The organism is Actinoplanes sp. NPDC051859, from assembly GCF_044452725.1.
Taxonomy (GTDB): domain Bacteria; phylum Actinomycetota; class Actinomycetes; order Mycobacteriales; family Micromonosporaceae; genus Actinoplanes.
Window position 1 is genome coordinate 55,946 of record NZ_JBITBX010000017.1, and the last position, 41,161, is coordinate 97,106.

Annotated in this window: 23 protein-coding genes (1 of these 23 only partly in view); 9 read left to right on the forward strand and 14 right to left on the reverse strand. The window is 71.4% G+C overall.

The features are described 5' to 3' along the window. Both ACIA1L_RS30200 and ACIA1L_RS30205 read right to left on the reverse strand, forming a co-directional pair. On the reverse strand, positions 1-1,070 hold the 5' portion of the coding sequence (locus ACIA1L_RS30200) for a diguanylate cyclase domain-containing protein (protein ID WP_396076417.1). Its footprint begins 391 nt before the window's first position; 1,070 of the gene's 1,461 nt are visible here — the first part of the coding sequence; the start codon lies at positions 1,068-1,070; its stop codon lies off the left edge, out of view. Continuing rightward, on the reverse strand, positions 1,070-2,248 hold the full coding sequence (locus ACIA1L_RS30205; RefSeq protein ID WP_396076418.1) for an FIST signal transduction protein: 1,179 nt from the start codon (positions 2,246-2,248) through the stop codon (positions 1,070-1,072). Before ACIA1L_RS30205 ends, ACIA1L_RS30200 begins: the two co-directional genes overlap by 1 nt. Before the next feature lie 90 nt (positions 2,249-2,338). On the opposite strand from ACIA1L_RS30205, the gene ACIA1L_RS30210 reads away from it, so the two are divergent. Further along, positions 2,339-4,621 carry an ATP-binding protein gene (locus ACIA1L_RS30210; protein WP_396076419.1) on the forward strand — a complete coding sequence of 761 codons (2,283 nt, stop codon included), beginning with the start codon at positions 2,339-2,341 and terminating at the stop codon, positions 4,619-4,621. Here the strand turns inward: ACIA1L_RS30210 and ACIA1L_RS30215 are convergent. From ACIA1L_RS30215 to ACIA1L_RS30245, 7 genes are all read right to left on the reverse strand, one after another. Continuing rightward, on the reverse strand, positions 4,540-5,010 hold the full coding sequence (locus tag ACIA1L_RS30215; protein WP_396076420.1) for a response regulator: 471 nt from the start codon (positions 5,008-5,010) through the stop codon (positions 4,540-4,542). The genes ACIA1L_RS30210 and ACIA1L_RS30215 overlap by 82 nt on opposite strands. Positions 5,011-5,014: 4 nt before the next feature. Beyond that, positions 5,015-6,685: a PP2C family protein-serine/threonine phosphatase gene (locus tag ACIA1L_RS30220; RefSeq protein WP_396076421.1), complete on the reverse strand. Its 1,671-nt coding sequence runs from the start codon at positions 6,683-6,685 to the stop codon at positions 5,015-5,017. Between the two features lie 124 nt (positions 6,686-6,809). Further along, on the reverse strand, positions 6,810-7,364 hold the full coding sequence (locus ACIA1L_RS30225) for an ABC transporter permease (protein WP_396076422.1): 555 nt from the start codon (positions 7,362-7,364) through the stop codon (positions 6,810-6,812). A 30-nt stretch (positions 7,365-7,394) separates the two neighbouring features. Continuing rightward, entirely contained in the window at positions 7,395-8,765 is a 1,371-nt protein-coding gene (locus tag ACIA1L_RS30230) for a carotenoid oxygenase family protein (protein ID WP_396076423.1), read from the reverse strand. Between the two features lie 35 nt (positions 8,766-8,800). Beyond that, positions 8,801-10,222 (reverse strand): DHA2 family efflux MFS transporter permease subunit, encoded by a 1,422-nt coding sequence (locus ACIA1L_RS30235; RefSeq protein WP_396076424.1) that lies wholly within the window; start codon positions 10,220-10,222, stop codon positions 8,801-8,803. An 80-nt stretch (positions 10,223-10,302) separates the two neighbouring features. Then, complete coding sequence (locus ACIA1L_RS30240; protein ID WP_396076425.1) at positions 10,303-10,863, reverse strand: tetratricopeptide repeat protein; 561 nt, start codon at positions 10,861-10,863, stop codon at positions 10,303-10,305. Positions 10,864-10,882: 19 nt separating this feature from the next. Then, positions 10,883-13,342, reverse strand: coding sequence for a CHAT domain-containing protein (locus ACIA1L_RS30245; protein WP_396076426.1), 2,460 nt, complete (start codon positions 13,340-13,342; stop codon positions 10,883-10,885). Positions 13,343-13,414: 72 nt separating this feature from the next. Between ACIA1L_RS30245 and ACIA1L_RS30250 the strand changes: the two genes are divergently transcribed. Together ACIA1L_RS30250 and ACIA1L_RS30255 are read left to right on the forward strand one after the other, a co-directional pair. Beyond that, the gene (locus tag ACIA1L_RS30250) at positions 13,415-13,774 is read left to right on the forward strand and encodes a hypothetical protein (protein ID WP_396076427.1); all 360 of its coding nucleotides are present in this window, start codon (positions 13,415-13,417) and stop codon (positions 13,772-13,774) included. Further along, complete coding sequence (locus ACIA1L_RS30255; RefSeq protein WP_396076428.1) at positions 13,771-14,418, forward strand: hypothetical protein; 648 nt, start codon at positions 13,771-13,773, stop codon at positions 14,416-14,418. Before ACIA1L_RS30250 ends, ACIA1L_RS30255 begins: the two co-directional genes overlap by 4 nt. Positions 14,419-14,421: 3 nt before the next feature. On the opposite strand, the gene ACIA1L_RS30260 is transcribed toward ACIA1L_RS30255, so the two are convergent. From ACIA1L_RS30260 to ACIA1L_RS30280, 5 genes are all read right to left on the reverse strand, one after another. Beyond that, positions 14,422-15,297: an SDR family oxidoreductase gene (locus ACIA1L_RS30260; RefSeq protein WP_396076429.1), complete on the reverse strand. Its 876-nt coding sequence runs from the start codon at positions 15,295-15,297 to the stop codon at positions 14,422-14,424. Next, entirely contained in the window at positions 15,290-16,615 is a 1,326-nt protein-coding gene (locus ACIA1L_RS30265) for a condensation domain-containing protein (RefSeq protein ID WP_396076430.1), read from the reverse strand. Before ACIA1L_RS30265 ends, ACIA1L_RS30260 begins: the two co-directional genes overlap by 8 nt. Beyond that, on the reverse strand, positions 16,612-17,787 hold the full coding sequence (locus ACIA1L_RS30270) for an FAD-dependent monooxygenase (protein WP_396076431.1): 1,176 nt from the start codon (positions 17,785-17,787) through the stop codon (positions 16,612-16,614). Before ACIA1L_RS30270 ends, ACIA1L_RS30265 begins: the two co-directional genes overlap by 4 nt. Next, the gene (locus tag ACIA1L_RS30275) at positions 17,784-24,857 is read right to left on the reverse strand and encodes an amino acid adenylation domain-containing protein (protein WP_396076432.1); all 7,074 of its coding nucleotides are present in this window, start codon (positions 24,855-24,857) and stop codon (positions 17,784-17,786) included. The genes ACIA1L_RS30270 and ACIA1L_RS30275 overlap by 4 nt, the downstream gene beginning before the upstream one ends. 371 nt (positions 24,858-25,228) lie before the next feature. Then, positions 25,229-25,543, reverse strand: coding sequence for a hypothetical protein (locus ACIA1L_RS30280; RefSeq protein WP_396076433.1), 315 nt, complete (start codon positions 25,541-25,543; stop codon positions 25,229-25,231). Between the two features lie 351 nt (positions 25,544-25,894). On the opposite strand from ACIA1L_RS30280, the gene ACIA1L_RS30285 reads away from it, so the two are divergent. The 6 genes from ACIA1L_RS30285 to ACIA1L_RS30310 all read left to right on the forward strand — a co-directional run bounded on the left by ACIA1L_RS30285 (position 25,895) and on the right by ACIA1L_RS30310 (position 41,073). Beyond that, positions 25,895-26,104 (forward strand): MbtH family protein, encoded by a 210-nt coding sequence (locus ACIA1L_RS30285; protein WP_396076434.1) that lies wholly within the window; start codon positions 25,895-25,897, stop codon positions 26,102-26,104. 307 nt (positions 26,105-26,411) lie between these two features. After that, positions 26,412-32,411 carry an amino acid adenylation domain-containing protein gene (locus ACIA1L_RS30290; RefSeq protein ID WP_396076436.1) on the forward strand — a complete coding sequence of 2,000 codons (6,000 nt, stop codon included), beginning with the start codon at positions 26,412-26,414 and terminating at the stop codon, positions 32,409-32,411. Further along, complete coding sequence (locus ACIA1L_RS30295) at positions 32,408-35,614, forward strand: amino acid adenylation domain-containing protein (protein WP_396076437.1); 3,207 nt, start codon at positions 32,408-32,410, stop codon at positions 35,612-35,614. The genes ACIA1L_RS30290 and ACIA1L_RS30295 overlap by 4 nt, the downstream gene beginning before the upstream one ends. Next, a complete protein-coding gene (locus ACIA1L_RS30300) occupies positions 35,611-36,948 on the forward strand; it encodes an FAD-dependent oxidoreductase (RefSeq protein WP_396076438.1) in 1,338 nt (445 codons plus the stop codon). Before ACIA1L_RS30295 ends, ACIA1L_RS30300 begins: the two co-directional genes overlap by 4 nt. 7 nt (positions 36,949-36,955) lie before the next feature. After that, positions 36,956-37,759: a DUF6875 domain-containing protein gene (locus tag ACIA1L_RS30305; protein WP_396076439.1), complete on the forward strand. Its 804-nt coding sequence runs from the start codon at positions 36,956-36,958 to the stop codon at positions 37,757-37,759. Then, a complete protein-coding gene (locus ACIA1L_RS30310) occupies positions 37,759-41,073 on the forward strand; it encodes an amino acid adenylation domain-containing protein (protein WP_396076440.1) in 3,315 nt (1,104 codons plus the stop codon). The genes ACIA1L_RS30305 and ACIA1L_RS30310 overlap by 1 nt, the downstream gene beginning before the upstream one ends. Positions 41,074-41,161 lie beyond the last annotated feature (88 nt).

The window sequence follows — 41,161 nt, forward strand, 5'->3', positions numbered from 1 at the left end:
CCGCCGGTGCTTTGCGCGTGGGCGACCGCCTGCTCGAGCCGCTCCATGAAGAGCGCACGGTTCGCCAGCCGCGTCAGCGGGTCACGGTTCGCCTGGTCACTGACCCGCTCGAACAGCAGCGCCTTGGATATGACGAGGGCGGCCAGGTCGGCGAGGTGCCGCAGCAGGGCATCGGCTTCGCTATCGACCGGCGGGGCGCCGCGGACCGCCAGGAGCCCCAGTTCTTTGCCGCCGGCGCTGAGCCTGAGCACCCGTACCCCCGGGGTTGCCGGGTCGAGACCGGTGAGCCCCGTACCGGCGATTGCGGCCACCGGGAACTCTGCCCCGCGCTGCAGGTAGACGGCGGTGCCCTCGACCGGCACCTCGGCGGTGACGATCCGCGCGATGGCCGGCACCACCTCGGTCAGGTCGAGCATGCCGACCAGCTGAGCGGTCAGCTCGTGCAGCCGATGCAGCTGCTGCAGCTGGGCGTGGGTACGACGTTGCAGCCGCCCGTTCTCCACGGCGAGGGCGACCCGCGTGGCGACGGCCCGCAGCTCGAGCGCGTCGGCGCTGTCGAACGGCGCTTCGGTGCGGCGGATGAGGAGCATGTAGCCCAGAGTTTCGTCGCCGGTGGCGAGCCGCGCCCAGACGACGTGGCGCGGATCGTAGGCGGCCAGCCAGGACGGCACCGGGACGCGGTCCACGGCGCCGGCAATCAGCGGTGCGGCTCCGGTGGTGGCCGGCATGCCGGGTGGGAGTTCGGCCGCGTCGGCGGTGAGGTCGTGCGCCGGAACACCCCAGGAACCGGCCAGCTCGGTGCGACCGTCGCGAACCAGCCAGAACAGGGCGATGTCGGCGGCGAACAGCTCGGCCACCTCGCCGGCGGCCCGGGCGAAGATGTCATCGACGTCGGTGAGCTGCCCGAGCACGCTGACCACCTGGGCGAGGCGGGTGGCGCGGGAGAGTGCCCGCGCCGACGTGGTCTGTGACGCGGTGATCTGGGCGCGCAGCCGTTGTACCTCCGTGCGGAGCTGATCCAGTTCCAGGCTGTCGGTGCCCAGGACGGCATCCGGGATCGTGTCGGTCATCAGAACGCCAGCACCGCGACGGTGGCGTTGTGGAATCCGCTCGAACCGGTGACCCGGGCGAATTCCCCGTACGTGAAGAAGCCGCCGGCCGGCGCCCCGGCCAGGGCCGCCGACACCGCCTTCGCCTCCGTGGTCACGCGGTCGCCGAACAGCGCTGTTCGCGCTGTGCAGCTGAACACCAGCGCGCCGCGCGGCGGCCCGCTGAGCTGGGCGACGGCCGCGGCCGTCGCTTGCCGGGCGGCGTCGATGAGCTCGTCGAACCCGCTCTCCATGATCTGGACGACCGAGTAGTCGCTGACGTAGCCGAACATCACCAGACCACCCTCGGGCGTGCAGTCGAGGATGTGCCGGACGTCGAAGCGCCCGGACGCGTTCGGCAATCCCAACGGTCGGTCCATGACGAGCCCGCCGAAGGCCATTCCGGCCTGGTCCCGGGGGTCGCAGCCGCGCATTTCCAGGTAGGCCTCGCGGGCCGGCCGTCCGTCGATCTCATGGATGATGTTGCCCTCGGCCCGGGTGACGATCATGGTCTCGCCGGTGGGGCGCCAGCCATGCTCGGTGGCGACTCCCACCGGGTCGGGCGAGTTGAACCAGACGGCGACGACGCCGTTGCGCAGCACCCGGCCCTCGGCGAACTGATAGGTCTGCTCCATCCGGAGCGGCTCGGCAGCCGCACCACCGACGATCGGCACGAGGGCGCCAGCGACCGCGTACGCGCCGCGCAGCACCTCGCGTTGATCACCGGCGAGGCCGTCAGAAAGCACCATCAGGACCGAATGCGGGTGTGCGGTGCCTGCCTGCGCACGGGCTGCCTCGGCGGCGCGGCGGCAGGCACCAGCGATGTCAGCGCCCAACGGCTCCTCGGCTGCGACCCCGATCGAGGCACCCTGCGCCGGCACATAGGTGGCGACGCAACCCGACCGCACGTGGCCGGCGGTGGTGAACGACGCGTACGACGAACAACCCACCACCGTCGCCGCACCCGCGGCCGCTTGTGCCGCAGAGAGCACGGCGTGCGGGTCCTGGTCAAAGGTGGGGAAGACGACCACGAGGTCACCTGCGGCCGGCACCCGTCCGCCCAGGGCCGCCGTGACGGCCTCGGCCGCAGCCGTTGCCGCGTCGTCGGCAAGACTCTGCCCCGTCCCGAGGGGAGACACCCCGGCCCCGATCACGTTCATCACCGGCTCCGTCACGACGACAGGTCGACCTTCTGACACCCCATCGGCAGGCCGGCAGCCAGGCTGAGCGACTCTCGTTAGGGTCATGCCATGGGTGCTGAGGGGCTGGGCTGGGTGTCGGCGCGGGAGGCCGCCGCTGAGCGGGAAGCGGGAACGTCGTTCGACCTGTCCGACTGCGTCCGCGAGCCGATTCACCGCCTGGGCGGCGTGCAGTCGTACGGCGCGCTGGTGGCGGTGCAGGAGGAGCGCATCGCCGTCGTGAGCGCCAATGCGGAAGCCGTTCTCGGCGTGGCCGACCTGCCCGGAGCGCCGGTGGAGCGCTTGTTGACCGCTGCTCAGGCGGCGGCGCTGGACCAACTGGTCGATGCCGACACGGGGCAGACGGCGATGCTGCCGGTCGAGATCGCCGCCGATGCGGGGCCACGGCCATTCGATGTGACGGTGCACCGGGCCGACGGCATGCTGGTGCTGGAGTTCGAGCCGGCGCCGGTGAAGCAGACAGTGACCGACTTCTTCGCACCGATCCAACACGCACTCGTCCGGCTGCAGCGTGCGTCGACCGTGCTGGAAGCCTGTGCCGCGGCGGTGCGGGAAGTTCGGGCGATCACCGGCTACGACCGGGTGGTCGCGTACCGGTTCGAATCGACGGACGGGCCCGGCGAGGTGATCGCCGAAGAGGTGGCCGCCGATCGGGAACCGTGGCTGGGTCTCTGGTTCCCGGCGACGGACATTCCGCCGCAGGCGCGCCGGTTGTACGAGCGCAACTGGATCCGGGTCATCGCGGACGTGGATGACGAGACGTCTCGGCTCGTGCCCGAGGTGTTGCCCGAAACTGGCGAGCCGCTGGACCTGTCGCTGTCGGTGCTGCGGACGGTGTCGCCCTTTCACCTCGAATACCTGCGCAACATCGACGTGACCTCGTCGATGTCCGTCTCGCTGCTGTCGGACGGCCAGTTGTGGGGGCTGATCGCCTGCCACGGTCGGGCGGCGAAGGCATTGAGTCCGCAGACCCGGGCCGCCTGCGAGTTCTTCGGCGTCGCCTTGTCGCTGCATCTGGCCGCGCTGCGGGAGCGCGACGATGTCGCCGCCCGGGACCGGTCGCGGGCGTTGATCGCGCGCCTGCTCGAACGCCTCTCCGCGCAAGCGTCGATTTCCTGGCCGGACGTCCCGCAGGGGATGGAAGCGGTGGTCGAGTGCGACGCGGTCGTCGTGCGCATCGGCGGGACCTCGGTGGTGCACGGCGTCGATCCCGGCCCGGAAGTGCTGGATCGTGTGCTGGCCGCATTGCCGTGCGAGGGCGACGTGTGGCACAGCGATCGGCTGGGGGAGGACCTGCCGGAACTGGCGGGGCGCAGCGGCCCGTTCGCTGGTGCGCTGGTGCTGCCCGCCGGCACCGACGGCGACTGCATCGTGTGGCTGCGCGGGGAGCGTACGGTGTCCCGGCGCTGGGCTGCCGATCCGCGCCAGGCCGTCGTCCTGGGCCCGCACGGCCAGCGGTTGACGCCGCGCGGTTCCACCGCCGTCTTCCTGGCGTCGGTGCGGGGCCGGAGCCAGCCCTGGTCGGCAACGGATGCGGCGATGGCCGTGGAGCTGGGTCGGGCGATCCTCGGCATCGCGGTGCGGCAGGCGCAGCAGCTGACCGCGCTCAACCTCGAGCTGCGCCGGAGCAACATCGACCTGGATTCGTTCGCGCATGCGGCGGCCCACGACCTGAAGGAGCCGCTGCGCGGGATCGCCAACACGGCGACGTTCATCGTCGAGGACGCCGCTGCGGAGATGGACGCGGTCACCCTGCGTCGGCTGGATTCCATTCAGCGGCTGGCGACCCGGATGGACGAGCTGCTCAACGCATTGCTGTATTACGCCCGGCTGGGGCGTACGGAGCTGCGGCGGGAGCCGGTCAACCTGCGTGCCGCGGTGCAGCGGGCGCTCGAGGTGGCGGGTCCGCGGTTGCGGGAGTCGGAAGTGTCTGTCGACCTGCCCGCTCCGGCGGTGCTGGTGTCGGCCGATCCGATCCTCTTCGACCAGGTGCTTGTCAACCTGCTGGTGAACTCGGCGAAGTATGCCCGCCCGGGCGGTGGTGGCCGGGTCGTTGTCGGCCGGTCGGTGGTGGCCGACCCGTCAGGTGCGCACTGCGAAGCCGTTTTCGTCCAGGACGACGGGATCGGCATGCCCGCACACCTGCGGGAGCAGGCCTTCCAGCTGTTCCGGCGGCTGCACCCGGTGGCGGGTCGCGACGGGTCGGGTGCGGGCCTCGCGATTGTGCGGCGGATCGTGGAACGGCACGGCGGTCAGGTGTGGGCCGCGGAGTCGGCGGGCGGCGGCACGACCGTCTGGGCGACCTTCGGCACGGACGGTCGGGACAACCAGTAGTCGAGCGTCTGACTGAGCACGCTCTGGAACAGCGAGAAATTGATGGGTTTGTAGATGTAGCTGTCGGCACCGGCCTGGTAGCAGGCTTCGGCTTCGGCCTGGTTCTCCGAGGAGGTGAAGACGACCAGGGTGAGGTCGCCGAGGTCGGCGTGTGCCCGTACCTGCCGGATGACCTCCAGGCCGCCCTCGCCCGGCATGTTGAGGTCGAGCAGGACGAGGCGGGGCCGCTCGGCGTCCGGAGCGGTGAGCCGGGGCAGGACCTGGGAGCCGGAGTGCAGGAATTCGAGCCGCAGCTGCGGGTGGGAGCGGCTGATCGCGCGGTGGACCGCTTCGACGTCCTCGTCGGAGTCTTCGACGACCAGGATGAGGTGCTCGGTCGGTGCGGTCACGGGGTCACTCCCTTGCGCGGATCGCCAGGACGGCGATGTCGTCGGCTCCACCGGTGCCGTGCGCGGCCGACGCCTGGCTCAGCTCGTCGACCAGCGTGTCGACCGGCACCTCGTGGAGTGCCTCCAATGCTTTCCCCAGTTGCTCGGCTTCGAACATGCGGCCGTCGGCGTCGCGGCTCTCGGTGAGCCCGTCGGTGAACATCAGCAGTGTGTCGCCCAGCGTCAACACCAGGTCGGACCGGCCGAATTTCGGTGCGGCGAGCACCCCGAGCGGCACGCCTCCGCCGCGCCCCGGGCGGGCCCCGGCGCTCCGGCTCTGCAGGATCGGGACGGGGTGACCCGCCGATGTCCACTCCACGGCGAGCCCTTCGGCGGTGAACCGGCAGAGAGCGATCGCCGCGGTGACGAACCGCCACGAACCGTCGAGGCGGAGCCGGGCATTGAGCGCAGTGAGCGCCTGGACCGGTGACAGGCCTTCCTGGAGCAGGGCGGCCAGAGTGTGCCGGGACATTCCAGTCAGCGCCGCAGCGTCGACCCCGCGCCCACACACGTCGCCGATCAGGGCGGCCAGGGAACCGTCGGGCCGGATCACCACGTCGTAGAAATCACCGCCGACCTCGAGGACCCGGTCACCGACCCGGTAGGACGCTGCCAAGGACACGCCGTCGACCTGGGGCAATGTGGACGGGAGCAGGTGCTGCTGCATGGTGACCACCTCGCGGCGGCGCTGTTCATACAGCGTGCCGTTGTCGATAGCCAGTGCAGCCCGGGCGGCGAGGTCGCGCCGGAAGGTGGCGGGTGGAATCTGCTCGTCGCTGCGGTCGAACAGCAGGACCATCACCCCGATGACCCGACCTCGCGCCCGCAGCACTTCGAGCGTGACGACTCGGGTCGCCAGGACCGTCGCGTCGGCGTCGTCCGCCCGCGCCGGCGCACCGCTGACTGCCTGAGCCACCAGAAGATCCAGGCGCCTGACCACCCCCTGGTCGGCCAGCAAGCCGGACAATCGGCGCATGTCCACGTGTACGGAGCTCTGCATGCGTAACACACCGTCGTCGTACGCGTAGACGAGGCAACCTTCGGCGATGGCCGGAACCGCCATCCGCGGCACCCGGTACATCGTCTGGGTGGTGTCGAGCACCGCGTCCATCTGGAGCGACGCCTCCGCCAGTAATGCGTCGCGGACCTGCTGCTGATGCGCGGTACGGGTGGCGGCGAGCCGGTGCACGGCTGCCCGGGTGACCTCGATGACCTGGACCAGGCACGTGGACACGAAGGCCACGTCGGCGTGGTTGTCGACGGCTACCAGGAAAATTCCGTGCGGCTCACGTCCGGCGTCGAGCCGGGCCACGAGCACCTGCGTGACACCTTCCGCCCGGAGCTGCTCGGCACCGGCGCCGGTGGGTTCGACGACCCGGACGGCGTCCTCCGTCGTCGGCGCGGCGAGGTGCTCCGCAAGGGTCCGGAATTGCCCTTCCAGGGGTAGTCCCGCCCAGCGATGGAGGGCGACGCTCCCGTCTGCCGCATACCGGATGCCCCAGGCGGCGTGGACGCCGGGAAGAGCTTGCAGCGCGGGAAGTACCAGTGCGGCCAGGTCCTCGCGGGATTCGATCTCCGCGACGGCTCGCCACAGGTGGTGCAGCGTGCCTGCCCACCGTGCTTCAGCCCCCTTCAAGCCACCACCTCCGCGACGAATTATCGCCCAGATGCTTGTCCTATGGCAAAGATCTGGCCGCGGCAACGCCGCACGCCCGGTACAAGAGTTTCGCACCGGGCGTGCCTGCACTGCAGGTGATGCGCTAGACCGCGACCGCAAGTCGCCGGCGCTCCGCTGCCGCGGCGATGAAGTAGCCCGCGGCGCCGGCCAGGGCGAGCAGGGCGTACATCCCGGTCAGGCCGAGGAAGGCCGCGGCTCCGCCGACGAGGGCGAGGTAGACGCCGAGGGCGTACTGATGCAGATCCCGGCCGATCGTGCCGCCCAGCAGGTAGAGCAGGCCGACGACAAGCGCCGATCCCGTGGGCCACAGCACCGTGCCGACGTGGTGCTCCGCGAGGAAGCCCTCGAGGGAGGTGATGAGCAGGAACAGGGCGGTGAAGCCCACGACCCAGCCGGCACCGGACAGGGTGCCCTGCAGAGCGGCGGTTCCCTCGACGCCACGCTGCGCTTTCATGATCGAGACGCAGGTGACGCCGAGGGCCGCGGCGATGCCGACCGCCAGCAGGATGCCGGGCAGCTGGCCGGGCAGGTCGGTTATCGGATCGCTGCCCGCATCGAGGGCGAGGGCGCCGTACCCCATGAGCCACGCGAGCCCAAACGACGTGTAGCTCGGCCGGTTGTCCGTACGGATGCTCATGCTGTGTTCTCCCTGCTCGTCAACGGGTGCTCAGCGGAGGTCGGCGTCCGGGATCCAGTTGCCGTGAATCCCGGACGGCACCCGGCGGGGCAGTTCGACGGCGGCGACGGTGTCGAGGTTCGAGGCGTCGATGACCAGCAGTTGCGAAGCGTCCGCCCGGGTGTCACTGACGAGGGTGAGCAGGTAGCCGTCATCCTCGCGGGTGCCGCCCTGCGCCGGCACGAACACCGCCTCGCCGGGCATGCGGCGGTCGCCCATCCGCGACACGGTCGTCTGGCCGGTGGCGGAGTCCAGCTTGACGACGGCGTACTCGTCGAGGCCGCCGCCCGGGAAGGCCATGGCGTAGCTGAAGCGGTGGGCTCGGCCGAGGAACTCCTCGTTGATGGTGGGGAACTCGGTGACCAGGTCGTCGACGACGGCTTCGCTCGACTTGCCGGTGGCGAGATCGAGGATCCAGCGGGTGTGCACCGCGCCGCCGTTCGGGGTGCCCAGGTGGCCGGGCGCACCGATGCTGAACTTGTCGGTTACCTCCCAGGCACTGCGGTCGTAGCGCGGGCCTTCGATGACGATGTTGCCGGCGGCATCTTCGTAGGCGTTGCCCACGTGCAGCAGCGCCCCGGCCTCGACCTCGAACCAGGTGACCTCGGTCGAGCCGGTGCGGGGCATGACTCCGATGCGCGGGGTGTAACTGTCGCTCCACGAGAACGGCAGTCCCGGGTTGGTGTGGTCGAAGACGAGCGACATGTCCAGCCACACGACGTGGTTCGTGGTCAGGCCGAAGTCGTGTTGCAGCGTCGGACCGGTGGTGGGGACTCCCACGGCGCGCACGATCTCGCCCGAGCGGTCCGCGACGTAGTAGGTGATGTGCGGCGGGTACGGCGACCAGGAGAAGAAGTGCAGCTCGCCGGTGACTGGGCATTCCTTCGGGTGCGCGGTCATGGCGGTCCGCAGTTTGCCGCCGAAGTCGTAGGGGCCGACGGTGCCGAGGTCTCTGGTCATCTCGAACGGCAGGTTCTGCTCCTGCAGGGCCAGGATGCGGCCACCGTGTTCGATGATGTTGGTGCCGGCGACACTCGCGGTCAGGTCGATGCTGCCGTCCGGGCGGCGGTAAGGGGCGCCGTCCAGGGCCGGGGTCTTCACCCAGGAGTTGCGGTACCACTCGGCCTGCCCGGCACGCAGCCGAACGCCGTGGATCATGCCGGATCCGGCGAACCAGTTCGAGGGGACGACCCCGGGCAGCGGGTTGTGGCTGTTGCGGAAGTAGCGGCCGTCGAGTTCGCGCGGCAGGGTGCCGTGCACGGTCAGCGACGTCGCGCTGATCTCGTCGACGACGGGCTCGAAGTGTGCGTGCAGGTACGGCTTTGCGCTGCTGCCGAGGGACGAGGCGGTGGTGCTGGACATGGCGATTCTCCTTGCGGTGAGTGCGGGACGGTGAGTCAGTGGGAGGGCCGCGGCTGCCGTGGCCGCACCGCCGACAGGGCGGCGGCTAGCAATGCGACGGCTGCGGCGCTGAGCAGGGCGGCGCGATAACCCGCGGCGAGGGCCTCGACCGGGGGAAGGTGGTCCAATGCGGTGGTCCGGGCCGCGGCGATCGCGAGCATCACCGCCAGGCCCACCGCGCCGCCGACCTGGCGGGTGGTGTTGATCAAGCCGCCGGCCACACCGAGGTCGCCCGCGGCCACCCCGGTCGTCGCCGCGGCGGTGAGCTGGACGAACGCGGCACCAATGCCGAGACCGATCAACAGCGACGGGCCCAGCAGCGTACGCAGAAAGGTGCCGTCAGTCCCCGCGGTGCCGAGCCACGCGAGGCCGCCGGCGAGCAGCACCAGCGCGCCGGCCGTGGTCGCCGTGGCCCCTGTTCGGGCGACGACGTGCCGGGTGAGCTGGGCGGCGACGATGTTTGCCAGGGCGAGCGGCAACTGGGTGACGCCGGACTGCAGCGGCGACCAGCCGAGGACCTGCTGCTGATAGAGCGGGAGCACCACGAACAGTCCGACCCACACCATGCCCAGCAGCGTCATGGCGAAGTTGGCCCGGGTGAGGTCGCGGTTGGCGAACAGCCGCAGGGGCAGCAGCGGCGCAGGCTGCCGCCGTTCCACGACGACGAAGGCCGCGAGCAGGGCGGCTGCGCCCAGCACGAGCAGTGCGGTGGTCGCGGTGAGCCAGCCGTTCGTGCCGCCTTGCACCACGGCGTAGGTAGCCAGCACCAGCCCGGCCGTCACCAGCGCGGCGCCGCCGGCGTCGAGAGAACGGCGGGTGCGCGGCGGATCTGCCGGTAGCACCCGCAGCGCCGGCAGCAAAGCGGCGACAGCGAGGGGTACGCCGGCCAGGAAGACCCAGCGCCACCCGAGGGAATCCGTCAGCAGGCCGCCGAGCAGGACCCCCGCCGCGCCACCGGCCGCCGACACCCCACCCCAGACAGCCAGTGCCCGGCCGCGTTCCTCGCGACCGGGGTGCAATCGCAGCAGAAGGGCCAGCGCCGCCGGGGACAGGACAGCCGCGCCGACACCCTGCCCGGCCCGTGCCGCCAGCAGCACTCCGGCTGTCGGAGCAAGTCCCGCAACGATGCTGGAGACGAGGAAGACACCGAGGCCGATGACGTACGTGCGCCGCTGGCCGAGGACGTCGGCGAGGCGCCCGCCAAGCAGCAGGAGGGCGCCGAACGCGAGGACGTACGCGTTGACGACCCAGGTCAGTGCCGCGGGGCCGAGTCCCAGCCCATCCCGCACCGACGGCAGTGCGACGTTGACGATCGAGGTCGACAACAGGACGAGGAACTGAGCGGTGGCGAGGACCGCGACGGCTCGGGGGTGTCGGGCCGTGACTCCCGGGGCGGGGACGCTCGTAGCGAGGGACATGCCGAGCAGTCTTCGATCGACCGGTGCTCAGTTTCCAGGTTCTCAGGTGTCCACGATGGTTCACTACTGCTCAGCGGGAGTTACCTCGGGCGGTAGTTGACGTTGGGAATGATCAGCCCGGTGAGCTCCCCGTCGTCGACCTCCCAGCCCCGCTTGATCGCTTGCGCGGGTATCTGCGTGGCACCCTTCGGCACCAGGTTGTCGTCGACCTCGTACACCCACATGCGGCCCGGGCCCGCGGATGCCGCCGACTCGATGAGTTGGTCCGGCACGTCGATGCCTGCCGTTTCCGCCGCGGCCATTGCCCGCACCTTGAGCTGCAGGAGAGGCGTGACTGTCTGCCAGTCGAGGGCGACCGACAGCGCGAGAGCTTGCTGATAGGCGTCGGCCGCATCCGTGAATCGCTCGGCGGCACGCTGCACGAGTGCCACCTTCGTGAGGACGACCAGCTGCCCTTGGACGTCATCCAGCTCGCCATAAAGGGCGAGGGCCTGGTGGAAGCAGTGCAACGCCTCGTCCTGGTCACCCGCCTCGCGGTAGGCCTCACCCGCATCCGACAACGCCGCGGCAGTGTCGGCGGGACCGGTCCGGCGAGCCTGCTCGACGGCGCGTTCCACGGCTTTGCGTTCACGTCTGCGCACAGATCTCCTTCGGCGGGAATCAAGGTCCAGTGTGGATGAACGGCGCCCAGTCGACCGGGTGACCAGTTCGGCGGAGCTCAGTCAGAGTGTGGTGCAGGGCCGTTGCGGCATGCTCGGCGTCCGGTCGGCCGCCTGCGATCAGCTGTCGGTACACCGCGGTGGCGACATCGGCGGCGTGATGGTCCTGAATGTGCCATTGGGTGGCGATGACATGCCGGTAACCGGCCAGCTGGAGGACTGCCGGAAGGTGCAGGGCCTCGTCGGTGAGCGACCCGCTGCCCAGCATCGTGATGCACGCCGACAGGTAGGCCAGTTCAGCATGCTCCGGCCGCAGGTCGACAAGATCCAGCACGGTGAGCGGTCCGTCGGGCAGCAGCACGCCGGTGCGGGTGGGCTGCTCCGGCTGCGGCCGAGTGTGACCGGCGAGATGCAGCCACGAGTGTTCGTGCATCGCCGCCCGTACGGCTGCCCGGGTCACGTGCGCACCGGTGTGGATGGTGAGCTGGTCGGGTGGCAGGAGCTGGCGGAGACTGTCGAGCTCCCGCCCTACCTCGGGCAGCGGCGGCTGGCCGGGCAGGTGGTCCGCGCCGACAGCCAGCATCCGGGGCGGGCAGGTGGGGCGGGGCAACCGGGCGCGGGTCAGATCAGTCAGGCTGGTGACGTACGAAGGAATGACCCGGTCCGGCAGGTAGTCGCCGGGCACCCCGGCCGCATGCAGGGGCAGAAAGGTCAGCGCTCCGGTCGGGCACCACCACAGCCGGGGCCACGGCTGCCCGTCCGTGGGTGGCCCGGTGATCTCCAACGCGGCGAGCACCGGGAGGGCGACTGCCTCCCACAGCCAGGCGAGGGTGTCGGTCAGCGCGTGCCGGAACCGTTCGCGGGTCAGATAGCCGCCTGGACCGACAGCCTGGGCGGCGTAGGACATCGCCTCCAGGTAGGTGTTGGTCCGCTCGATCAGGTTGTCGAGGTGCAGCGGCACCACCGTGACCCGGTCGGTGACGATCAGCGCGTGGGCGCCCTGCGAAGACTCGTTGACCACCACGACTGGGCCGTTGGCGGCGGCTTCGCGGAGCCGAGCGAACGGCATCGGCGCGAGAAAGTCGGCATACCCGGGCAGCGCGCGGATCTCGGCCAGCGTGTCGTCCCAGACCCGGCCGAGCCGGATGCGTTCCTCGCCGTCGGTGCCCTCGTTGTCCAGGCCCGCACTGGCGACCTGCAGGCGCCCCGCCTGCTCCGGTGCCACTTCGGCGAGTCGGCTCAGGTCCGCCCGCAGGCGCAGCGACTGTCCCCACAGCACGCATCGGCCCCGCTCCAGCAGCTCTACCGCCGCTTCGGGACGACCGAGGTTGACCGCCGCCGAGCAGGCTTCTCGGGCGACATCGCGGACATCCTGCAGCGCCTGCTCCCGGGTCGTCAGGTCCAGCCCGTGCCAGGCCGTCAGGGGCAGCAGCTCCACCGCCGTACGCCAGCCGGCCAACGCCGCATCCGCATCGCCGGTCAGGGCGGCCAAGGTCACCGCGGCGGTGATCCTGGTCGCCGGCCGTGCGGTGGGCAGATCAGCGAGGCGGCGGCGCGTGGCGATCGCCTCCTCGAGGGCCGCGTCGTCCCGGTGGTGCCGATGCTGGTCGAGCAGGACGTTGCCGAGCAGCGCCAGATGTCGGCCCAGCGCCGGATGCCCCGCCGGGGTACGGGCCACCGCGCGGCGAGCGGCATCCGCCGCCTCGGCCAGGTCGCCGGGGTCGTGTGCCGCCGCCCACCGCAGGCTGAGTGCCAGGCCGAGATTCGACAGCTGGATCGCCCGCCGATCATCGGGTTCGCCGGGCGCCCCGACTGCGATCCGGGCGTGCTCGATCGACGTCGCCAGGTCGGCATCCGCTGCGCTGTCCTCATGGCGGGACAGGTGCAGGATGCTCAGGTTCGAGTGCAGGATGGCGGTATGTGGGCTGTTCGGCGGCAGGCCGCCTACAGCCGCCTGGGCTGCCGCCAGCGCCGAACTCAGATCGCCCGGCTCCCGGGTGTGCCGGTGCCGCAGGCGCAGGGTCATCGAGAGGTTCGCCATGCGGCCGGGCCACTGCGGATGGTCCAGTGCGGTCCGGTTCACCGCGTGTCTGAGGTGCCGCAGCGAGTCGTCGAGATCCACGAGTCGGCCCGACCACTCGTACCGGGTGGCTAGCGCATTGCCCATCGCGTCCAGGAGATCCGGCGTCGGTGATCCTGCTGCGGTGAGCTCCCGCAGCACGGCGATGGCCTCGTCCACATCGGCCCAGGTTGCCCGCCGGTGTGCGCGGTTGATCAGCCGTTGCTGGAGCAGCTCGCCCGCAGCGAACCAGACCGGATCGAGCCGAGGAGCCGACCCGTAGGCGGCGCGGGCGGCGTCGATCGCCTCGTCGGCCGTTGCCGGGTCGCCGTCCCACCACAGCACCGCAGGCAGTGGTGACGCATCCGAGCCCGCGCGGTGCCGTCGCCACCGTCCGCGCACCGCGCCATTATGGCATCGATCGGCGGCCTGGAATCATGGCGAGCAACCGGGACCGCTCGAAAGGAGTCCACTGTGCCGGAACCGGAACAGGACGTACCCCATTGCCGCACCACCGCTTTCGAGTGGACCGAGCGGGCGTTTCACCTCGTGGCTGCGGGGACGGTCGTGGTCCGTACCGTGGAGGTCGGGGGTGTGGTGTCGGCAGAGCTGTCCGGACCTTGCCCTAGGTGCGGTCATCACCTCATTGACCGCCAGGTGGGCAGCGCGGTCACCGAGGTGCGCGGCGCGGCGGGTGTCGGCGCCGGACCGCGCTCTGTGGTGTTGGACGTGAGTTGCGGCTGCGGCCGGCCCCACCCCAACGCACCCGAACAGGTGACCGGGTGCGGCGTGGCGTTCCGAGTGCAGCTCACCATGGACGAGGAGCCGGCGTGACCTACCGGCCGACGTTGCCCGACAAGCCGCCGACCCCCGCGGACCTGGCCGAGCGGGACGACTTTCAGCAGCTGGTCCGCGAATCGTTGCCGCGGGTGCAGGCCAGCGCCGAGAAGTGGCGGACCGGTCTGGCCGCATTCATCACCCTGGTCACCACCGGACTCGTGATCAAGGGTCGCGACGTGACCAGCGCGGTGCCGACCGGTTGGCGGATCGCGATCACCGCGTGTGTGGCGATCGGACTGGCGTGCAGCGTGGTCGGCCTGTGGCAAGCGCTGGCAGCCCAGGCCGGCGGCAGGTTCCTGTCGCTCACCCTGGCCGACATCCGCCGCGATCACGGTTCGGTGCAGGCGTTTCGGGTAGCCACCGCTGTCCGGGCCGCGCACCGCCTCGATGTCGCCCGGCGCGCCGTCTGCGCGGGACTGCTGTTCCTGCTGACCGGGGTGGGCCTGTCCTGGTGGGCGCCGCCGGCACCCACCAAGCCGCCGGCGTTCCTGCGGGTAGAACAGGGGAGCGAGACGACGTGCGGCGCGCTGGCCTCCGGCGACGGGCAGCGGCTGCGACTCAAGGTCACCGGCCGCGCCGAGCCCGTCGACATTCCGTACGCCTCGATCACCAACACCGCCGTGGTCGCCGCCTGCTGAGTGTCAGCGTGCGGTGCCCACGACGGAGGTGAAAACCGTGTCCAGGACCTTGTCGGGCAGGAGGCGATAGACCACGCTGGTCAGCCGCGAGTCGCGGCCCACGCGATACCGCGACTTCGGGCTGCGAGCGGTGAGCGCGTCCGCGACGGCGGCCGCGAAGCTTTCCGGCCGGGTGGCACTCGCCTGCGCGCGCCGGTCGTTGCCCGCCAGGAACCGCAGAAATGACTCGCGGTACAGGTTGGCGACCGCCGCCGGTGCACCCTCGAGCGTCTGGTTGCCCACCTCGGACACCTTTCCCCAGATCGGCGTCTTGATCGCACCCGGCTGCACCACGACGACGTGCACGCCGAAGGGGCGCAACTCCCGCCGGAGGGAATCGCTGTAGCCCTCCTTGGCGAACTGCGACGCGGCATAGGCGCCCAGGTACGGGCTGGCGACCCGGCCGAGCCCGGAGCTGACGTTCACGATCCGCCCGCGGGCCGTACGGGTCAGCGGCAAGAACGCCCGGATCATCGCGTGGTGACCGATCAGGTTGGTCTCCAGCTGCTGGCGAAGCTGCTCCGGCGCCACACATTCCAGCGGGGCGGAAACGCAGATGCCGGCATTGTTGATCAGGCCCCACACGCCCCGGTCGCCGACCTCGGCCGTCACCAGTGCCAGGGCCTGCGCGATGGACTCCTCGCTGGTCACATCGAGCATGATCGGGTGCAGTCGGGGTGACGCCGCGGCCCGGAGCGCGTCGGCGTCGGCCGGCCGACGGACACCGGCGAAGACGCGGAAGCCGAGCTGATCCAGCTGGCGGGCGCAGGCGAGACCCAGCCCGCTGGAAGCGCCGGACACGACGACCGCACGGCCCTGCCCGGCGAGCTGCTCAGACAACAGAGGTCCTTTCTCGAGGCGAGTCCGCCGGGAGAGCGGACAGCAAGGTGGTGACGCAGGCGTCCGCGAGCCGCTCGGCGCGGTCCCGGGGCACGATGCCGTCGATGTAGGTGAAATTCCAGAACAGGTGGCCGTGGGTGGTGTTCACGGTGGCGACGAAGGAGCCGGACACGGAGATGCCGGCGATGAACTGCGCGCCGGACAACCGCCACGGGCCGAGCTCGTCCGGGAAGTCGTGGCGGCCGAGGTTGGACAGGCACAGGTTGCCCGGTCCTTGCCGTTCGACCCGGCGGACGAACGGCATACTGCTGGCGACGCTGGCCGGTCCGGCCCAGCGCAGCAGGCTGATCATGGCGAGATGCTCGCCGCGTCGGCGGCGTCGGGCGACGTCTCGGCTGACGGCCCGGGCCGCCGGCCACAGCGCTGCCCCCGGCTGGTAGCCGACGAGCGAGGGGACCGTCGCCACGTAGGCACCTGCCTCATCCGATTCCACCGGGGGAGTCAGGTCACGCCGGAAGTCAATCGGCGAACCGACGATGACGTGCCCGCCTCGGCCGGGGCGGCCCTCCTCGGCGACGGCGGCTGCCATGGCCGCGGCGAGCGCACCGTGCACGGTCGTTGCCTCGCGCCGGCAGGCTTCGGCGAGCGCGTCGACCTGCGCCGGGGACAGCGACCGGTGGAGGAATCCGGTGCGCCGGTCACCGTACGGCACCGGGGTGCTGGCCGTGAGCCGCCGCGGCCGCCACCGCCACCGCGCGAGCTGGTCGCGCAGTTGAGCGGCGACGATGGCGAGAGCGCCGCGCTGGCGGTGCGGAAACATGTCCTCCGGAGCGGGCAGGCTCCGTAACGGGCCCGGTGACGTCGCGCCGGAGCGGTTGTCGTCGGCGATTCGGATCCACTGCTGAAGCAGCGCCAGTGCGGTCGTGCCGTCCGCGATGCAGTGCGCGGCCGTCAGGATGAGGTCCTGCACCGCGTTGCCATAGTCGATGATCACGGCGCGCAGCAGGGGCCCCGTGCCCACGTCGAGCCGGTCGACGAGCTCCCGGTCGTTGATTTCCCGTTGCCAGCTCGTGTCGGCGTCGGACGCGGTGACCCGGCGCAGCGCGATCGGGGCGCCGCACGGCACGAAGGCCACGCCTTGGCCGTCCTCGACGATCGCCACCTGCAGCAGCGGGTGCCGGGCCTGCAGACCGTCGAGCGAACGCCGCGCCAACTCCGGCGGGAACTCGCCGCGCAGCCGCACCCGGGCGACGACGTGCAGCGGGGAGATCTGGTCGGCGATCCAATACCAGCGTTCGAGCGGGCTCAACGCTCTCATGCGCTGCCACCGCCCGGGAACGTCAGGACAGCCGCGTTCTGCCGGTACAACACGGGACCGGGCACCCAGCGGAAGTACGCGTCCCGCAGGCGCCTCGCCAGGGGGCGCTCCGCCTGCTCGATCAGGCTGACCGCGCGGGACGTCTGGACCAGTTGGCGGGTCCGTGCCCGGCGGGTGCGCTCGTACCGGCGCAGCGCCAGCGGGACGTCCGCGGCGGCGACTCCGGCGAGGCTGCGGGCCAGCACGACCGCGTCTTCCATGGCGCTGCCCGCGCCCTGGCCGAGGCTGGTCAGCATCGGGTGGGCGGCATCGCCGAGCAGGGTGACCGGGCCGGCTCCCCACCTGGCGAGGAAGGGCCGGTCCTGGGCGGGGACGCTGATGATCGCCTCGGCGGGCGTGACCCGGATGACCTCGCCGACCTCGTCGGCCCAATCCGCGTACGCTCGCTCGATCTCGGCCTTGTCGCCCTGCCAGCCGCGGGCCGCCGCGGCCGACATGTTCTTCGTGCCCCACCAGTAGGCCCGGCCGTGGCCGATGTCGATGAGGCCGAACCGTTGGCCGGCCCCCCAATAGTGGCGGACCGCCCCGGCGGGCAGCCGGTCGTGGCGGAACGGCACGACGGCCAGCCAGCACACGTAGCCGGGTTCGCGCAGTGGTGTGGGACCGGAGATCCGACTGCGGACCACCGAGTGGAGACCGTCAGCGCCGATGAGTGCGTCGCCGTGCGTTTCGCGGCCGTCCGCGAACGTGACGCGAACGCCGCTGGCGGTGGTCTCGACGTCGGTCACCGTGGCGGCCAGCTCGACCGGCTGTCCGTCGAGGCCCGCCAGCAACGCCTGCTGCAGTTCGGTACGGCCGATGTTGATGCTCGGCGCGCCGAGCCGGTCCCCGATCTCCTTCAACGGCAGCGTCCGGATCTCTCGCCCGTCGCGGGTCAGGAACTCGAACGACTCGATGGCCTGGCCGTGCCGCTCCAACTGCAGGTCGATGCCGAGGGTGGCGAGAGCGGACACCGCATTGCTCATGATCGACAGTCCGGAGCCGGCTGCGGCAAGCTCGGGGGCACGTTCGTAGATCGCCACGTCGACGCCGACCCGGCGCAACGCGACCGCCGCCGTCAACCCGCCGATCCCGGCACCGACGATGATCACCCGGGGCTGGTGCGCGGTCATCGCGAGCTCCATTCGGCGCAGGTGAGATCACGGATGCGTCCGGCGACCGTGGTGATGTGCGGCGGTTCCATCATCTGCAGGTGGTCGCCGGGGACGTCCACCACCTCGACGTGGCCGGTCGTCCAGGTCGACCAGCCGTTCGTCGGGTCGAGGTGCATGCTGCCGACCGCGGAATGGGCGGGCGCGAGCACCGCGGGCAGCGGAGCACTGGCCCGCAGCAGCGTGAGGTCCTGGTCGACCGGAGCCGGCCGGTAGCTGAGCAGCGCCTGCCAGTTGGCCTCGAACACCCCGAACAGGCGGCGCACGTGGGCGGCCGAGCATTCGGCTGGTAGGACACCGGCGTCGACTGCGTGCCGCAGAATGACCTCGAAAGCCTCATCGTCGGTGAGTCCCCGCGGGAAGGTGGCCGTCGCGGCGGCGCCACCGCGTTCGAGCCACAGCAGCTCCCACAGAAACCACTCGAAGAGCAGGTCCCGGTCCACTGCGGGCGGTCCGTCGGCCGTAGGGATGATCGTGTCGAGCAGGATCAGGTTTGCTACTTCCGCGCCCGCAGCCCGCAGCTGCCGGGCCATCTCGAACGCGGCGAACCCACCGAACGACCAGCCACCCAGCGTGTACGGGCCGTCCGGCTGCACTCGCCGAATCGCCTCCAGATAGCTGCGCGCCAGGGTGGGCAGGTCGCGCAGCGGCTCGGTGCCCGGCTCCGTTCCGGCGGCCTGCAGGGCGTACACCGGCTGGTCCGCGGGCAGCGCCTGGGCCAGCCGTACGTAGCACAGCACGTTGCCGCCGATCGGGTGGACGAGGAAGAGCGGTGGCCGGCTGCCCTCGGTCCGGATCGGCACCAGGGGATCGAAGGGGGAGAGTACGCCGTCGCCCCGCAACCGGCCGGCCAGTTCCGCGATGGTCGGAGCCTGCACGAACGCCGAGAGGGGGACATTCAGGCCGTACCGCTTCTCGATCATGACGACCATCCGCATGGCGCTCAGCGACGTGCCGCCGAGGGCGAAGAAGTCGTCGTGCGCGCCCGGGGTGGGCACCCGGAGCAGGTCGGCGACGAGCTCGGCCACGACGCGCTCACACTCGTCGCGTGGCGGCGTGCGCTGCGCCCCGATGGCCGCGGGTGCCAGCGGAGTCTCCCGCAATCGCGCGTCGTCCCGCTTGCCGCTCGGCGTCCGGGGCAACCGGGGCAGCCAGGCGAACCGGGCCGGCACGAGATGCGCGGGCAGCGTCGCGCGCAGGCGACGCCGCACATCGTCCAGGTCTGCTTGCGCTTCGTCGCCTACCAGGAACGCCACCAGATACGTTTCTTCGTCTCGGCGGCGAGCCACCACAGCCACTTCCCGAATGCCGGGGTGGTGCGCGGCGAGGCCCAGAACGGCCAGCTCGACTTCAGCGGGCTCCACTCGGAAGCCGCGAATCTTGACCTGCGTGTCGGCCCGCTCGAGGCAGACGATGTTGCCATCGGGGAGCCGGCGGCCGAGGTCCCCGGTGCGGTAGAGGCGACCGGCGGGGTGCGTCAGGAAGCGTTCGCGGGTCAGGTCCGGCCGGTCCTCGTAACCCTGCGCGAGGCACACGCCGCCCACATAGATCTCACCGCGCGATCCCTCCGGCACCGGACGCAGTTCCGCGTCGAGCAGGTGCACTTCGGCGGAGTCGATAGCGCGCCCGATCGGCGGCAGCGTCGGAAAGCTGTCCGGGTCGCCGCTCATGGTGAAGGCGGTCACGACGTGCGTTTCGGTCGGACCGTACTGATTCTCCAGCAGCGCACCGGGCAGCGCCCGGCACAACCGGCGGATGTCAGCCGTGACCCGCAACTGTTCGCCGGAGGAGATCAACACCCGCAGCTTGTGCGGGTGCAGTGCCAGGGTCTGCGCCGTCTCGGCGAGGTGCTGAAGCGCCACGTACGGCAGGAAGACCCGCTCGACGCCCTCGCGGTCGAGCAGCCGCAGCAGTGCAGGCATGTCCCGCCGCTCGTCCTCGTGCACCAGGCGCAGGGTTCCGCCGCCGCACAGGGTGGAGAAGATCTCCTGGAATGACACGTCGAAGCTGAGCGGTGCGTACTGCAGTGTGGTGCCGCCGACTGCGCCGCTGGCCCGGCCGTTCTGCCAGGTGATGAGGTTGCCCAGCGCGCGATGGGGCATTGCCACGCCCTTGGGTGCACCGGTGGAGCCGGAGGTGAACAGCACGTAGGCCACGCTGTCCGGTGCGATGGCCGGCAGCGGGGGCTGCTCGTCGGCGGGACCGGCCGCGGTCACCGTCTCCGCACTCAGCACGAGGGCCGGATCGTCGACGAGGTGGGCGTGCCGGTCGTGCGCGATGATCCGGGCCGGCCGGGCCACGCCGACCATGGCGGCGAGGCGCTGCGGCGGATAGCTGACGTCGAGGGGAACACAGGCGGCGCCCGCCTTCGCGATGCCGAGCACCGTGGCGATCAACTCCGGCGAACGGTCCATGGCAACGCCGATCCGCGCGCCCGGCGCGGTGCCCAGTGCGATGAGCCGGTGCGCCACGCGGTCTGCAGCCTCGTCCAGCTCCTCGTAGGACCAGAGGGTTTCGCCGCAGGACAGGGCGACTGCCTGCGGGCTCTGCAGCGCCTGGTCCTCGAACCGGCGCACCACGTCCGCGCCGCCGGTGGCGAGGAACGTGAGGTTGGCGGTCTCGTCGGGCCGGTCGACGATCCGGCGCAGAATCTGCAGGAAGTGCCGCCCGAACAGGTCTGCCTGCGCGGCGGTGACCGTGCGGCCATCGCCGTCGATGCGCAGGCTCAGCCGACCGTTGCGCGGGTCGGTGATCGCGTTGACCAGCAGCGGAAAGTTGGTCCGTTCCCAGATCTCAAAGTCGCACAGCTCGACATCCGTGCCCGCCAGCAGGCCGGTGAGCTGGTGGAAGTGGACGAAGTTGAACGCGGTCTGCAGGTCGGTGTGCATCGCGCTGAGCGGGTACCGCCGGTGGGGGTAGCCGGCGCGTTCGTCGTCGAAGACCGCGCGTACGGTGTCGAGCCAACTGCGCCGGTCGGGGCCGAGCCGGACCGGCACCGTGTTGAGGAACAGCCCGGTGAGCCGCTCGGCATCCGGCTCCTCCGGCCGTCCATGGGTGACCAGTCCGGTCACCACATCCGCTGCGCCGGTCAGCAGCCGCAGGGTGAGGCAATGCGCGGCGAACAGGACCGACTTGACGGCCAACGCGTGGACAGCCGCGAAACGGTGCACCGCGCGGTCGAGCCGCGCCGGCAGGGGCACCCGCCGGGTCACGGGTGCGTCGTCGCCCGGCGCCTCGTACGCCCGGAAGCTCTCGAGCGGCACAGGCGCGACATCCTGCAGGCGGTCCCGCCAAAAACGCTGGGTTGCCTCGTCCGCGAGCGCCTGCTGCTCGGCCCGTACGTAGGCGGCCGGAGCTCCGGAGCAGGCCGCCGCGACCGGTTCGACGGCTGCCCCGATCGCGTGCAGGTAGTCCTGCACCAGCTCGCCCACCAGGGTGGCGACGCTCCAACCGTCCAGGATCGCGTGGTGGAAGCTGACCACCAGGTCGACGCTGGTGGGCCGGACATGTGCCCGGATCAGATGCAGCTCGGGTGACTCGAAGCGGTACCGGTGGTGTCGGCGGGCGGCGATATGCTCGGCAATGACCTCGTTCGCTGCCGGCTCCGAATGCGACCGCAGGTCCTGCACGCCCCAGGTTGCCGCGGGCGCGGGGTGGACGACCTGCAGCGGCTCGGAGAAGTCAGCGAGGTGCAGCGAGGACCGCAGGACGGGATGGCGGGCTACCAGCCGCGCGCAGGCCTGCCGGAAGGCGGCTTCGTCCCAGGCCAGCCGGAGCGTGTAGCGGAAGACGTCGTGATAGACGTCCGAGTTGTCCTGCTCGCGGCTGTGGAAGAGCATGCCGAGCTGAAGCCGGGTCATCGGATAGGCGTCCTGCGCCGCCGACAGCCGCGCCCGATCGATGCCCGCGACGAGCGCGAACGGAGCCAGGGACGGACTGGCCTCCGGTGCCGTGCTGGTGACGCAGGTCGCCAGTTCCGCAATGGTGGGCTGGGCGATGAGGTCGGCCAGGGCGAAGTGCAGTCCGCGCTGGGCAGCCGCGGCACGGATGCGCAGCATCAGGATCGAATCGCCGCCCAAGCCGAAGTAGTTGTCGTGGATTCCCACCGTGCCCGTCGCGAGGACGTCGCGCCAAATGGCGGCGAGCGTGGCCTCCACTTCAGTGCGGGGTGGCGCGTCGGCCTCGGCGCCGTCCAGCGCGGGCGCGGGCAGAGCGCGCCGGTCGGCCTTTCCGTTGGGCGTCAGCGGGACACGGTCGATCCGGACGAAGTATGCCGGGATCATGAAGTCGGGCAGGGTGATGGCGAGCTCGGTGCGTAGGCGCAGCGGATCGATGGCGGTGTCGGCGACGTAGTAGCCCACCAGGTGTCGGCCGCGCGCCGCGGTGTGCCGGTCGACGACGACCGCGCCGGTCACCCCGCTCGTCCGGGCCAGAGCGTTCTGCACCTCGCCGAGCTCGACCCGGTTACCGCGGATCTTGACCTGGTCGTCGAGGCGACCCAGATACTCGACGGTCCCGTCGGCGAGCCAGCGTGCCAGGTCGCCCGTGCGGTACATGCGCTCATCCGGCTGGAAGGGATCGGCGACGAACTTCTCCGCGGTCAGCCCGGGTCGGTCGAGGTAGCCGCGCGCGAGCCCGACGCCGGCGATGCACAGCTCCCCGGCGACCCCGACCGGCTGCGGCTGATCGTCGAGGCCGAGCACATAGAGCCGATGGTTGGCGATGGGCCGGCCGATCGGCACCCGGTGCACCGGCTCGGCCGGGCAGTCGAAGAACGAGACGTCGACGGTCGCCTCAGTCGGACCGTAGAGGTTCACCAGCTGCGGTCTTGCCGCACCTGCGAACACCCGGGAGAACCGCTCCACCAGGGCGGGCGGCAGCGCTTCGCCGCTGCAGAAGACATAACGCAGCGACATCGCTTCCGCCCGCCGCTGCGGCGCGCTCTCCAGAAGATCCAAGAACGGACCAAGCATCGATGGTACGAAGTGGAGCACGGTCACGCCCTGCGTGCCGACAGCGTGCAGGATGCGGTCCGGTTCCTTCTCCGCTCCCGGGGGCAGGAAGGTCACCTGGGCACCCTCGATGGCCCACCAGAACAGCTCCCAGACCGACACGTCGAAGGAGCTCGGCGTCTTCTGCAACACGACGTCGCCCGCAGCGATCGGGTAGCGCTGCTGCATCCACGCCAGCCGGTTCACCACCGAATGATGCTCGATCATGACGCCCTTGGGCCGCCCGGTCGACCCGGAGGTGTAAATCACGTACGCGAGGTGGCGCGCGGTCGCGACGTCCTCCGGCTGGGCCAGCGACGCGATCGCCGGCTGCGTAGCCAGGTCGTCTGCTGTCAGGACCGCCCGGGCGGCGCTGTCGGCCAGGAGGAACTCGATGCGGTCGCTCGGATAGCCCGGGTCGATCGGCACGTAGGCCGCGCCCGCTTTCAGCACGCCCAGCAGCGCGATGATCAGCTGGGGACCACGCTCGATCCGCACGGCGACGCGGTCGTCCGGGCGTACGCCGCGCTTCTGCAGCGACAGCGCCACATCGGCGGCGCGCGCGTCCAGGTCCGCGTAGGTGAGGTCGCTGTCCGTCCCGGTGCCGGCGACCGCGAGGCGATCGGGAGTCCGTGCGGCCTGCTCGGCGATCAAGGCGTGCAGGGTCACATCCGATTGGTACGGCGTCCGGGTGTCGTCGTTGCGCTGGACGAGCCGGTCGAGCTCGTCGTCTGCGATCATCGTCAGCTGTCGGACCGGTGTGTGCGGCTCGTCGGCCGCCCGCCGAATCAGCGTCTCGAGGTGCCCCGCAGCGGCCTCGATGGCGAAGTCCGCGTCGAACACGTCGAGCGCGTAATCCAGGTCGACCCGGACGGCGCCGGTGTCGTCGTACTCCCGGACGTACACCGTCAGCACATCCTGGTCGTGTCCGTGCGCCAGCGTGGTTTTCTCCACCGACAATCCCCGAACCTCGTCCGACCGGGATAGTCGCAGATAGGAAACGGTGACATCGAACAGCCGGTGCGGCCCATCCGTTGCGGCCGGCAACGCCCGCAGGACATCGCCGAGTGCCAGCCGTTCGTGACGTTTCGCGGCGACTGTCGCCGTCACGATCTCCGCCGCGCCAGCAGCCATCGATCGGGCGCCGGGCATCGGAACCCGCAGCGGGAGCATATTGGCGAAATGGCCGACTGTCCGCTTTTCCCGGACATTGTGGCGGTTCAAGTGGGCAATTCCCAACACCACTTCTTCGGTACGGTGCACCCGCGTCAGGTAGGTGGACAGCGCCGCGGTCAGAAAGGCGAAGACGGACGGCTGCTGCCGCCGGATCCGGTCGATCAGGTCGCGTTCCAGGAGGAAACTGTGCCGGGCGCTGCGGCGTGCCCCGGCCTCGCCAGCAGCCGGTCTGCGGATCGGAAACAGTGCCGGACGAACATCGGCTAGCGCGTCGCGGAAGAACTCCCGGTCCCGTTCCCATCGGTCCGATCCCTGGTAGTGCGCGTGGTCTGCCACGTGCTCCAGGTAGGAACCGGAGGTGAGCTCAGCAGCCTGACCGGTCTGCGTGACGTGCGCGTAATCGACCAGGATCTGCTGCAGGAGCTGGTGCGCACCCCAGCCGTCGACGATGATGTGGTGCATCGTCGCGTACAGGTGGGTGACCGCGTCGCTCTCGCGCAGCACGGCCAGCTCATAGAGGCGTCCGCCGGCGAGATCGAGCGGGCGGCGGGCCGCTTCCGCCATCCAGGACTGACATGCGGCAGCGGGATCCGCCGCGGCGGAGAAGTCCCGCACGTCGATCCGGGCCGGTTCGTGCTGCTGCCACTGCACCGGCTCGCCATCCCGCTCACCGCACCGGATGGTGAAGGCATCATTGCGCGCGATGGCCCGTCCGCAACATTCCTGTAGCACCGAGACGTCAATATTTCCCGCCAGCCGGGCGGTCGCCCCGACATTGAACCGGGGGAGTCCGGGAGACTGCGAGCTCGCCACCCAGATGTCGCGCTGGTAGGCGGTCAGGGGAAACAGCGAATCGGCGTTCATGGCATCCTCGGAGCTGGTGAGCCGGTCAGCATAAGTGCGTTTACCTGGGGGAAACGCGACATGTCATCCAGTGGACAGTCAGCTGTGGACAGAACCGGCTCAGGGTGTTGTTCCATCGACGACCCTATGCGCGCCGCAGCGGCGGGGGGAACCCCAGGCATTCATCGATCCCCGTGACAGATCCAACAGCCATTCCGAGTGGCTAGCCGAAGAATATTCACGTAGCGTCTCGCCGCTGCTGCCCGGCGAATCGGGCCCTAGCAGCGACAACGTTCGATCAGGCGCGCGGTGTGCGGTGCCGTGCCGGTGCAGCGCGCTCATTTCGGCCGGCTAAACCCACTGTGATCATGGACATGTCGGGTCGTTTCCCGTCAGCAGTGCCGTGCCGCACCGCCGGTGCCGGGTCGATGCGACAGCCCGCGGCGCAGGCCGCGCAGGCGGTCGCCGTTGGCGATCCGGAAGAAGCCGATCCGGCGCAGTGCCAGCAAACCGGCCGTGGCGGTGCCGTCGCTGAAACCGAGCCGGGTGGTCGCATGCTGGACGCCGAGGGTCGGCGGCAGCGTGAACTGCTCCGGCGTGTCGATGCGGGCCACCCGGACCCGGTCGGCACCGATCCAGACCCGCCGCACGTCGGTGAGCGGCTGTCGGCTCAGGTGGCCGGCGAGTCGTGGAACGATGCCACCCATCCACCTTCGCGCCGACCGCTTCCGCCTGGAAAGCGCGATCCGCGTGACGGCAGCCACTCCCGCGGGCAATTGGGCTCTTGACCATCCCATGTGGATCCTCACCCAAGCGACATAGTCCCCGACTCCCTCATAAGGGGGCGAGGTGGCGGGCGCGCAAAGCCGCAGGTGCAGCCAAATGCCCGCCATCGGCCGCTATCCGGGCGGGCTGGTTGATACCTGGAGTTTAATTGTTAAAACTAGCGCTTAATCGGCGTGCGGGTTTCCGCAGCGCAATTTCCGACATTGAATTCCCGGCGGCGGCGCGTATAGTCCATTGTCATCGCTCATTTACCGCATTCCGAGGTGGGGGACATGGATGATTCGGTGGATGACCGCCGGTACCTCGTCGTCGTGAACGACGAAGAGCAGTACTCGGTGTGGCCGGCCGGTGGGGAGTTGCCGCCCGGATGGCGGTCGGTCGGGATGGCCGGAGACCGCGCGGCCTGCCTGGCGCACATCGACGAGGTGTGGACCGATCTTCGCCCTCGTAGCCTGCGAGAATGGCTTGCCGTGCGGGGCTAGAGCGGGTTCGGCGGGCGGCGACGCGGAGCTCGGTCGGGCGGCGGACGTGCGCCGGATGTGCGCGCCAACCAGCGGTGACTTGTCGTCGGCGTCAGCGTGGGACAGGTGACCTGGGTAGGCCCACCCGCCCCGAAGCTACGACATCATTCGTGCGCATCTTCTCGACGATCGCGCATGGTCCAAGAATGCGCACTGTCGACACTCGTTCGGGTCCCCGGCGTCCATTGTTTCCGCGCGCCAAAATGGCTGCGTGAATGCCGGAGAAACGCTTTCGCCCGCCATTTTGCGTAATCCCGAAGGAGGCGCGTTGACCTCGACCAAGGATCGGTACGACACGGTCGCCATCCAGCAGGGTCTGCTCTTCGCGCACCGATACGAGCAGGGCGCGGGCGTGGACGTCCTGCAGGTGGTCTGTGACTGGCCCGAGCCGCTGGACCAGGCGGCGATGACCCGCGCCTGGCAGCACGCGGCCGCCCGGCATGACGTGTTGCGCGCTGCCTTTCGATGGGAACGCACCGAGGTTGCCACCGACGCCGACCCGCCGGGCGAGGCCGCCGGGCCGTGCCACGCGGTCAGCGATGCGATCAGGGTTCCGGTCACCTGGGTCGACACCAGCGCCATGCCGGCCCCGATCGACGAACGAGTGCGCCGATTCCTGCTCGCCGACCGCACCCGCGACTTCGACCCCGCCGAGCCGCCGCTGCTGCGGGTCACCGTGCTCCACCACGAACCCGAGCTGTTCACGATGGTGCTCAGCCTGCACCATGCGATTCTCGACGGCCGTTCCGTCCGGCTGCTGGTCGCCGAGGTGGTGGCTGAGTACGAAGCCTTACGCCAGGGTGTGCCCTGGTCACCGCCGATCCGACGTCCGTACCGAGACTATGTTGCCTGGTGGCGCAGCCGGCCGACCGCCGGCGACCGACTGTTCTGGCAGGCTGAGCTGGCCGGAGCCACGCCGACCGCCCTGCCACTCAGTCCGGCAGAGACGACGCCGCCCCGCTGTCCTGACGCGATCCGTGAGATCACGGCCGACCTGTCGGCAGCCGAGACCAACGCCGTACGCGCGGCAGCCGAGGCGGCCGGCGTCTCGCTCAGCACCCTGGTCACCGCGGCCTGGGCCATCCTGTTGCACCGGTATAGCGGCGACAGCGAGGTGCTCTTCGGCACCACCCGCTCCTGCCGGTACGCCACCGTCAGCGGTGCCGAAGACATGATCGGGATGCTGGTCAACACCGTGCCGCTCCGGCTCACCGTCGACGGTGCCGCCACCGTCCACGCATGGCTCGGCCAGGTACGAGAACGGATCGTCGCTGTCCGGGCGCACCAGCACGCTTCGCTGCCCGAGATCCGCGCACTGAGCGGGCTCCCGACCGAGGTGCCGCTCTTCGACAGCCTGCTCATGTACGACCACCGGGACCTGCACGGCCGGCTCACCGACGCCGATGCCGCCTGGCAGCACCGCCCGGTCCGGGTGCACCGCCACCCCGCCCAGCCGATCACCGTCTGCGTCTTTGGCGAGCCCCAGCTGCGGGTGCTGCTCTACCACGATCGGCGTCGCCTCACCGATGCGCTGGCTGACCGGATGCTGCGGCAGTTCCGCACGTTGCTGCTAGCCCTCGGCCGCCAGCCCGCGCTCAAGGTCGACGCCCTGCCGCTCTTCGACGGTGCGGAGCGAGACGAGGTGGTGCGAGGCTGGCAGGGCAGAGCTAGTGGGCATCCCCGCACCGGCACCGTGCCGACGGTTTTCGCCGCACAGGTCGCCCGTACGCCGCGGGCCGAGGCGGTCCGGTGCGGCGCCGACACCCTGACCTACGCCGAGCTGGACGAGCGCGCCAACCGGCTCGCCCGCCTCCTCGCCGCACGCGGGGTGCGGCCGGACCATCCGGTCGCGGTCGCCTTGCCGCGCAGCCTGGATCTGGTGGTCACGCTTCTCGCGGTGCTGAAAGCAGGCGGCGCCTACCTGCCGCTCGACCTGGCCGACCCGCCGGCGCGGACTGCCCGGCTGCTCGCCGGCGCTGGGGTAGCCCTCACCGTGACCACCACGGCCGACGCCGGACGGCTACCGGCCGGCGCTGAATCGCTGCAGCTCGACGCCGTTGCCGAAGCGCTTGCCGCCCAGCCTGCGACGCCGTTCGCCGACGCTGCACAAGCGGAATCCCTGACATACGTCAGCTACACATCCGGCTCGACGGGAGAGCCCAAGGGCGTCGCCGTCCCGCACCGCGCGGTGCTGCGCCTCGTGTGCGACCCCGACCAATTCCGCTTGGGACCGGGCGAGCGGGTGCTGCAGCTCGCCCCCGTGGCGTTCGACGCCGCCACGCTGGAGGTGTGGGGTGCCCTACTCACCGGCGCGAGCCTGGTCGTCGCGCCGCCCGGCCCGCTGGGCGTCCCCGAGATCGCCGCACTGCTGCGGGCCGAGCGGATCACTACCCTGTGGCTGACCGCCGGGCTCTTCCACCAAGTGGTCGAATACGATCCCGGCTGCCTCACCGGGGTCCACCAGCTTCTCGCCGGCGGCGACGTGCTGGCACCGGACGCGGTCCGCGCCGCCCTCGCCGCCCGTCCGGGCCATCCGGTCATCAACGGGTACGGGCCCACCGAGAACACCACGTTCACCGCCTGCCACGTCCTGACCGACCCGGACGCGGTCGGCGATCCCGTGCCGATCGGCCGACCGGTGGCCGGGACCACGGTGTATGTCCTCGACGACCGGCTGCGGCCGGTGCCGGTGGGGGTGCCCGGCGAGCTGTACACCGGCGGCGACGGGTTGGCCCGGGGTTACCTCGGTGCGCCGGCTCGGACCGCGGAAAGGTTCGTGCCCGACCCCTTCGCGCGGGAGCCGGGCGCCCGGATGTACCGGACCGGCGACCTGGTCCGCTGGCTGCCGACGGGCACTCTCGAGTTTCTCGGGCGTGCAGACGGTCAGGTGAAGCTCCGCGGCTACCGGGTGGAACCCGGCGAAGTCGAGGCGGTGCTGCGCCGCCACCCGCGCGTCGGTGATGCCGTCGTCATCGTGGCCGGTGCGGGGGAGCAGCGGCGGCTGCTGGCGTACCTCGTGCCGACGGCGGGGCACCTCGAACCGGCGGACCAGCAGGCCATCGCGGACGAGGTGCGCTGCTACGCCGTGGGGCAGCTCCCCGGATATCTGCACCCGGCCGGCTACGCGGTGCTCGACCGACTGCCGCTGACCGGCAACGGCAAGGTGGACCGGCGCTCGCTGCCACCGATCGGTGTGACCTGTCCGCTGAGCCCTCGCACTGCGCCGTTCGGGCCGGTGCAGGCAGCGCTTGCCGAAAGCTGGACCCGGCTCCTCCCCTCCGCGCCCACCAGCGCTGACGACGACTTCTTCGCCCTTGGCGGCAACTCGCTGCTCGCTACCCGGCTGATCTTCGACATCGCCGCGGCATACGGCGTGGAACTGCCGATCCGAGCGGTGTACGACCGGCGTACGCTCGCCGGCCTCGCCGCCGAAATCGAAGCGCAGCGAGTGGCCCCCACCCCGGCCGTCGCGCTTGTCGCCCGGGGCCGGGAAGCGTTCCGTGTCCGCCCCGCCGCACTTGTCGAGCAGGACAGCGCTGCGCTTGCTGAGCGGGACATGCTGGCCGCTCAGGCGGCACCTCGACAGGCTGAGTCCGCTGCGGACGACGACGGAGCTGCGCCGGCCGTGGGAGATTCCAGGCATCTTGTGCGACCCGGGGACGGGACCTGGGGCTTGTGGCGCTGGGCCGGCCTGCGTCGCCCCGGCTTCCCGATGGCCCCGCTCGTAGCCCTCGGCGATCCGAGGCTCGTCGCCGCCGCGGACGCCCTCGCGGATGCGGAGGACGCGCTCACCGCGGCCCGTGCCGAACTCACCGGACTGCTGCACGCCGCCCGCCGAGCCGCGACCGCACCGTCGCCGGTTGCTGCAGCGCCGTCAGCTGCCGGGGCGTCGCTTGCTGCCGCAGCGATGCCAGCTGCGGCGATGTCGTCGGCTGTCGTGAGCGAGCGGAGTCGCTGGAACCGGATGTTGCGCGCTGCCGCTCGCGATGCCGAAGTGGAGCTTGCCGGGATCGCCGGGCCGGAGGTGGTTGCCGCGGCCGCGCGGCACGCCGACGCCCGCGCCCGGCGCGTTGAGGCGGCAGCCGCGTACACCGCAGCAGCGGAGCTGGCAGCGTCCGATCGGTCTGTGCGCCTGCGCGCCGCCGCCAGCGACCCCGCCGTCCGGGAAGCCGTGACGTGGCAGAACCTGCACGCGTTGCGGACCGCCCTGGATCCGGTTGCCCAGCGAGATCCGGCCGTGGGCCCGGGCGGCTCCCAGCATCGTCAGCATGAGGCGCTGGTCGCCAGTTACCTCCAGCGCTACTGCGCCAAGAACGACACCGTCGGCTTCTTCGGCCCGGTCGGCTGGGCACGGATCCGCGGAGAAAACGCCAGTCCGCTCGCCGTGCGACACGGCCGCGAACTCGCTCAACGTACCGTCTATTTCGAAAGCTGGGCCGTGGTCGAGCTGGCCGAGGCGATCACTCGGCAGGAGCCCGGTCTGCGTCCCTGGCTGGTGCCGCGCCGACTTCCGTTCGTCGCCGTCGATCGCCGCAACGGCGGAGACGTTCTGCTGCTGCCGCTCACTCCGCCGGTGCCCCTGGCACCCGGCACGGCCCGTCTGGTGCAGCTCTGCGACGGGATCCGGCCCGCCGCCGCGATCGCCGCGGACCTCGTCGCCGATCCGGCGCTCGGTTTCAGCGCCGAGGACCAGGTGTACGCCCTGCTCGGGCAGCTCCACGACGAGAAGCGGATCACGTGGTCGCTGGAAGTGCCCAAGGAGGACCTGCACCCCGAGGATGCGGTGCGGTCCCGGCTCGCCGCCGTACCCGATGAGGCTGTTCGGGATCGGTCCCTGGCCGCGCTGGACGCGCTCACCTCTCGGCGGGATGCGGTGGCCGCCGCGGCCGGTTCTCCCGATCGGCTTGCTGCTTCCCTGTCCGAGCTGGCCGAGGAGTTTACCACCCGGACGGGCCGGGCGGCGACCCGCCGCGCCGGCGGCGTCTACGCCGGCCGGACCCTGGTTTACGAGGACTGCCGTTCCGGTGCCGAGGTGACCCTGTCCGACGCGATGCTGGAGACGTTGTGGCCGGCGCTCGGGCTCCTGCTGGACAGCGCGCGCTGGTTCACCTGCGCGGGAGCCGCACTGTTCCGCCGCGCCTGCCGGGACCGCTATCAGGAGCTGGCCGCCCGGACCGGCACCGCCGAGGTGCCGTTCGCCGATTTCTGGTTGTGGGCCAACGACCTGATCTTCGATCTGCCTGAGCGGTTGATTGCGCCGGTGGTGCGCGGGCTGCGGGAGCGGTGGGCGGCGTTGGTCGGCGCTCCGGCCGGTGCCCGCCGGGTGCAGGTCGCCGCCACGGACATCCGCACCGCGGCGGCTCGGGCGTTCGCCTGCCCGGCGCCCGGCTGGCCCGGCGCGTGGCAGCACAGTCCCGACGTGATGCTCGCCGCCAGCGGCCCCGACGCCATCCGCCGCGGCGACTACTCCTGGGTCGTCGGTGAGGTGCACCCGGGAGTCAACACCCTGCGGTCGGCGCTCTTCGTCGCCCAGCACCCGAACCCCGGTGAGCTGCTCGCGGCGACCACTGCGGACCTGCCGGCACCCCGGGTGGTGCTGGCCGCGACCGATGCCGACGGGGGCGCCCCGGCCCGGCTCACCGACAAGCTCGTCACCAGCCAGGATCTGCGGTTGGTCTTCGGGCACGACAGCGGTGGCCTCGACCCGCGGACCGCGGTAGCGGTGGCCGACTGCGTCCTCGCCGACCGGGGTGGCCGACTGATGGTCCGCAGCCGCGACGGACGCCTCGACCGGCCGCTCGCCGACGTCGTCGGTGAGCCGCTGATGATCCAGCTCCTGCAGCGATTCGACATTCTGCGCCCGGCCGCGCACCAGCCGCGGATCACCGTCGACCGGGTCGTGGTGGCCCGGGAAAGCTGGCGGCTGCGGGCGGCCGAGCTCACCTTCGCCCGTACCGGCGATGAGGCGACCCGGTTCGCCGAGGTGCGGCGCTGGCAGCGCGGGCTCGGGCTGCCGCGCTTCGCCTTCGTCAAGACTCCGGTGGAGAAGAAGCCGTTCTACGTGGACTTCGCCAGCCTGGCCGCCGTCGACGTCCTGGCCCGGGCGGTACGCCGCACGCTCGCCGGGGCGGACCCGGACGCGGCGCTGCGCATCAGCGAGATGCTGCCCGGCCCCGACCAGCTCTGGCTGTCCGACACCGCCGGCGCCAGGTACTCCGCCGAGTTCCGTTTCGTAGCGGTCGACACCCGCCGGGGAGGCTCCGCATGACACTGCACGCTGGCCCAGGGTCCTACGCCCTGCCGGCCTCCGCCAACCAGCAGCGGCTCTGGATGCTCGACCAGCTCGACCCGGGCTGTCCCGCGTACAACATCACCTGGGCGGTGCAGCTTGCCGGGCCGCTGGACGTGGCGGTGCTGGCTCGCTCCCTGGGATGGCTGCTCGACCGGCACGAGGCCCTGCGTACGGTGCTCGGCGCGGAAGACGGGGCGCCGGTCCAGCTCGTTCGGCCACCGTGGCCGGTCACCCTCGACGTCACCGAGGTGTCGCCGGGCGCCGATCCGGGCACTCTCGCCGCCGTCGAGGGCGCCCGCCCGTTCGACCTCGCCACCGGCCCGCTGGTGCGGCACCGCCTGCTGCGGCTGGGCGTCGAACGGCACGTGTTGGTGCTGGTGGTGCACCACGCCGTCGCCGATGGCTGGTCGTTCGACACTCTCTTCGAGGAGTTGGCCGCCGCGTACGCCGCAGGAGGCGACCCCGGCCTGCCCCCGCCACCCGTGCAGTACGCCGATGTGGCGCTCTGGCAGCGCGAGCGGGCCGCGGCGGGTGACTTCGACGACGGCGTCCGGCACTGGCGTGCGGTCCTCGCCGGCGCGCCCACGGTGCTCGCATTGCCCACCGACCGACCGCGTCCGGCCGAGCCGTCCTGGGCCGGCGGGCTGGTCCGTCGTGCACTGCCGGACGGTGTCGCCGCTGCCGTCGACCGTCTCGCCCGGGCCGCCGGCACCACACCGTTCGCCGTGCTCCTTGCGGCGTTCCAGGCGCTGCTGCACCGGGTCAGCGGGCAGGACGATCTGCTTGTCGCGGTGCCGGTCTCCGGCCGGCCCCGGTCGGAAACCACCCGGGTGGTGGGGTTCTTCGCGAACACTCTGGCGCTGCGGGCCAGGTTTGCCCCGCAGTCGACCTTCCGCGCCGTGCTCGGCAGCACCTCGTTGGCGATGACCGACGCCCTGGCTCACCAGGAGACGCCGTTCGACCGGGTGGTCGCTGCGGTCACCGCCGGCCGCAGTCTCGCGCACGCCCCGCTGACGCAGGTCATGTTCGCCCTGGAACGGCAGCAGGAACCGCGTACCGCCGGGGCCCTGCACATCGCCCCCGAGCTGTGCGAGAACGGCACCGCCAAGTTCGACCTCACGCTGACCGTCGAGCAGCGTACGGCTGGATGGAGTCTGCGGCTCACCTACCGGCAGGACCTCTTCGACGCCGACCGCATCGCCGCGCTCGCCGACGACTACACCGACCTGCTCGGTGTGGCCCTGGCCGATCCGGACGCGATCCTGCCGTCTGCCGGTGGCGGTGCCCCGGCAGGCTACAACGACACCGCTCTCGCTCTGCCGGACACCGATCTTGCGACGTTGCTCCGCAACCGGTGGCCCAGCAGCCCGACCGCCGTGGCGACTGCCACAGCGGACGGCACATCGGTGACCTACGGCCAGCTGGCCGAGCGCAGTGACCAGTTGGCTGGACGGTTGCGCGCCGCCGGGGTCACTTCGGACACACCGGTCGGGCTCTGCCTGCCGCGTGGCGTCGCCGTCGTCACCGCGATCCTGGCGATCTGGAAGGCTGGCGCCGGCTACCTGCCGCTCGATCCGAGCCTGCCTGCGGAGCGCCTTGCCGCGATGACTGCCGACGCGGGTGCCCGGGTGCTGCTGACCGACGAGTCCACCCGGACCGCTGCCGGCTGGCCGGCCGACGTCGCCGTGCTCGATGTGGCGGAGTCTGGTCCGGCAGCGCCGTCGCCTGATGTCGCGCCTGCGGACGGGCTGGCGTACCTGCTCTACACCTCCGGGTCGACGGGCACTCCCAAGGGCGTCACGGTCACGCACCGGTCGCTCGTCAATCTCCTGGTAGGGGTCGGCGCCACCCTCGCGCTCGGGCCGGCTGACCGGGTCGCGGCGCTGACCACACCAGCCTTCGACATCTCCGTGGTGGAGCTGATCCTGCCCCTGCTGGCCGGCGCCCGAGTGGAAGTGTTCGATGCCGACACCGTCCGCGACGCGGTGCTGCTGCGGGCGGAGTTGACCCGCCGCGGCGTCACCGTCGTTCAGGCCACGCCGGCGAGTTGGCGGATGCTGCTCGCTGCCGGTGGGGTGCCGGCGGGCGTACGGCTGCGGATCAGCGGCGGCGAAGCGTTGACCCGGGAGCTGGCTGACGCGTTGCGTACCGACGGTGCCCGGCTGGTGAACGGGTACGGCCCCTCGGAGACCACCGTCTACTCCACGCTCGGCGAGGTCGGCCCGACCGGCCCCGTCGACCTGGGACGGCCGGTCGCCAACACGCAGCTGTACCTGCTCGATGCGGCGATGTGGCCGGTGACATCCGGGGTCGTGGGCGAGATTCACCTTGCCGGCCTCGGCGTGGCACGGGGCTACCACGGCCGGCCGGGACAGACCGCTGACCGGTTCCGCCCGGATCCGTTCGACCCCGAGCCGGGCGGGCGGCTCTACGCCACCGGCGACTTGGCGCGCTGGCTGCCGGACGGGCGGTTGGCATATCTGGGCCGCGCCGACCATCAGGTCAAGGTGCGCGGCTTCCGGATCGAGCTGGGCGAGGTGGAGGCGGCCCTGCGTGCCCTGCCGGCGCTGCGCGACGCCGTGGTGACGGCCTGGCAGGGTGCGGCCGAGGACGTCCGGCTCGTCGCGTACGCGGAAGTCGTCGATGCCGGCCGCAACGACGCGGTGTGGCCTGAGGTGCGTGCTGCCCTGGCCCGCGTGCTACCGGAGTACATGATCCCGGCTCTGTTGGTGCCGCTCGACCGACTGCCGCGTACCCCCGGGGGCAAGATCGACCGGCGGGCCTTGCCGGAACCGCACTGGGGTGACCACGGCACCTCCAGCGCCGCGCCCCGCGGTCCGGTGCAGGAGCGACTGGCCGCGTTGTGGTGTGCCGTGCTGGGCCTGCCCGCCGTCGGTGTCCACGACAGCTTCTTCGATCTCGGCGGGCACTCCCTCACCGCCACCCGGTTGATCGCGCGAATCACGGCCGAGTTCGGCGTGGCGCTGCCGCTGCGGGCGTTGTTCGCGACGCCGACGATCGCTGGGTTGTCCGAGCAGCTGACCGAGGGAGCGACCACTACGGTCCCCGGTCCGGCCCCCTGGGCCGCCGGCCCGGACTCGGCCGCCTCGCTCGACAGCCTCTCCGATGACGAGATCGACAACCTGCTGGACACCCTGATCGCGGAGGAGAACGGATGACCCATGCGGTGATCGCCGGGGCGGGCCTGGCCGGCTCCCTCGCCGCCGGCTACCTGGCCCGGCGCGGCTACTCGGTGCAGGTCTTCGAACGCCGGGGCGACCCGCGCGCCGCGAACGCGGGGGAGGGCCGGTCGATCAACCTGGGCCTGTCCGCGCGAGGGATGCGCGCGCTGGCCGGCGCCGGGCTGCTCGACGACGTCCTGGCCCGCAGCGTGCCGATGCGCGGCCGGGTCGTGCACCACCCCGACGGCACGACCGCATTCCAGCCGTACGGCGTCGCCGAGCACCAGATCCTGCATTCGGTGCTGCGCCGCGACCTGAACGCGCTGCTGGTCGACGCCGCCGAAACCCAGCACGGCGTCAAGTTCCACTTCGGTCACCGGCTGGACCGGCTCGACCGGGACACCCCGGCCGTCCGGGTCGTGGACGCCGCCACGGGCGCTGCCACCGAGATCGCCGCCGACCTCGTCGTGGGCGCGGACGGCGCGTTTTCCACCGTACGCGAGCAGCTGCAGCAGGGCCGCCGCGCCGACCTGCACCGCGAATTCCTGGACTGGGGATACAAGGAGCTGACCATCCCGACCGACGTCGACGGCCGCCCCCGGGTCCGGCTCGACGCGCTGCACGTCTGGCCCGGCGAAGCGGCGATGATGGTCGCCCACCCGAACGTCGACGGATCGTTGACCTGCACCGTGTTCGCGCCGTTCGAAGGCGATCCCAGCCTGGCCACGCTGGAGACCCCGGCGGCGGTGCGCGGCTTCATCCGCCGACACTTCCCGGACGCGGAAGCGCTGATGCCCCGGCTGGTGGAGGAGTTCTTCGACCATCCGGTGGGACAACTCACCACCGTCCGCACGGCGCCGTGGCGGCACGCCGGCACCGTGGTGCTGATCGGCGACGCCTGCCACGCCGTGTACCCGTTCTACGGCCAGGGCATGAACTCGGCCTTCGAGGACTGCCTGGTGCTGGACGAGTGCCTGGGGGAGCACCCCACCGACGTGAGCCGGGCGCTGGCCGCGTACGAACGGCGGCGGCGGCCGCACACCGATGTGCTCGCGGACCTGTCGGTGCGCAACTTCGTGGAGTTGCGTGACCGGGTGCACCGGCCGGCGTACGCCGCCAAGGCTGCCGCCGACCGGATGCTGAACCGGCTCGCCCCGCGCGCCTGGACCCCGCTCTACACGATGGTCGCCCACACCACGGTCCCGTACGCCGATGCGCTCGCCCGGGCCCGGTGGCAGGACCGGATCCTGCGCTATTCAGCCGTGCTCGCCGCGGCGGGCGCGGCCATCGGCAGTTATGCGGCGGCGCGCCGCCGCTCCGGACGACGGTGAGGACCGAATGCTGACGCACCCCGACCATCCCGGCACCCTGCTCTTCGAGGTCGCCGACCTGGCCGCCACCGAACCCCATCCGGCGGCTGCGGGCGCCGTCGACCAACTCCGCGCGGTCGTGCGGTGGGCGCGCGAATACCTCTGCCGGCCGCACCCCGAGCTGGGCCGGCGCGGGCCGGTCTGCCCGTACGCCCAGGCATCGCTGGAGCGCGGCACCTTCTATCTCGCGGTCCGACGGGGCAGGTCGATCGACGCCGCGGCCCTGGAGCACCTGCTCGGCGACTACCGGACCTGGTTTCGGCAATTGGAGCCGGTGACCGGGTCGGGCGCCCAGTTCAAGACGATCCTGCTGGTCTTCCCGGATCTGCCGGACGCGGCGGCCGCCGTGGTCGACGCCATCCAGGAGCGGCTCAAACCGCAGTACGTCGCGGACGGGTTGATGATCGGTGAGTTTCATGGTGGTCCGCCGCCGAAGGCCGGGCTGTGGAACGCGGACTTCCGGCCGCTGCGCAGCCCGTTGCCGCTGCTCGCCATCCGGCACATGGTGGTCACCGACTTTCCGTTCCTCGCGGGCGACCGCGACCTCGTCGCCGCCTACCTGCGGCTGTTCGGCCAGGTGCTCCCGGCCGGGCTGCGCCGCCGGGTGGCGGCCGAAGCGGCCCGCTGGGGCCTTCCGGAGCCGGGTGCCGCGGTCGCCCCGGTCGCCGACCCGGCGGTCGCCGCGGTCGCCGGAATCGCCGGTCCCACCGCCACGGTCGGCCCGGCCACCGACCCGGGCGTTGTCGCCGCGCCGCAGCCGCAGGGGGTGTGATGAACGAGGACAAGCGCGCTCAGGTGGCGAGACTGCTCGCCCGGCGAGCGCAGACGCCACGGGCCTACCCACTGTCGTCCGGCCAGCGCCGATTGTGGTTCCTGGACCGCTTCCATCCTGGCGACCCCGTCTACAACATTCCGGTGGGTTTCCGCATTGCCGGCCCGCTGGATCCCGCCGCGTTGCGGGTCGCGCTGGACACCGTCGTGGCCCGGCACGGGGCGCTGCGGACCACCTTCGCCGATTCCGGCGGCGAACCCGTGCAACTCGTTCATCCGCCGAGCCCGGCCCAACTGACGATCACCGACCTGGCTGCGGCCGATGCGGACGCCGACCTGGCGGCTCGGGAGGCCGAGGCGCAGCGGCTGATGTGGGCGGAGGCTGCCCGCCCGTTCGATCTCGTTGCCGGTCCGCTCCTGCGCGCGCTGCTGGTGCGCGCCGACGATCAGGTGCACTACCTCGCGATCTGCCTGCACCACATCGTTTCCGACGCCTGGTCGCTCGGCGTGCTGCAGGCCGAGCTCAATACGGCGTACGCCGCTGCCCGGGCCGGCACTCAACCTACGCTGCCGGCCCTGCCCACCCAGTACGGGGAGTACGCGGTGTGGGAGCGGGAACGGCTCGCCCCGGGTAGCGAGGAGGCCGCCCGCCAGCTCGCCTACTGGCGTACCGCCCTCGCCGGCGCGCCTGCACTGGTGAGCCTGCCGACGGATCGGCCTCGCCCCGCGACCCAGTCGTACCGGGGTGCGGTGCACTACGCGACGGCCGGTCCGGCGCTCACGGCCAGGTTGCACGAGTTTTCCCGGGTCCACGGGGCCACACCGTTCATGACGTTGCTCGCGGCCTACCAGGCGCTGCTGGCGCGGTACAGCGGGCAGTCCGATGTGGTGGTCGGCACCCCGGTCGCTGGACGCTCCCACCCGGACGTGGAGCCGCTGGTGGGCTTCTTCGTGAACTCGTTGCCGATGCGGGTCTCCACTGCCGGGAACCCGGGTTTCGCCGAGCTGGTCGGCCGGGCCCGGGAGGCGGTGCTGAACGGGCTCAGCCATGCCGATCTGCCGTTCGAGAAGCTGGTGGAGGAGTTGCGTCCCGCCCGCAGCCTCGGCCACGCCCCGATCTTCCAGGCGCAGCTGATCATGCAGAACGCCCCGAGCGCGACGCTGGATCTCGCCGATACCGAGGCCACGTCGCTCGCACTGGACAGCGGCACCGCGAAGGTAGACCTCACGCTGGTCGGCATGCCCGACGGGGACGACCTGCGGCTTGCCGTGGAGTACAGCACCGACCTGTTCGATGCGGCCACGATGGAACGGTTCGTCCGGCATCTGCTCACGACGGTGGCCGCCGGCATCGCCGACCCGCAGCGGCCGGTCGCCGAGATCGGGCTGCTCAGCGGGGTCGAGCGGTGGCGGACGCTGGTCGAAGGGAACGCCACCGACCGGGAGCTGCCGCCGGTGGACAGCGTCCTGGAACTGTTCGGTGAACCGGATCAGACGGATAGCGCTACGGTCGTCGCGGGCCCGGACGGCCGGTGGACCGCCGCCAGGCTGCACGGCGACGCGGCCCGACTGTCGGCAGTGCTGCGCGAGCGCAGGGCCACCCCCGACAGTCCCGTCGCTATCTGCCTCGAGCGAGGTGGCCGGCTCGTCAGCACCGTCCTCGGCGTCTGGGCGGCCGGCTGCGGTTACCTGCCCCTCGACCCGGCGCTTCCGGCCGACCGACTGCGCTACCTGATCGACGACTCGGGAACGCGGGTGCTCGTCACCGAGCGCGCCGTACGGGACCGCCTGGGCGCGGCGCTGGCCGGCGTCGCCACGGTCGTCTGCCTCGACGAGGACGACGACGCCGCCGCGCTGGCCGCAGCCGACCCGACCACGCCGCCCGCACCGGCGCACCCGGACGGACTCGCGTACCTGATCTACACCTCCGGCTCGACCGGCACACCCAAGGGTGTGGCGGTCCCGCACGCCGCCGTGGTGAACCTGCTCGTCGGCTTCGTGGACGCTGTCGGCCTCGGCCCCGCCGACCGGTTCGCGGCGGTCACCACCCTGTCATTCGACATCTCGGTGCTGGAGTTGCTGCTACCCCTGGTCACCGGCGCCCGGCTCACCGTCGTCGGCTCCGCGATGGCCGCCGACGGTGCTGCCCTGCGCGGTCTGCTCGCCGCGGAGCAGATCACCGCGATGCAGGCCACTCCGGCTACGTGGCGGCTGCTGCTCGCCGCCGGCGGCGTGCCTGATGGGTTGCGGTTGCGGTTGTGCGGTGGCGAGGCGTTGCCCCGCGATCTCGCGGATGCGCTGGGCGGTGCAAACGCCACCCTGTGGAACTGTTACGGGCCGACCGAGACGACGGTGTGGTCCGCCGCGGCCGAGGTCCCACCCGCCCCGGCGGGCATCGACCTGGGCGTCCCCATCGCCAACACGCGCCTCTACGTGCTCGATCGGGCCGGTCAGCCGGTGCCGGCCGGGGTCGTCGGCGAGGTGCACATCGGCGGCCTCGGCGTGGTCCGCGGCTACCCCGGCCGTCCCGGACTCACAGCCGACCGCTTCCGGCCCGACCCGTTCGCCAGCCGGCCCGGCGCCCGCCTGTACGCCACCGGCGATCTCGCCCGGTACCGGCCCGATGGGCGGTTGGAGTATCTGGGCCGCGCCGACCATCAGGTGAAGGTGCGCGGTTTCCGGATCGAACTCGGCGAAATCGAGGAGCTGCTGCGGGCCCAACCGGAAGTTGCCGATGCCGTGGTGACCACCTGGGACGGCGGGGGCGGCGACGTGCGGCTGGTCGCTTACCTCGTGCCGGCTGGCGGAGCGGGTGCTGTCGACGGGCTGTGGCCGGTGCTGCGGCCTAGGCTCGCCGCTCGGCTGCCCGAGTACATGCTGCCGGCCGCAGCCATGGTGCTGGCGGACCTGCCCCGCAACGCGAACGGCAAGACGGACCGGGCGGCGCTTCCCCCGCCGACCTGGACCGACGCGGAAGCGGGAGAGTACGTCGCCCCGGCCGGCCCCGTCGCGCAAGTGTTGGCCGACGTGTGGTGTGAGGTGCTCGGCGTATCCCGGGTCGGTGCCCACGACGACTTCTTCCGGCTCGGCGGTCACTCCCTCCTGGGTGCGCAGGCCCTCGCCCGAGTATCGGCGCTGTTCGACGTCGACGTGCCCCTCCGGGCGCTGTTCGAGGCGCCGACCGTGACGGCGCTGGCCGAGGCCCTGTACCGGCTGGAGCCGAGGCCCGGCCAGCTGGATGAAATCGCCGCGCTGCACCGGGACGTGGCGGCGCTGTCCGATGACGAGGTACGCGTGCTGCTGGGAGACGCATGACACCCCCTGTGTCAACCTCACGCCGCTTGAGCGAGCGGCGGGGAGGTGGTGAACCGCGAGGCTCCGCCGTGTTTGGCGGGGTCGTAGG

Excerpts from the sequence above, each read along its gene's own strand:
- ACIA1L_RS30205 (WP_396076418.1), bottom strand. The coding sequence starts at position 2,248 with ATGAACGTGATCGGGGCCGGGGTGTCTCCCCTCGGGACGGGGCAGAGT.
- ACIA1L_RS30210 (WP_396076419.1), top strand. The coding sequence starts at position 2,339 with ATGGGTGCTGAGGGGCTGGGCTGGGTGTCGGCGCGGGAGGCCGCCGCT.
- ACIA1L_RS30225 (WP_396076422.1), bottom strand. The coding sequence starts at position 7,364 with ATGAGCATCCGTACGGACAACCGGCCGAGCTACACGTCGTTTGGGCTC.
- ACIA1L_RS30230 (WP_396076423.1), bottom strand. The coding sequence starts at position 8,765 with ATGTCCAGCACCACCGCCTCGTCCCTCGGCAGCAGCGCAAAGCCGTAC.
- ACIA1L_RS30235 (WP_396076424.1), bottom strand. The coding sequence starts at position 10,222 with ATGTCCCTCGCTACGAGCGTCCCCGCCCCGGGAGTCACGGCCCGACAC.
- ACIA1L_RS30265 (WP_396076430.1), bottom strand. The coding sequence starts at position 16,615 with ATGAGAGCGTTGAGCCCGCTCGAACGCTGGTATTGGATCGCCGACCAG.
- ACIA1L_RS30270 (WP_396076431.1), bottom strand. The coding sequence starts at position 17,787 with ATGACCGCGCACCAGCCCCGGGTGATCATCGTCGGTGCCGGGATCGGC.
- ACIA1L_RS30275 (WP_396076432.1), bottom strand. The coding sequence starts at position 24,857 with ATGAACGCCGATTCGCTGTTTCCCCTGACCGCCTACCAGCGCGACATC.
- ACIA1L_RS30280 (WP_396076433.1), bottom strand. The coding sequence starts at position 25,543 with ATGGGTGGCATCGTTCCACGACTCGCCGGCCACCTGAGCCGACAGCCG.
- ACIA1L_RS30285 (WP_396076434.1), top strand. The coding sequence starts at position 25,895 with ATGGATGATTCGGTGGATGACCGCCGGTACCTCGTCGTCGTGAACGAC.
- ACIA1L_RS30295 (WP_396076437.1), top strand. The coding sequence starts at position 32,408 with ATGACACTGCACGCTGGCCCAGGGTCCTACGCCCTGCCGGCCTCCGCC.
- ACIA1L_RS30300 (WP_396076438.1), top strand. The coding sequence starts at position 35,611 with ATGACCCATGCGGTGATCGCCGGGGCGGGCCTGGCCGGCTCCCTCGCC.
- ACIA1L_RS30305 (WP_396076439.1), top strand. The coding sequence starts at position 36,956 with ATGCTGACGCACCCCGACCATCCCGGCACCCTGCTCTTCGAGGTCGCC.
- ACIA1L_RS30310 (WP_396076440.1), top strand. The coding sequence starts at position 37,759 with ATGAACGAGGACAAGCGCGCTCAGGTGGCGAGACTGCTCGCCCGGCGA.